The organism is Luteibacter sp., from assembly GCF_035539195.1.
In the GTDB taxonomy this organism is placed as follows: Bacteria; Pseudomonadota; Gammaproteobacteria; order Xanthomonadales; family Rhodanobacteraceae; genus Luteibacter.
In genome coordinates this window covers 400,165-448,471 of record NZ_DATLIW010000030.1, presented here as the reverse complement: position 1 = coordinate 448,471, position 48,307 = coordinate 400,165, and the positions used below count along the sequence as shown (strand labels likewise).

Below are 48,307 nucleotides of genomic sequence, written 5' to 3'. Positions count from 1 at the left end.
CATAACTAGAGGTAAGGTCGCTTCACCCACCGGCCCGATCGGGCCCCGGAGGAGCGATGAAGAAGTCGCGGTTTACCGAAGAACAGGTCATCTACGCGCTGCGCCTGGCCGAGTCGGGAACGCTCGTCACGGATGTCTGCCACCAGCCCGCGCCAAGTCTTGCCATCACCGCAGCCTCATCAAAGCTCGACGAGTCAGGCAAAAGGAAATTCCGCTCAATACTTGTCAGCAACGTGGACTGTCTGAACGACGATGCCGTGATCCTTGCATCCACCGATGGCAATCATTCCTGGCTTTGCCCACGTGTCGATAAAGCCGCTTATGGTCACAACCTTTTCATCCATGCCCGAAAGTTGCCGGGACATGGAGTCATCACCACGCGGCACCAGCACGGGCAGGCAGGCACCAGGCATTGCCTTCCGATCTCGCTTGTCTGCAGGGTAAATCGCTTCGTGTTCGAACTGGTACCGAAGGTAGCCAGTGAGCGTGACCTTGCTTCCTACGACAAATGTCTTCTCTGTCAGCAGGGGATCCACCTCCATCCGCTTTGGGTGAACGGAAACGCAACCGCTGGCAAACACCAGCAGGGCAAGGCAAATGACCCGAGGAACGTCCGGCCATCGTGAAGGAGCCCCCACCATTGCTACCGAGTGCGACCGTGAGACGTCAGCGTTTCTGGTATGCATTGAGTTGCGTCCTTGTCATATCGCGCTGAAGTCGATCCAGCGAACCGCCAATTACACGATATTGATACTGTCCGTCGACTTTCTCAACAACGCCGGAAATGCCACTACGAACCAGATAGTTCGGGAATTTGTTCCTCGGGACAACATCGTCATCTCCGAAGCCTGGACCGCCCAGCTCTTCGTAGACACTCAAGAGCCGGTTTGTGCGTAACGCCGCCCGAACCCTACCGGGGATAGACCGGTAGTGAAGCGCCTGCGCGGACGTGTTGGGAGAAGGGCCGCGTTTAGGTGTTCCCGGATGCTTGTTCCCAGATGCTTGTTTCTGGACCAGAGCCTCGTAGGCAGGCAAATCCGGACAAGCTATATTTCGTGCGGAATGGCGCGTCCGCCATTAAAGGGGAGTTAACCGTGACGAGATGGATTGCGCTGGCCCTGGGGCTGGCTGCCGTTGTGTGGGGACCACTTTCGATTTCCGCCGATGCACCTGCACGGAATCCGGCACACGAAAGCCTTTCGCCTTCGTGCAAGGGCAAGCCGGCCAAGGTCGACGATTCGGGCTTTGTCGTCATTGGCGGAATCGAGCAGTGGGTGACCGCCAAGGGAGACAGCTGTGCCAACCCGGTCCTCCTCTTCATCAGTGGCGGCCCCGGCAATCCTCTGAGCGGACTTTCCGACAGCATCTACAGCGCCGGCGAGCGCGACTTCATCGTCGTTCAATGGGACCAGCGGGGATCCGGCATGACCTATGGGCGCAGTCCTCCGGCGCCGGACGAGAAGCTGACCATAGCGCGGATGGCGCAAGACGGAAATGAGCTGGCTGCCTACCTTGCCAAGCGGTATGGAAAGCGGAAAGTCATCTTGTGGGGCAGTTCCTGGGGCTCGATTCTTGCCGTCCATATGGCCAAGGCGCATCCGGAGTTGTTCTATGCGTATGTGGGTACGTCTCAGGTAGTCAACTCGGTTGAAGCCCAGGCCGCGAGCTACAAGAAGCTGCGGGCACTCGCTACGAGTGCGAACGACAAAGATTCCCTCGCCGTGCTCGATCAGGTTGGATCACCTCCGTGGACCGATCCTCGCAGCTTCGGGAAGGTGCGCCGGGTCATTCGCAAGTACGAATCGAAGGTAACGTTGCCACCGCCCGACAGCTGGCACCGAGCGCCAGCCTACACGACGGAAAAAGCGGAGGCGGATTACGAAGCCGGCGAGGACTACTCATTCATGAACTTCGTCGGGATGCACGGTGACGGCATGCTGTCGCAAGTGGATCTTCCGACGTTGGGAACGAACTTCACCATCCCTGTCTTCTTCGTCGAGGGTGCGCATGATCTGCTGGCGCCTCCGGAACTGGCGCGCCAGTACTACGAGAGCATCAGCGCGCCGGAGAAAGGTTGGGTGTTGCTGGAGCATTCCGGGCACGACCCGAACCAGGAAGTCGTAGACGCAGAGTACAAGGTGCTTCGCGAGAGAGTGTTGCCACTGACGAATGCTCGAGCGCCGATGCATGCTGGAAAATAGTGACAATGCCGCAGGCCCGAGACGTACTTCGTGTGCGGTCTCGGCTTGGCTCGTCGAATAAGCGATGCATCGTCGAGGTCCCTTAACCTTGTCACTTGAGCCTATAACCGTGCCGCTGCCCCTTTACCCTGCACTGTGGCTGGATGCCCTGCCTTCCGGCACTGACATGGCGCGCCGTAGGGACCCTATCGTCCTTAGCACGCCCAAGGAAGCTGAATGTCATGCTGAAGCGCTTGCTCTTGTGCCAACTGTTGTTGCTCGTCGCCATGCCCGCCGTGGCGCAGACCTCGGCGCGACTCCCTGCATTGAATGTACCTGACGCTGCGCCGGCGACACGGATCCTCGTCTTGGGCACGGTGCACTTGCGTGGTGCTCCTAAAGGCTTCAAGGTCGACTCGCTCAATCCCGTGATTGATCGCCTTGCAGTCTTTCAACCAACCGTGATCACCGTCGAAAGTACCTCCGGAGAGATGTGCGACTTGATGGCGCGTCATCCGGCAGTCTACGATCCCGTCGACGTCAAGGAGCACTATTGCCGCGACGCGAGCCATGCGAGGACAGCGGCTGGCCTGGACCTGACGGCGGCGCTCGCCGAGATGCGTCATTCGTTGAGTCATTGGCCTGACCATCCGACGGCATCGCAACGACGGCGGCTCGCGGCAGTATTTTTGGCTGCCGGCGACAGCACTTCCGCCACCGTGCAATGGCTGCAATTGGCTGTCCCCGAGCGTCGCGCCGGGGACGGCCTGGACAACGAGCTCGTCGCTGCGCTCGACCGGTTGGCCACCGGCACTAATAGCGAGAATTACCAGATCGCCGCGCGACTTGCCGCACGGCTCGGCCTCCAGCGCGTTTTCCCAGTGGACGACCACGCAAACGACGGCATCGATGTCGGCGACCAGGAGGCCTATGGAAAAGCCGTGTCGGCGCAGTGGGCGATTGCCGCACCCCGGCGGAAGACGATGGATGACGAACAGGATGCACTGCTGAAACGTGGTGAGATGTTGAGCCTGTATCGCTTGATCAACCGTCCTGAGAGCACTCTTCTCGCCAGTCGCACCGACTTTGGCGCCGCGTTGGCGGACCCGTCGCTGGAGCACTATGGGCAGCGCTACGTGGCCGGCTGGGAGGTTCGTAATCTCATCATCGCCGCCAACATCCGCATAGCGTCCGGCGCTACGCCGGGCGCTCGCGTTCTCGCCATCATCGGTGCGACGCACAAGCCATGGCTCGACGGGCTACTAGGACAGATGCAGGGTGTCCAGATCGTCGACGCGGAGCAAGTCCTGCGTTGAGTCGATGCAGGCACCGCTTCGCCTCGGGATGCCTCGGACAGCCAGGATGGGTTCCACGTCGCGATCTCCCTGCGCCACAAGGGCTCTGGGGTGGTCGGAACGACTCAGCCGATATCGACCTTGATGGCGATGTCCCAAGTGCCGGCGCCGTTCTTGGCCAGGCCGATCATCATCAGGCCGAGCGCTTCAAGCGACTGGGACATATGCAAGCCGCCAACGTCCAACGGACGCAGCCCCAGACTTTCCAGGAAGGCCGAGACGCGCGCCTTTGCGCCCGCATCGTCGGCTGCGATGAACGCGTCGAGACGTCCACCTTTGGTCAGCACGTGACCGAAGATGGCATTGAATGCCTTGACGACATGGGCGCCCGCCGGAACGCCCTTGGCGGTCTCCTGCGCAGCGGAACTGCCTTGGGGGGTGACGAGGCCCGATAAGTCCGCGGCGACGGGGTTGGTGATGTCGATAATCACTTTACCGTCGAGGGCTTTCCCAAAGTCGGCCACGACGGCTGCCGCGCTGGCGTACGGCACGGCGAGGATGACGATGTCGCCTGCCAGTTCCGCTCCATAGGTGCCCGTCGTTGCTCCCGCTGGGAGTTGGTCAGCCAGTGCCCGCGCCTTGGAAGGGTCGCGGCTGACGAGTTCGACGGTGTGCCCGGCCTTGGCGGTACGGACGGCTATCGCCGCGGCCATGCCGCCCGATCCGATGATGCTGATAGTGCTCATGTAAAGTCTCCTCGACGGTTGGGGTCAAGTCAGTGGGCAGGAAAGTAATGGCCGTTGTCCAAATCGGCGAACAGGCCAGGCTGCGTCGGTTCCCAACCGAGGACCCGGCGCGTGATGGCGGCGGACGCCGGGGTGTCCAGCGTGACCAGATTTGCAAGGAACCCGAAAAAGCCCGGCAACATGAGGGCGTCTGCGGGAATGGACACGGCCGGCAGGTTCAGGCGGCTGCCAAGGGCCTCGGCGAGCTCGCGAAAAGAAAAACCTTCATCCGCGACCGCGTGCCAGTTCTTGCCGGCGGCACCCTTCTCTAGCGCAAGGCGGAACACCGAGGCGAGATCGCGGGCGTGCACCGCGGTCCAGCGGTTTTCGCCGTCTCCGGGATAGCCGACGACGCCCTTCTCCTTGGCGAGCCCAATGAGCAGCGGCAGGAAGCCGGCGTTATCGGTGCTGCTATGCATGATTTCGGGAATCCGGACGATCGAAGACCGCACGCCCTGCTCGGCGAGACCGATCACCGTGGTCTCCACGATATTGCGAACCCGTAAGGCGCCTTTGTACGAATCGCCGCCGGGAAGGGACGGATCCTCCTCCGTAGCCGGCCGCCCCAGACCTTCCCACCCGGGTCCGCCGATGCTTGCCGACACGACCAGCGGCTTTCCCGTCCCCGCCAGCGCCTCGCCGTACGCCAGCATGATCTCGCGCTCTGCGGCAGCCACGGCGTTGATCCCGCCTGTGGGAAGCAGGTCTTGCCTGTGCGCGACATGGACCACGCCGTCGGCGTTCGCAGCCGCGGCCTTGAGCCCGTCGACGTCCTCGAGACTACCGCGACGCACCTTGGCGCCAAGCCTGGACACCGCCTCCTCGGCCTTGTCCGACCGGGCAAGGGCGGTGACTTCATGCCCAGCGGCGATGAGGTCGGAGATGATGTAGGGGCCGGAATGGCCGGTCCCGCCAGTGACAAAAACGTGCATGTGCTGCTCCTTGGAATGATGGGGTACGTCAGGTCGGGTGCGTGCGCTGTCAGCCGACAAAGCTGACGCCGATCGAGAAGTTGGTGTGTTTGATGGAGTGGGCCATGAGGCCCAGCGTGAGCATGCAGACGTGCTCGAGCGTCCGCGCCATGAGCAGCGATCCGACATCCAACGGCCGCTGTCCGAGGCTCTCGATGAACGCCGAGACCCGAGCGTTCGCCCGCGCGTCCTCTCCGGCCACGAACACATCCAGCGGGTGCCCGTCGACCGAACCGGCTTCGACGACGTGGGAGTACAGGGTGTTGAACGCCTTCACGACCTGCGCGTCGGCAGGTGCGGCCTGGGCGATCTCCTTCGCGCCGAAACTGTCCTCGGCGGTCAGGAAACCGGAGAAATCGGCTTTGATGGGATTGGTGATGTCGACGAGGAGCTTGCCTGACAGCATTTCGCCGTACTGCTTCAGCACATCCAGGACGGCTGCGTAGGGAAGCGCCAGGATGACGATGTCCCCGGCCGGGGCGGCGCCGAACGTTCCTGTCGTCGCGCCAGAGCCAAGCCGCCCGACCAACACCTGTGCCTTCGCGGCGTCGCGACTCATCACCTCCACGGTGTGCCCGGCCGCTACGGCAAGGCTACCGATCGCGGCTGCCATGCCACCTGATCCGATGATGCTGATAGTGCTCATGCGCAGTCTCGTGGTGAGTGGGCGGTGGTCGTGCTCCTAAAATCGTACGGTTTGCGGTACGATATGGATCACTGATCCAAATATATGGACCAGTGATCCACTTGTCAAGGGCGCCCCATGCGAGCCGACGCAAAAAAGAACTACAGCCACATCCTTGCGGTCGCGCGTGAGGCCGTCACCGAGCATGGTGCCGATGCGTCGATGCGCGATATCGCCCGCCGGGCCGACGTCGGCCTGGCCACGCTGCTTCGCCATTTCCCGACGCGAGAAGCGCTGTTCGAAGCGCTGCTGTGTACGAATCTGGACACGCTGACGCAGAAGGCAGACGAACTCGAAACGTCGACGTCACCCGGCGAAGCGCTCGTGTGCTGGTTTCGCGAATGGGTGCGATTCGCCCAAAGCTACAGGGGCGTCGTCGCGCTGATGGCGGCCGCCCATACGAATCCCGAATCCGCTTTGTATGCTTCGTGCGCAGCGGTGCACTCAGCCAGCGCGCGAATACTGCTTCGCGCTCAGGCCGAAGGCACGGCGCGCGCCGACATGAATGGGGACGATCTGTTCGCGCTGATGACGGCTCTCGGCTGGGCGGTCGACCAACCCTCGTTCGCCCCAAGGGCGGATCATCTCGTTCACCTTATTACAGGCGCCATCCTGACAAGTCCGTCGAAACGGAAACGATGACAAGGGCTGGACTATCCCACGCATCACGGAACCTCGTTGTCGCCTGCCCCGTGTCCACGCGGCGTTGTCCCCCTCATGAGTTTGGCGACACTCAACCAAAGCAGCAGCGACCCGAGCGCTATGCCGCCGAGCAACAGAAACGCCACGCGGTAGCCGAAGTACTGGGCAAGCACGCCACCAAGCAGCGGACTCAAGGCCGCTCCGACAGCCTGAAGCGTCATGACGGCCCCCTGCCCGACGTTGACATGGCCGGAGCCTTCCAGCAGGCGGGCGACCAGGGCGGGAACGGCGACGCTTTGCAGCCCGGCACCGATGCCATCGAGCGCCTGCACCGGCCACACACCCCATGATTTGATAACCAACGCGGCGACCACACCCCGCACCGGCAAGGCCAGGAACGTGATCAGGATGATCGACCAATAGCCGTGCCGCCGCAGCGATCGCATGGCGACATAGGAGGCGAGGATCATGACCAGTTGCGCGACCACGACCGTCTTCGCCGTGAAAATGGCCGGGTCTCCCTCGTGCGCATTCACCACGGCCATGCCGTAGAGCGGAAGCATGGCGGCGTTGCCGAGGTGAAACAACGCAAGGGCGGCGCCAAGGACCATCAGCGGGCGGCTTGCCAGCAGCACTTTGTAGGCAGGCAACGGATGCTGCTCGTCATCCGCCGTGAAGCCACGCGCGGCGCGGTGGTCGATGGCGCCGGCGGGAATAAGCAAGACGCTGACGATGGCGAGCACCGCGGAACACGCCGCCAGCACGAAGATAGCGCCGAATCCGAAGCGCCATCCGAGGTAACCGGAGGACGCCGCGGCGACGACGTTGCCAGCATGGTTGGCGATCTGGTTGCGACCGAACTGCTCGGCAAAACCCGACTCGCGCACCATGCCCAGCGTGATGCCCGCCAGCAGCGGTCCAAGGGCCGCGCCGCCGATGGCCGTGGCCATCTGCGACGCGGCCACCCAGGCATACGCCTGGGACCGCCAGAGCAATAGCGACGCAAGCACGGTAAAAATGCTGCATGTGACCACCAGCGATCGCTTGTAGCGCGTCGCGTCGACCAGGGCGCCCGCGGGACCGGTCGACAACATGCCCGCGATGCCGCCGATGGTCATCACCGACCCTATGGACGCCGGATTCCATCCCTTTGACTGCAGGAAAACACCAAGGAAAGGTCCTACACCGGCCTGGACGTCGGCCATGAAGAAGTTGAGCGCTTCAAGCGCGCGCCGCCCTTTGCTCGTACGCATCGTCATGGCGTCGGTCCGGTGAATGGTCAGGCAGTCAGTGCTTCTTCTTCGGAAGCGGCTCGATGGAGTCGACATCCGCACCGATGCCATCGGCCTGGATCACCGCCCCATGCGGCGTGTCCAACCAGCGGCCTTCCACACCGATGGACTGGCCGACAACCAGCTGTTCGGCTAGCGCATCGGCCGCATGCGGCGGTATGCGTACCGTCACACCGTCTTCGAGCAGGAAGCCGTGGACGTTTCCTTTCGGACCATGCAGAAGCCGCGCAATGTCGCCCTCGTACAACCAGCGCGAACCGTCGTCCTCGGGGTGATGCTTCTCGTGCGTGCCGCGGGGGCCTTCGTCCAGGATGCGTTTTCCCTTTGGCGGATCGATGGCCACGGCTACCAGCAGGTCGACCTCACGCAACGCGACGCCGCGCACCTCGACGACCACACCGGGTTTCAGTGCCTTTGCAATGGCCGCGGACAAATGCGGCGGTGTGTGAACCTCGGTGCCGTCGTCGAACAACAAGCCGTCGATGTCGCCGTGGCCGTTGAGAAGAAAGCGGTTGAGTGCGCCGCGGGTAACCGGCAGCCGATCGGGATCAAGGTGGTGCATGCGAGTCTCCAGGTAAAAGTCAGGGTGTGGGCGGCGGTGGCGGGTTGGCTGGGCCTGGCGGTGGGCCCACTGGCCGCTCCGCGCCAGGCGCTGGACCGATGGCGGTCACCTGCATCGCGCGCCCGAACGGCGAATCGATGCCGAAGCCCTTCGCACTCAGGTGTGCGCCAGGGCGAAGCAGCGGATTGTTCCGCGCCGCGGGAGGTGGCACCCGGACGATCGGACCGTTATCCAGAATCGCGCCAGCCACATCACCGCGGGGCCCATAGACCGGCTGCACGACGCGCCCGTTCGCTTGCATCGGTTGTAGCGGAGGCGGCGGTGGCGGAGCCACAGGCGGTAGCGGCGGCGTGTCCGTCAGTCGTTCGCCGTTGGACAAGCCGATCGACGCGGCTCGCACGAGCGGCAGCGCGCCGATACGAAATCCGTCGATCGCGACGCGGTCGCCTGCTTTTGCTTTCCGCGCGAGCGCGTTGCCCAACGGAGGCGGAACCGTCACTTGCGTGCGGCCATCCAGAAGCATGCCGTCGACATCGCCGTTGGGGTTGACGAGAAAGCGGCTGATGAGTCCCGTGATGTTGACTTGCTGCTGCGCCGAAGCGACGGGCGGACCGGGCGGAGCGGGCGGCCCATCGGCCGGCGCAGGAGGGGGCGCACCCGGCGCCGCGGTCTGTGGTGAAGGCGTCGCCGCGTTGACGTCGGCCAGGCCAAGGCAGGCGACGAGCGCAGCAAGATAGAGGGGGCGATGCATCATGATTCGACTCCGTGACAGCGGTGGGGAGGCCGCTGACAAAGTCGTTGCACGCGCCGTGCCAACCCGGCAAGCCCTGTGCGATGCGCCCTCGCGCCGTCACGACGCCGGGGAGTGTCCGTTTCGGGGACAACCATGTGTCCTCGAAAGAGACATCACTCCAGGCCGTAGTCCACCAGCTTGCGGTAGAGCAACTGCCGTCGAATGCCCAGGCGGCGCGCCGTTTCTGCGCGGTTTCCTCCGCTTTTCGCGAGCGCGTCGACAATCATCGACCGTTCCAGGCGCGCGACGGCTTCCGGAAGATCGGTCACGGCATCGTCATCCACAACTGCCGGCGCGGGCGAAGCGAACATGCTCGCAAGGTCGGCGGCGTCGATAACACGGCCTGCCACCAGAACGCGGCAGCGGTCCATCATGTTGCGCAGTTCCCGCACGTTGCCTGGCCAGTCATAGGCCTGCAGAGACGCCACCGCCGTCTCCGTCAGTTGCTTGGCGGGCAGATCGCCGTCGCGCAGAAATCGCTCGGCAAGCAAGGGAATATCTTCGCGACGATCGCGCAGCGCGCCAAGCTCGATCGGCAGAACATTCAAGCGATAGAACAGGTCGCTACGAAAGCGTCCGTCCGCGATCAGCCCATCGATCCGGCGATGCGTGGCAGCCAGCACGCGCACGTCGACCGGCACGGGCTGACTGCTGCCCAAGGGCGTTACGGCGGCTTCCTGAAGCACTCTCAACAATTTGGCTTGCATGGCGAGCGGCATGTCGCCGATTTCGTCGAGCAACAGCGTGCCGCCGTCGGCTTCGCGAAAGTAGCCCTGTCGCTCGGTCGTAGCGCCAGAGAACGCGCCGCGCCGATGGCCGAACAGTTCGCTCTCGAGCAGGTCCGCCGGTATCGCTGCGCAGTTCACGGCGACAAACGGGCCTCGCGCACGCGCACTGGCCCTGTGCAGAGCGCGGGCCACCAGCTCCTTGCCCGTGCCGGTTTCACCCGTGATAAGCACAGGTACGTCGCTGCCGGCAGCCAGGCCGATCCGCTTCTGCACCTGTCGCATCGCCTGGCTGTTGCCGGCGAGCTCGGTGTCGTCATCGACCGATACAGGAGCGACAGGCCGATGCGCCGATGTAAGCGCGCGGGTGACGATCTCCGCCAGGGCAGCGCGCCCGATCGGCTTGGTCAGATGATCGAAGGCGCCCAGACTCATCGCATCGATGGTGTTTTGCCCGGAGGCGAACGCGGTCAGCATCACCACCGGGACAGCTTGCAGCCGGGCGTGCTCCTGACGCCGGCGCAGGAACGCGATGCCATCCATCCTCGGCATCCGGTAGTCGACGAAGGCGAGTTCGATCGGCGCTTCCTGCAGCATGGCCAGTCCTTCTTCGCCATCGTGCGCAACGAGGACCTCGTGCCCCATCGAGCCGAGTGTCACCGCAAGGGTGGTGCGGAAATCGTGGTCGTCGTCGATCAGCAGGATCAGCGCCATGGCAACTCCACGATGAAAGAGGTAACGGCATCGCCGCGTTCGTGACGGGCCGTCCCACCATGCGCCTCGACGATCTCACGGACCAGCGCAAGCCCGAGGCCGTTGCCATCGACACGATCGGTAACGAAGGGCTCGAACAGCCGGTCGGCCACCGCGGGAGATATCGCGCTGCCCTGGTTGCTTACCGCCATGATCAGCCGGTCCGCACCGATGTGAATCGCCCAAGGGATCTTCGTACCTGCCTCGCGGTGTTGTAGCGCATTGCGCAGCAGATTCACGCACGCACGCTCCACCTGCGCCGGATCCATCGACCAGCTCGACACGCCGGCGTCGATGTGCAGCGTGATGGCGGTGGCATCGTCGCCGAGGGCGTTGACGACCTCTCGCGCCCACGACGCGACGTCCACGACTTTGAGCCGGACACGCACCGGCTGGACCATGCCGAGCAGGCTTTCGACCAGTTCGTCGAGCTTGCTCACCTGGGCCAGCATCAACGTCAGCGACGAACGCGCCGCCGCGGGCGCCGCATCGCCCTGCAACGCCAGCGCGTTCTCCGCTGCCAGCCGCAGCGTGGCGATGGGATTGCGGATTTCATGCGCCACGGTAGCCGTCATGCGCCCAAGCGTGGCGAGCCGCTCGTGGCGATGTGCTGCCGCCTTCAGTGCGGCGGCGGCCTGATGGCTTGCTGCAAGGCGCGTCGCATAGTCGACGACGGCCTGGGCCAGCCGATCCAGCTCCGGGGAACCCGTCGGCGGCAGATCGGGAATGGCCTCGCTCCCGGCCAGGGATCGCTCGATGAGGACGAGCCGGCGCGACCAGCGCCGCATGATGGCGGCCAGCGCGGCCGCCGAGGTCACGGTCAGTGCGAGCAGGACGGCAGCACCGGCGGCGAAAAGTGTCGACGAGCGGCCGGGCGCGGTCGCGACATGGGTCATCGTCCAGCCGGCGCGATGCGCGTCGATCGGACAGGCGGCGATCAGCAGCGACTCGCGCTCGCTCGAGCGGGTGTAGTCGGCCATGGCACCGCGCTTGAGCGCTGCCGCCGCCGTTGCCGCCAGGTTGGAACGTTCCGCGTCCGGCACATCCGTCTTCGACCCGGAGCCCTGATACGTCGGGTAGGCATAGGCGACGAAGCCCTGCCGGTTATCCCATATCCCGCCCTCGATGCCCTCTGCCTCGTCCAGCACGAGCTGGACGACGACATCGGCCAGTCCGCCAGCTTGCGAGTCTTCGCGAGCCGCGGTACTGGCGCCGTTATACCGACTGACGATAGCGGCGCAGGTAGTGGCCAGCGTCCGCTGCGCATGCGTGAGCTGTGCCGTGCCGGTCTGGTGCCACGCGGCGAAGAGCAGCCCGGCGATACCCAGGCACGAGGCGAGGACCAACACCCACACCAGAAACAATTGACGGGACAGTGTGGTTGGCATGCGGCACCGCGGACAAGGACGCCTGGAGGGTAAGCGGCCGAAGGACTGCCTTTTGTGAATATGCCAACGCCGGCATTTGTATCGCAACGTATCCCGGGACGGCCCGGACACATTCCCAGGGGTTTGACGGGGGCGACTGGACACATCCGAGACGACTCCGCCTGGTCTCCTAGGGTCGTCAAGCCACACACCCCGGAGAACTCCATGAACAAGACCATTGCCCTGGCGATCCTCGCCGCCCTGGCTGGCCCGATCGGCAACGCCCACGCCCAGTCCGCGCAGCCAGCGATCTCGCAGGTAGCCCAGCCGGCCCCGGCATCGCAAGATCCCCTGGGTCCACTGAAGCACGTCCACGCCGGGGTACTGGATGTCGCCTATGCCGAGCTGGGCCCGGCGGATGGCCCGGTGGTGATCCTCCTGCACGGCTGGCCCTACGACATCCACAGCTACGACGATGTTGCCCCTGCCCTAGCGGCCAAGGGTTACCGCGTGCTGGTGCCGTATGCGCGCGGCTACGGGCAGACCCGTTTCCTCTCCGCCGACACCATGAGGAACGCCGAGCCCGCCGCGCTGGGTCAGGACGTCATCGACTTCATGGACGCGCTGCACATCAGGCGCGCGGTCTTCGGTGGCTTCGACTGGGGTGCACGCTCGGCCGACATCGTTGCGGCGCTATGGCCGGAGCGCGTGAAAGCACTGGTCAGCGTGAGCGGCTATCTCATCGGCAGCCAGGAAGCCGGCAAGAACCCGCTGCCGCCGGAGGCCGAATACCAGTGGTGGTATCAGTACTACTTCGCTACCGAGCGTGGTCGTCTCGGCTACGAGAAAAACCACCACGACTTCGCCAAATTGATCTGGCGTAACGCCTCGCCGAAGTGGAACTTCGACGACGCGACCTACGAACGCAGCGCCCAGGCATTCGAGAATCCGGACCACGTCGCCATCACCGTCCACAACTATCGCTGGCGGCTGAACCTGGCCAACGGCGAGGCGAAATACGACGGGCTCGAGAAGCGACTTGCTCAGGCCCCGAAGATTTCAGTGCCGACGATCACGCTGGAGGGCGATGCGAACGGGGCGCCGCACCCGCAACCGGCGGCTTATGCCGGGCAGTTCACCGGGAAATATCAGTTCAGGCTGATCACCGGTGGCATCGGTCATAACTTGCCGGAAGAAGCACCGGAGGCCTTTACCCGGGCTCTTATCGACGCCGATCATCTTTGACGCCAATCGAGGTGGGCAACATTCTGGGTTGCCCACCTCTGCCTATCGGCGCCTCACGCGTCCTCGATGCGCCGCTCCCTTACTGAAGAACATGCGGCTTACAACTTGACCTTTACACCCAAGTTGAAGAACCGGCCGATCGCACCGTCCTGAGCGTACGTCGGGTTGTAGTTCGTGGCGGCATAGTTGGCAACATCAAGCGGCGCCTTGCGATCGAATGCGTTCATCACCGAAGCAGTGACGGCAATCCTCGGCGTGAACTGGTAGCTGCCGGTGAGGTTGAACTCGGTGAACGAACCCACGCGGCAACTGGAATAGCCATCGGGAATGCAATCACTGCCATACACATCCGGCGCCGTGTTCTTCAATCCGCTGGTGTGATAGAACGTGCCGGTAAGGGTGAGATTGTTCCAGATCATGGTGTTCGACCATGATTCGCGGTATCGCGGCGTACCTGCGCCGGACGACAGGTTGTAAGGACCGTGCGTGCCCGAGAAGGATTCCACCGTCCCATCGGGAAGCGTCAGCTTCCAGGTAAAGATATCCGTTCCGCTGAAATCGGAGATGTACTGGATACCGTTACCGAAGGCGAAATGGGCCTGCAAGTCGACGTCGAGGCCATCGGTCTTCAAGGAATTGGCATTGATATAGCTGCCGACCACTTCGATCGGACGCGCCAACGCGTTGGGATTGAGCGGATCCGGCTTATCGGCGATCACCTGAGTGCCTGCCGGCAAGGCTTGGCCGGCGTAGTAGGCATCGAGAATCGCATTGGCGTCGGTCGACGTGATCACATCGGTTTTCTTGATGTGATAGTAGTCGAACGATGCGTTCAGCCAGCTGGTTGGCTGCAACACGACGCCCAGCGTGTAGCTCTTCGCCCGCTCCGGCTTGATGTTCTTGTTGGCATCGGTGAACTCCGCCAGTTGGTACGCTTGTACATACCCGTTGTTGCCATGTGCAGCCGCGAAGTCCGCTGGCGGATTGTACGTTACGAAACCTTCGCTGGAGCTCGAGCCATTCTCGGAAAAGCTCGGCGCACGCACGCCCTTGGAAAACGTGCCACGCACCGCCAGCCAATCGAGCGCCTTCCACTTCAGGCCCAGCTTGGGAGCGAACTCCGTGCCGATGTCGGAATAATGATCGACACGGCCGGACAGATCCGCTTCCAGCGAATCCAGCAATGGCGCATCGAATTCGAGGTAGGCCCCTTCGACATCGCGGCTGCCCTTCGTCTGCGCATTGCCTAGACCCTGGAACTCGTTACCGGGGTTCAGCGTCGGGTCGTTCTGCGCTTCGTGACGCAGCTGTATACCTGCTGCCATCCCGAGCGCACCGCCGGGAAGATCGAACAACGTGCGATTGGCCGCCAGATCGAGTGCATCGAGGTCCGACGTGGATGTCTTGTCGTAGCCTGGTGCGAGGGCATTCCGCACTGCCGCACCGTTGGATGCCGGGTTGAGGAAGTTGTAGCTGCCGGTATTGACCGCGTTGATCAGGCCCGCGTACGACAGGTAGCCGAACAGCTGGCTATCGAGGCTGGTGTGGTTGAGAACCAATGCCGCATCGTAGTTCCACTCGCCCCAGGTTCCGGCGACATCGCCGACGATGCGCAGGTTGTGATTGTCGTAGCTGCTGCCACGGGGAATATCGCCAAATGCATAGTTGAGCAGGGCCGCCTGACCATTCGCCGCGAAGGGGTTGTTCGGGTTGAGGCTGCCATTGCTCAGATAGACCGGCAGAGCAATGTTGTCGGTGTTGTTCGGCGTACCCGACTGAATCTGTGCCGGGGAAGCGATGGCGTCGGTCTTCGTCTCCATGTAGCTGAGCGACACGTAGGCCTTGGTCGTGTCATTGATCTTCATGGTCAGGCGGCCATAGACGCCGCCTTCCTTGGTCTTGGCCTGGATCTGACCGTACTGCGCAACGGTGTTCTGCTGGCAGTAGGTACCCGTGCCGTCGTTGGTGAGGGTGCCTTTGGCCCCGCAGCCGCCCGTCAGCAGGCTGGCGGTCGCACCCGTATTCGGGATGCCAGTGGTGACATCGCCGGGAGTACCCAATGTGCCGGGGGTAACCGAGCCATAGATCGAACCTGAGCCGTTCGCTGGCTGGCCGGTCTGCAGGTTGGCGCCACCGATGCTGCTCAGATCGGCCGTGTTGTACGGAAATCCACGGTCGCCCGCGCTGATGGCGTTGTCTTCTTGAAACTGTGCGCTGAAGTAGGCGTTGTACCCGTCCTTATTCAGGTCGCCGCCGCCGACGAGAAAGCTACCCTTTCGCGTGAAGCCGCCTCCGTGCGCCGAGTTGCCTATGTCGGCTGTCGCCTCCGCCCCCTGGTAGCCGGGCTTGAGGATCACGTTGACCACGCCAGCGATGGCATCGGCGCCATACAGCGACGAGGCGCCGTCCTTCAGCACTTCGATGCGATCGACGGCGGCCAGAGGGATCGTATTCAGATCGACAAAGGAACGCTGACCATCGTCGGCCACGGCATAGTTCGCGGCGCGATGCCCGTCGATCAGGACCAGGGTGGAGTTCACGGTCAGGCCTCGCAAGGCCACGCCGGACGAGCCAGCAGCAAAGCCACTGGTAAAGCTGTTGGGAATCGACCCGCTGTTATCGGCGGAGATGGAGCGAACCACGTCGGAGATCGTGGTGTAACCGCTACGAGCTATGTCCTTGGCCGAGATCGTCGTCACCGGCGAGGCGGTTTCCGTATCGATACGTGGAATAGCGGAACCGGTCACCGTAATGGTCTGCAGAGTGCTCGGGGCGCCGCTGGCTGCCTGCGGGTCTGCATCGTTAGTGGTGGACTGTGCCCACGCCGTGCTCGCAACGGGAGCGAGAAGAAACGCGGCCAACGCGCACGCAAGATTATTACGTTTCATAAAGACGACTCTCACCCTTATTTTGAGCAAAGTGGGCTAGCCCGACACGATTGTCAGGAAGCTTCAAAGCACTGTGGATGACGAGATCATGAGTAGGGGAAGAGCTCGTCTGCCAACGAGTCTTTCACCATCACTGTGTGCACACAAGCATTTAACACGGCTGCAGGGAGTTGCGATCCCACCGATGGTCTCGTGCGATTCCGCTTAAGAAACGAAGTAAATCGCTTGCCGGTCGCTTGTCTAGCAAGCGGGCAAGCGGCACCTTCCGCAACTACTCTCGTCTTGCCCGTCGCACCATCTTGCGTTCATTTCAACGCCCTTTCATCGGTATGAATGGAAGGCAACGTGACCGCGAACTTAAATAAAAATGCCGCATGCGGGAAGCATGCGGCAATCGATGAGCAGCGTGCAGCGTACGTCAGGGTTGGCTTCCTGCTCTGACAGTCGCCTCGTTGATCGCTCGAACCCTTCCCTCGTCCACCTTCTCGATCTTGCGATCGTACGTGTACAAGCCGTTGTGCTCACCTTCCACGTCGGTGATCTGGGTGTAGACACTGCCCGATACGCCGATACCCGGACCCTTGTCCCGGAGCACCGCAGTATTGGCGACGTAGCCGTCGTTGAGTGCGGCGTTGTCCTTGACGTCGCCGTAAGGATTGATCGCGGTATTGGGCCACATGTGCCCTTGGACGCCGAGCGTCAGGCCACCGTGTTCGCCGTCCATCGAGGCCCGCGTTGCATCGGGCGCCGGCAGGCCCGGCCCTTGATAGTCGTGAATATCGATGAGATCACCAGCGTGCGGGTCGCCCTTGGTGTCGCAGCAATTGGCGCCGCTGCGCGCATTGACCAGCCGCGACGGATCGAGCTTCTTGATCTGCACGGCCAACTCGGCGGCAGAGGGAATGCTCCACTGCCCCCAGCCTTCGTTGAATGGAATCCAGCCGATAATCGACGTCTCGCCCTTGAGCTGCTCGACGATGGCCGAAACGTCGGCGCGGAAACCCGCCTTGTCGGCGTCACTGAGTTTCTCGTTGTGCCCGTTCGGCAGGGCCGGCATGTCCTGCCAGACCATCAAGCCGATGCGATCGGCCCAGTAATACCAGCGTGCCGGTTCCACCTTGATGTGCTTTCGGATGGTGTTGAAGCCGAGATCCTTGGTCTTCTGGATATCGAACTTCAACGCTTCGTCGGTGGGTGCGGTGTAGATGCCGTCCGGCCAGTAGCCCTGGTCCAGCGTGCCCAGCAGGAAGGTCGGCTTGCCGTTCAACACGATCCGGTTGAGGCCGCCCACCTTCGCCACCGCGATCGTACGCAGCCCCGCGTAGCTGGTCACCTCGTCGCGTTGCTTGTCCTGCGCGAGCGTGGCCTTGAAGGTGTAAAGGAAAGGATCCTGCGGGCTCCACAGGCGTGGATGCGCGATCGTCAGGCGCAGCGGCTTGCCGGCGGGACCGCTCGCCTCGCCTGCCGGCTTGCCGTCCGCATAAGCCGTGACATGCAACGTCGCCTTCGCGCTGCCACCTTGCAGCTTCGACGTCACGGTGAAGCCGTCCAGGCTCCGCACCGCCGTGAAATCCAGTTGTGCCAGGCTGGTCGCCGGCACGGGCTCCAGCCACACCGACTGCCAGATACCCGAGGCCGCCGTATAGAAGATGCCGTCGGGCTTCAGCCGCTGCTTGCCGACCATCACATTGACGCCGTCCACCGGTGCGTGCACGGCGACGACGATTTCCTGCGGACCGGTCGGATGAAGCGCCTGGGTGATGTCCGCACCGAAGGCGGTGTAGCCGCCGGTATGCCGCGCCACTTCCGTGCCGTTGACGTACACCGTGGCGTCCTGCGCGACGGCGCCGAAGTTCAGGCGTACATGCCTGCCCTGCGCCGTGAACGCAGCAGGGATATCCACCAGGCGGCGGTAGACCATGAAGTCCGCATGCTTCTGCACGCCCGAAAGCACCGATTCGATCGGGTATGGCACCAACACCCGATCTTTCAGTGCTTTGCCGAACGACGGCTTGCCCTGCCCGTCGGTTGCCGCGTACTCCCATAGACCGTTGAGGCTCATCCATTGAGGATGGTCGAGGGATGGGCGGGCTAGCTGAGGGCGTGGGTATTCGGGCAAGGCGTTGCCGGGCGAGACCTCGGATGTCCAGGGCGTGGCCAGGGGGGCTGGCTTGCCGTTCCAGACGGCGGTCTTGTCGGGCGCCGCCAGGGCTATGGGCGCAAAGGCTAGGGCCAACGCCATGGTGGTCCAGAGGGGTGATCGTTCCACTCGGACCGATCGCCGCTGAAGCGGCTCCCACAGTTCTACGGTGCCTTTTAGTTCTGCTTTGCCATTTAGTTCTGCTTTGCCTTTCGGTTCTGCTTTGCCTTTCGGTTCTGCTTTGCCTTTCACTTCTGCTTTGCCCTCCACGTCTGCGATGGTCTTCATGCTTGCCGGGTTATTCATGGGCTGCTTCATGGGTGGGTCGTGGTGGGGGCCGACATGGACGCCGGCGCATCGTGCGGATCGGTGCCCCAGGTCGTGCTGGGCTCGGGGCCCATGGTCAGTTCCAGGGTGGCGCCGTTGACGATATCGGCGTGGCTGAACCAGGGCTTGGTCCAGGGCTTGCCGTCGAGTGTGGCGGACTGGATGTACATGTTCCGCCCGGAGTTGTTGCGGGCCACGATCTCGAACACCTTGCCGTTACCCAGGCGCAGGCGAACACGGTCGAAGATCGGGCTGCCGATGATGTAGTCCGGCGTGGCCGGGTCGACCGGGTAGAAGCCCATCGCGCTGAGCACGTACCACGAGGACGTCGATCCCTGGTCGTCCATGCCGGGGTAGCCATAGCCCGCGGCGTCGCTGCCGTACAGATCGGCGAGGATGCGTCGCGTCAGCGCCTGCGTCTTCCACGGCTGACCGCTCCATGCGTAGAGATACGCGGCCTGCTGGTCCGGCTGGTTGCCCTGCACGTACTGGCCGATCACGCCAGTGCAATCGCGGCAGATGCCTTTGGGCGCATACGGCGTATGAAAGAACGTGTCGAGCTTGGCATTGAACGCATCGCGTCCGCCAAGCAGGTTCATCAGGCCCTGTACGTCATGCGGGACCAGCCAGAGTGTGGACCAGCCCGAGCCTTCCTTCATCATGAAGTTGTAGTAAGGCTCCGCCGGATCGAACGGCGAAATCCACTTGCCGTCTTCGGTACGGCCGCGGAAGAACCCGACCGAGGGATCGAACACGTTGCGGTAGTTCGCCGCGCGACGCTGGAACATCTCGGCGTCGTCCGTCTTGCCGACGCGTCGGGCGAGATCGGCCAGCGCATGATCGTCCCAGGCATATTCCAGGGTCGTAGCCACGCCGGCCTTGCCGCCGGCATAGGGCGGGCTCGGGTTACCCGGCGGGACGATGTCGGAGATCCAGCCGTTCTTGTCGTATTCGGCGAGGTAACCACGCGGCCCCTTGGGATCGGTCGCGTTCTTGCGCAGCACCTCGTAGGCGCCGGCATAATCGAACGGGATGCCTCGCTGCATGGCACCGTCGTAGAGGAACACGGCGTGATCGCCATGGAACGAGGTGTTCATGTATCCGTGTTCGCGCGCCCGCTCCAGCTCGGAACGCATGATGTCCTGCACGACGTCAGGCTCGAGCAGCATCAACAGCGCGATCTGGTTGCGCCCGGTGTCCCAATACGGTACGGGGCTGTAAAGGTCGTACGCGGCGACCTTGAGCTGGCCCTTGGCGTCGGTGTACTGCTCGCCCTTGCGTGCGACGACACGTGGACTGGCGAACGAGTGATAGAGCGTCGAATAGAACAAGGCCCGCTGTTTCGGCGTGCCGCCGGTGACCTGGACGCGGTCGAACAACTGCGCCCATGCTTGCCGAGCTTTCGCGTGCACGCCGTCGAAATCCCCATCGGCCGCGTGCAGTCGCCGAGCCGCCTCGTCGGCGCTGTGACCGTGGGCAATCCTCACCACTACCTGATCGCCCTCCTTCGTGTCGAAGGTGGCGTAGGCGCCCGCATAGCTGCCGGACACCGTACGCTGGCCGGCCTGCACGTCTTCATGGCCGAGGCCTTCGCCCTTGTCGTTGATGTCGGCGTGGAACGTGCCGAAGCTGGAAAACGGACGCGAGAACTCCGCGACGAACCAGGGGCCGTCGGCGTCGTGGTTGCCGCGACTGCCGGTGTCGACACCGCGAATTGTGCGATCTCCGACCACTTCCACATCGCCGCCGGCGCGACGCAGGTTGACCACCACGTTCGAGCGATGGCTCGCCGGGAAAGTGAAGCGCATCAGGCTGGTCCACTGCGTCACCGTGAGCTCCGCGCGCGTATGGAACGTGGCCAGATCCACAGCGTAGTAACCCGGTGACGCCTTCTCGGTCGACTTGTCGTAATACGACGCGGCGTAGTCCGGCGGCACGGTCCAGTCGCCCACCACGGGCATGATCATCGGCGCGGCGCGCGCACCGTACGTCGAGCCGCCGCCGGTGAAGCCGATCATGGCCGGGCGCCCATAGGCGTAGGACACCGGAACGCCCGTGGCGAAGCTCAGGTCGGCATTGATATTGACTGGCGCCGCATCCGTGGAGCTCTGTGGCAGGCTCGCGCCCGGTGAGGTCATGCCGGAGTAGAGCGGCTCGCCCGGCGGCGGCGCGTTACCGATCAGTTCCTGCCGATCCAACGGTGCGGTACCGACCAGGGGGTTCGCGACGTCCACGCTCGATGGGGAGGCATGCGGCGGCTTGGCGTTCTGCGCATCGACCGCGCCGATACATCCAAGGGCGACCATCGTCAGCGCCACGGCGAAGGCCGGACGCCGGCGAAGCAAGGCGAGTGGGGAATTCATGTTTTCTTCCTGGGGACGGAAACGAACACGGGGCCGGGCATGACGCCCGGCCCCGTCGGTCTTTCATCAACCACCATCGCCAAACTTGTACGTGATACCGACGTAGTACTGGCGCCCCGCGTATTCGAGGCTGACCAGGCGGGCCGTGGTATCGCTACCGAGGTACTCGTGCGGTGTCGACTTCGTCAGGTTGATCACCGAGGCGGTGACCATCAGGTGCTTGTTGAACTCGTAATCGCCGTTCAAGTCGATCTGGTGGTAGGGCGCCGAGTAGATCGGAAGGCCCGACGACAGACCCTGCATGGTCCGGCCGGTGAAGTTGTCGCTGGCACGAAGCAGCAGCCCGTTCTTTTCGTAGAACACCGACACGTTGGCCGCGTACTTGGCGCTACCGATCAACTCGGACTTGCCCACCTGCGTGTCGCCCAGCGACACCGGCGTTTCGGTGGTGTGGTTGAGCGTGTAGTTGGCGATGTAGCCGAAGCCGGAGTCCCAGGTGTGCTGGGTGTAGAGCTCCACACCCTTCGACGTGCCGGAGCGGCCGTTGGCGTTGGTGCTGTACTGCATGAAGTTCGTCGGCGTACCCGCCACGTCGACATTGATGTTTTCGACGGTGACCGGAACGACGAAGTTCTTCACCTTCTTCTGGAACAGATCCACGCCGACCACCGAGTGCGGTGCGTAGTACCACTCGGTCGCCAGGTCGAACTGGGTCGCAGTGAACGGCTTCAGATCGGCGTTCGCGCCGCTACCGTACCAACCCGGCAACGGTGCGCCGAACTGCTTGCGATCGTTGTAGTAGGCCTGGGTGTTGTTGGTGAGGCTGCCCAGCTGGGCCAGGTCGGTGTAGTTGGCGCGCGCCAGCGCCTGCGAACCCGCGGCACGAATCACGACATCGTCGGCGACGGTCCAGGCGATGTTGAAGCTCGGCAACGCCTTGTTGTAGCGCTTGCGTGTGGAGGCATTGGAGAACGTCTGGACGACGGCCTGCTCGCGCGGCTGGTACTGGAAATCGCCCGGTGCGCAGGCACCGCCGGCAATGTTCTGTCCGGTGGTCGGGCAGATGAGGATGTTGCCGCCGCCATCGTGGTAATACACCGCGTTGTTGGTGGTGATTTCGTCGGCGACGGTCAGGTTCTGCCCGGTGCTGACGAAGCGCAGGCCAACGTTGCCGCGGATCGTGCCCGTGTCGAAGTTGGCCTGGACGTAAGCCGCCGCGATTTTTTCCTGGATCGAGGACTTGTCGTCGGGGTGGTTATAGATCACCCGGTCGTAGGTCTGGTTGAGATAGTTGTAGTACGCCGGGAAATTGATCGCCGGGAAGGTGCTGTCGCTATAGGCCTCGTTCGTGCCGTCGAGCGAGTTTGCCTGGAGGAAGCCCGCAGGCAACTGTCCGGCGTTTGGATCGCAGGTCTGGAATTGCGATGTGGTGCCCTTGCAGTACCAACGCACTTCGTTGCTCGTCTGCTCGGCGTGGTTGTCGCGGTACTTGAGGCCGAACTGCAGCGATTGCAGCCAGGTGGAATCGAACGCCCAGGTGAAATCCGCCTGGGCGAAGTTCTGCGAGTTGCTGGTATTGACCATGTTCGAACCGGTCGAGCCCAGGTCGACCTGCCCTGCACCGGCCAACATGTTCTGCAGCACGTCCGGCGAGGCGGAGAGGGTCGGCTTGCCACCCAGCGTCCAGGCGGCGCCGTTGCTGCCGTGCACCCATTGGCCATTGACGAAGTTGCGCGGCTTGGCGGCCATGCCCAGTTCGATCGACGGGCCGCCGGTGGCCCAGGTGCGGCCGACATTGAACGATCCGCTCAGGCTACCGCCGTTGTCCCACTCGCCCTCGAGATTGAGGGTCTGCGAGGTGGCTTTCTCCACGGAGTAATTGCCGTTGAGCCACGGAATCTCCGTGGAGCAGGTGTCCACCGCCTGGCGCGTCGCGCCGGTGATCGGGTTGGTCAGCGAGTTGCAGCCGACGCCCGCGGGCGGCAGGACATAGTTGGCACCGGTGACGATGGTGTGCGACGGGTCGAAGGTCAGTCCGTTCGGCGCAAGCAGGCGGCCCTGCTGGTCCGCATAGTTGCTGTTGCTGGGCAGGCCCCACTCGGGCACTTCCAGCGTGTTGGTGATCTGGGTCTGCTGGCGCTGGAAACGGAAGTAGTTACCCGTCAGCAGGAAATGGTCGCTGGGCTTGAACTGCATGGTCGCCTGGGCGCCCTTGGTCTTCAGGTCCAGCTGGTTCCGGTTGGTCGAGAACTGTTGCGGCATCCAGTAGCCGGAGTCGACATTGCCCGCCTGGTCGACCACGCCGCCACCCGGCCACAGGGCCAGGTTCGGCGCCACGTCCGCACCGTAAGGCCTGCCGTGTACATCCGTCGGCGGTGCGGTACAGGTAGCCTGGCTGGTGCAGTCGTTGCTCCACCAGTGCCAGCTGTCGGCCTTGGCCGTGTAATCCACATCGCGACGCTTCAGGTATGAACCGGCGACGAGAACGCCGAAGGTCTCGTCTTTGTTCTTCCACGACCACAGGGCCGAGGTCTGCGGGGTGATCTTGCCGCTGTTATCCGAGCCCGCCCCGTTGAGGGACACGAAGCCGTCGTTCGCCTTCATTTCCAGCGGACGACGCGTGTGCAGGTCCACGTTGCCGCCAATGCCGCCTTCGTCCAGGCGTGCCTCGAGGCTCTTGTAGAGTTTGATCTCGGAGAACATGTTGGCTGGCATCAGCGTGTAGTTGAACGAGCGCGTCAGGCCGGCGGAGGTATCGGCGGAGGCCACGTAGTTGCCGTTCAACTCCGTCAGCGTCAACTCGGGCGCGAGGCCACGGATACTGACCGTCTTGCCTTCGCCCGACTCACGGCTGATGACCACGCCAGGGACATGCGCCAGCGCATCGGCGATGTTCTTGGCCGGAAACTGGGCGATGTTCTGGGCGTTGATGACCTCGACGATGGAGTTCGCGTCCCGCTTGTCCAACACGTTCTGGTCGATCGACTGGCGGTAGCTGGTGACGACGACCGTGTCCAGGTTGGTCGGACCGGCCGCGGTGTCGTTGCTCTGCTTATCTGCCTTCTTGTCCTTGTCGTCCTTCTTCACCGCTGGATTGGCGGTGGCCTGTGCTTGTGCGGGCGCCGTCGTTGCGGAAGGCGTAGTTGACTGCGCAAAGGCCTCGGCGGGTACCCCCAGATATCCGGCGAGCGACAAGGTCGCGGTAGCGAGCGCGGCGTAAAGTGGCTTGCGCTTAAGCATATGTGGCAGATAAGTCACGTTTTATTTCCCTCAGTGGTGTGCGCCCTTTTGGAGTCGGCGCGATGATCCCCCGTACATCACTGCTGCAGAGTCGCGATCTAGTGCTGCATGTATCCTCCGAGTGATCCGGCTTGGATCGATCCAAATTTTTGACGCAACCGTGCCCGCGAGCACTCTCCGCGAAGAGGCTTCGTTGCGATCAAGCCATGGGCAGCTTCGGCGCCGCGATAAAGGTGTTATTTCCGCCTGGCGGCGGACATCATCGGCACAGGCACGCCTGACGCGTGCGCGACGATTGCCATGGATAAACAGCTAGTGCTTGGCTTCATGTTGCGGCTTCCCATTCCCCTTTACGGGCCGGTGGGAAGCAGCGACGTTCCGGACCGCGCTCGATGCGCAAACCTTCCGCCCTCCCCACGCCGGCCCAAGTCATCCGGATCGTTCGCAGCCGCGACATGATCCGAACCCTATGTGACTTGGATCGATCTAAATCCCCTGGGGATGAATTAAGACGCTAAAGCGCAAAGCTGTCACGCTGCGCTGCAAAAATCTTAAGGCGATCGGTTGTATTCGCAACGGCGGCCGACGCGGGGCGTCACGCCGTGCGCGGGTCCGCGGATACGGAAGGCGGCGACAGCGAGGTCGTCCGGCCGCCTTCCTCGCTGTCGGTCACGACGCTGTTGCGCCCCTTGCGCTTGGCACGGTAGAGGGCGGCATCCGCTGCGCGGCACAATCGCTGCAAGTCGTAGCCGGTGATATCGGTGCATGCAAGGCCGATGCTGGCCGAGAAGGAAATCACCAGACCGTCCATGATCAGCGGCGATGCCGCCAAGGCGACGCGGATACGCTCGGCGACGACGGTGCCCTGCAGGCGTGGTGTATCCATCAGCAGCATGCCGAACTCTTCGCCGCCGAGGCGTCCAAACAGATCGGCCTTGCGCAATTGCCCCTTGCAGGTCGCTACAGCATGCTTGAGCACCGCGTCGCCCACAGCGTGGCCGTGCGTGTCGTTCACATGCTTGAAGTGATCCAGGTCGAGGAAGACCAGGCAACCGTCGCCAGACCGTTTCTCGAGAACCTGTAACGCCCGCTCGGATTCACTCATGAAATGCTGGTGGTGGAAGATCCCGGTCAGTCCATCGCACGACGACAGCCACTTGAAGCGAAGCTGCGAGCGTTTGATGCGGAGCATCCAGAAGATGATCGACAACAGAACCAGGGACATCACCACGATGTAAAGCCGGCTCGTCTCCACGGCCTTTGCATCCAATGCCTGCTGAAGTCGCAGGATGCGGTTTTCCTTGCCAAGGCCTTCCGTCTCGAGCTTCTCGGCGCGAAAGTGCTGGCGGGCAGCCTCATAAGCCGCATTCCTCACGTTCGCATCGCGCAGGTAGCCTTGATCCTGGATCACGTAGTGTTCGTAGTAATTCAGCGCGCTGGCGTGATGACCTTGCGCTTTCTCGATGGAATACAACACGCGATAGGCGAAACGAAGCGCCTCGTTGATGTCGCCGGCGTGGCCCATGGCGACGGTCTCGAGCGCCGCCTTTCGCGCCTCGGCAACCTTGCCCATCTGTTCGTAAATCTGAGCGCGCTGGCTCGCAAGGGAGATCACGTGCGGAAAGTATTGGCTCGCCTGGATCCCGGGCTCGATCCGTTTGATGGCAGCCAGAGCCTCGGTCAGCCGGCGCTCCTCGTAAAGACGGTCCACGAGGATGAGCGACATGGTGTTGGCGAAAATCGGCTGGCCGTCCGCCGTGCAGGTCTCGATCGTCTTCAACAATTCGGGACTGCTGGACGTCAACTCGCGCGAGCCCTCCAGCGCGGTGACTTTTTGCACCATGGCCTGACATACGGATTGGCCCGCGGGCGTGGCCTCCAGCATCATGTCGGCGTACTTCAGGCCCAGGTCGGGCTGACCCGCAAAGGTCAGCATCTGCGACAGGTTAGCCAATAGCACGAAGCGGGCCACCGGATCGTTCACGACTGGCAGCGTGTCCGCCGCGCGGGTCGCTATGGCATAGGCCTCCGCGTACTTGCCCTGCTCGCTCAGGTTGTTCATCAACATGGCGGTGGCGCGGGTACCCAGCGCGTCGTCATCGGCCTGTACCATGACGTCGCGAAGAATAGCTTCCGCTTCCGGATAGCGGCCTTCGTAGTTCGATTCCCATCCGTCGAGGTAGCGCAGGTACCGCTTTTCGCTCACCGTCAGGTTGGCCGCATCGCGATGGAGCTGCCCGAGCCCTTCGACGAAGCGCGCGTGATCCGTCGTGCGAATGCTATCTACCTGGGCGAGCCGCTCGCTTTCGGATTCCGCTGGCAACAGCGCAGCGGCATGGACGGCATTGGCTTGCGCCCAAAGGGCTATTGCCAAAGGCACCAGCCAGACACGCGTGCGGCGAAGGCAGCTGAGGGCCATGCCCGACCCGCCTCAAGTCGAGGGCGTATCTTTGCCACGATCGTCTGGCTGCTTCTTCGGCTTGTCGTCCTTGTCTTTGTCGTCGTCGTGGTGATGGTGGTGGTGATCATCATGGCCATCGCCCTCATGCCCGCCGGTCTGGCTCTGATGCTCGACGTGCATCTGCACGAGGCCAAGCTCCTCGGTCAGGGCGGCGCTGTCGCCGCTGGCAACCAGTTCGCGCAGGCCGGCCGAGGCTTTCTCGGCCTCCAGCGCCCTTGCCAGTTCTTCGGGCGACGCGTGGCGCAGCTTGGCATCACGGCCGATGGCCTCAAGCAGTTCGACGGTGTCACGCATGTTCTTCCCCTGATCCATGTTTGGTTTGGCCCCTCCACCCGCATTCGATGGCGCAAAGACGGTATGGCATAAAGCGGTAGCGGCAGGCTGGACGATACCTTTAGTGCTTAGGCTGGTACGGCGGGTTCGGCCCCCGTGCCATAAACCGCATCGAGTTCGTCCAGACGCGCACGCATGATGGCGTTCGGCTTTAGCGCATGGGCGGGCGGCAATACCAACGTCTCCTGCCCCGTGAACTCGGCGGCCGGAAAGTCGCGCAAGGCCATGCGCTGGATGTGTGGCCCCTCGACCGGCAACGTCGGCGCACGATAGACGGTGACTTCGTGATCCGCTGGGTAATCCTGGTACAGGCGTTCGACCAGGAGCTCCCGGTACGCGTCTGGCGTCCGGAAACGCCCGAGCGAGCGATCGCCGACGACACCGAGTTGCCAGAGAATCACGTGGCTGGTGGTGTCCAGGTTGCGCTCGAAGAAAAGCAACTGACTGGCCTCGAGATGCTGGCAGCCGACCCGGCCGGGATCGATGCCGAGATCGGCGTACAGGCAATCTTCGGCGGACACGCCGGGCTCCATGTGTGCCTGGTAGCCCTCGGCGCGGGCAACTTCGATCACCTTGTGCGGCGACCAGGCAAAAATGCCCGGATGGCCATAAAAAACGCTGCAAACGCGCTTCCCTGCTCGCACCTCGGACATCATGACGTCGACCCATTCGCGATAGGTCTTCATCCGCGACTTGCCTGGACGGTAGTAAGACTGAAGGCTACGAACGTCCGGATTCAGTCGTTCCAGCCATAGCTGCACCACATGATCGGAGAGAGCGGCGAACACCACATCCGCGGTCTCGATATGGTTGCGCGCAAGCGGCGTCAGGTGCGAGCCGAGCGTGATGCCCATGCCGACGCAGGCGATGCTGCCCTGCCGCGCTTCGTTCGGTACTGGAGTGGGTGTGTTCATGGGGTGCCATAATGCGACAAAACGCACAGTCCCGGCAGGGGCCGTCGTGTAGCAATTTCCTGGGGTCGATATGTGGGGACGTGGAGGACATGACGCCGTGGTACTCGCGGCGGATGGCAGCGCCGGGCTGGAGAAGCCCATGCAACGGCTGACCATCGGTGGGGAAACCCTCTTGCAGCGCGCGGTGCGCCTGGCGAAGGAGACCTGCCCCACCCGTCTCCTGGTGGTGCTGGGTGCTCATGCCGAATCACTCGCGCCCCTGGTCACGGGCACGACGATCGTGTTCAACCCCACCTGGGAATCCGGGGTCGCGTCGTCGCTGGCCCGGGCCGCCACGGCGCTCGCCGGGCGCGCGTATCCCGTACTGGTCACCGTGGTGGATCAGCCATGTCTCGCTACCGATCACCTGCAGAAGCTGTTCGCCGCCTACGACGGCAGCTGCGACGTGGTTTCCGCCTATGGCGAGGCGCTGGGGCCACCGGCCTTGCTCCGCCCCCAGTCCCTGGCGCTCGCCGGTACGCTGCAGGGTGTGCCGGGCGACGCCGCCTTCCGGCGCCTGTGGGCAGGGGCGCATCCGGCGGCGGTGCGCCGTGATGCGCTGAGTCGACGAATCGGCACGCCGGAAGACGTGGCGGACGCCATCCGCGCAGGCCTGCTGGACGGCTAGGCGTGCAGAAGGCTATGCGTTTTCGGCCGCCCACGCCTTGGCATCGGCACCGGCGGGGATGCGCATCGGTGCCGACGGATCGGTCACTGCGTGCCACACGGCTTCGGCCACGTCCTGCGAATACGTAACCGGCGAGGTCGTATCCAACATCCTTGCGAACACTTTCTGGACGAACGCTGCGTACGCCTCGTGATCCAGACCGTGCATGTGGCCACCCGCGTTGTCGCGAAAGGCCGTCTCGGGCGAGCGCCCCGGTAGCACCAGGTGAGCCCGGACTCCGAACGGGGCAAGCTCCTCGGCCAGGGATTCGGTGAACGCATTCACGGCAGCCTTGCTTGCTCGATATACGGACACCAGCGGTAACGGCTTGAGCGTCACGCTCGATGTGACGTTGACGACCACACCTGCCTTGCGCTGGCGAAACTGCGGCAACACGGCCTGGGTCATGGCGATGGTCCCGAACGTATTGGTCTCGAAGACCTCGCGCACCGTCGACATCGGCGTCAGCTCCGCCGGCGATGCGGCGCCGAAGCCCGCGTTGTTGACCAGGGCGTCGATCGGGCCGGCCATCTCGACGGCGCTCCGGATGCTTTCCTGGTCCGTCACATCGAGCGGAAGAATGCGCAGGCGATCTGACGGAGCGAACAGATCGTTCCGGGGGTTTCGCATGGTCGCGACGACATGCCAGTCGCGGGCAAGGAAGTAGCGAGCGATCTCGAGGCCGAAGCCGGACGAGCAACCGGTGATAAGGATGGTCTTCATGGAGAACCTTCATGGGTGAGCGAAGAATCCACGATAGGCCGCCGTTGGCGAACTTGCTACAATCGAAAATCCGAATTTCTTTAGCAGGAGTCCGACCATGGCCGACCCGTTCGCTGAGGTGGTCACCCTGCTCCAGCCGCGCATGCGCTACTTCAAGCTCGTGCACGGCGCCGGCCCGTGGCGCATCAGCCGCTCCGACGCCGGGCAGCCGTCCTATTGCGCCGTGCTCGATGGCGCCTGCCGCATGGCCGTCGACGGCCAGGAACCGGTGGTGCTTTCGCCCGGCGATTTCACCCTGATCCCGGCGACGTACGGCGTGGTCATGTCGAGTCTCGACGCACCGCCCGTGGGCATCGAGTCGGGACCGCCCAGGCAGGTGGCGCCTAACGAGTTCCGCATCGGCACGCCGGAGGGCGACACCGATCTGCGCCTGCTCGCCGGACATTGCACCTTCGGCTCGCCGGATGCGTCGCTGCTGGTATCCCTGCTACCGCGCTTCGTCCATGTGCGCGGGGAACCGCGCCTGGTCACCCTCCTGCAGTTGATGCGCGAGGAATCGCGCGCGCAACGACCGGCACGCGACGTCGTCCTCACGCGCCTGCTCGAGCTCGTCCTCATCGAGGCGCTCCGCTCATCGGCAGGAACCGACGCGTCGCCAGGCCTGGTGCGAGGCCTTGCCGACGACCGGGTCGCTGCCGCGCTTCGCGCCCTGCACGATCGGCCCACGCATTCGTGGACGGTGGTTGAGCTGGCGAAGGAAGCGGCGCTTTCGCGCACGACGTTCTTCGAGCGCTTCCAACACACGGTGGGTGTCACGCCGATGGAATACTTGCTGACCTGGCGCATGGCGATGGCCAAAGACCTGCTGCGCCGCCATGAAGGCCGCGTCGCCGAGGTGGCCGAGCGCGTGGGCTATGGGTCGGCAAGTACCTTCACCGTCGCCTTCTCGCGGCATGTCGGTCAATCGCCGGCGCAGTACGCGCGGAGCATCGTCGCCTATGCCGACCCGGCGTAGTGCACGGCGCGTGCACCCGTTTCGACGATAATCCTCGCCATGAAGAAACGTAGCGGCTTTGTCAGCGTTCGCGGCGCTCGCGAGCACAACCTCAAGAACATCGACGTGGACGTGCCCCGCGATGCTCTGGTGGTCTTCTCCGGCGTCTCCGGCTCGGGCAAGTCCTCGCTGGCCTTCGGGACGTTGTACGCCGAAGCGCAGCGTCGCTACTTCGAATCCGTGGCCCCCTATGCCCGCCGACTGATCGACCAGGTGGGCGTGCCGGATGTGGACGAGATCGAAGGACTGCCGCCGGCGGTCGCGCTCCAGCAGCAACGCGGTACGCCAGGTACGCGATCGTCCGTCGGCAGCGTTACGACGCTTTCGAGCCTGGTGCGTATGCTCTACTCACGGGCCGGTAGCTATCCGCCCAAGCAGCCGATGCTTTTCGCGGAAGACTTCTCGCCGAATACGCCGCAGGGTGCCTGCCCGAACTGCCACGGCCTGGGCAAGGTGTACGAGGTCACCGAGCAGACCATGGTGCCCGATCCCTCGCTGACCATCCGCGAACGCGCCATCGCTTCCTGGCCGCCGGCGTGGCACGGGCAGAACCTGCGCGACATTCTCGTCACCCTGGGCTACGACGTGGACATCCCGTGGCGCGACCTGCCAAAGAAGCAGCGCGACTGGATCCTGTTCACCGAGGAACAACCGGTGGCGCCGGTCTATGCGGGCTTCACGCCAGCGGAGACCCGGGCGGCGCTGAAACGCAAGACCGAACCGAGCTACATGGGCACCTACATGGGCGCGCGGCGCTACGTGCTGCACACGTTCGCCACGACGCAGAGCCCGCTGATGAAGAAGCGGGTGTCGCGCTTCATGATCGGCAGCCTGTGTCCTGTGTGCGACGGCAAGCGCCTGAAACGCGAAGCGCTTTCGGTCACGTTCGCCGGTGTCGATATCGGCAGCCTCTCCGCGATGTCCTTCGATACCCTGGCCGACACGCTGCGTCCCGCCGCCGAAGGTCGCTTCGACGACCTCGCCAGCGCAGGCAAGGCAACGCAGACGCGAGCCGCGGGACAACGCGACATCGCGCGCCGCGTGGCGGCAGGCGGCCTGGGGCATGAAGGCTCGTCGGATGTACGACGCACGCCGAATCTGTCGGAAGAGAAGCGCATCGCCGCGCAGCGCATTGCAGAGGATCTTCTTGCGCGCATCGGGACGCTGCAGTCCCTCGGTCTGGGCTACCTGTCGATGGATCGCAGCGGTCCCACCCTGTCACCCGGCGAGCTGCAGCGCCTGCGTCTCGCCACGCAGATACGCAGCAACCTGTTCGGCGTGGTCTACGTGCTCGACGAACCCTCGGCGGGCCTGCATCCGGCCGACGGCGAGGCATTGTTCGACGCCCTCGACCAACTGAAGGCATCGGGCAACTCGATCTTCGTCGTCGAACACGACCTGGACATGATGCGACGCGCCGACTGGCTGGTCGACGTAGGTCCGGACGCGGGCGAACGCGGCGGCGAAATCCTCTATAGCGGGCCTCCCGCAGGCCTGGCCAAGATCGCCACTTCGCACACCGCGCATTACCTCTTCGGCAAAGCCGGACTCGCGCGCCGCGAGCCGCGCGAGCCGACGGGATGGCTCGAGCTGCGCCATGTCACGCGCAACAACCTCCACCACCTGGCGGCACGTTTTCCGCTGGGGGTATTCACCGCCGTGACGGGTATCTCCGGCTCCGGCAAGTCGAGCCTGGTCAGCCAGGCGCTGGTTGAGCTGCTCGGCGAACATCTCGGCCACGAGCCACGCGTCGCCGAGGACGAAAGCGAGGACATGGAGCCGAATGTCATCACCAGAACCACCGGCCACATCCATGCGGGTGCCGACGCCATCACGCGCCTGGTCCAGGTAGACCAGAAACCGATCGGTCGCACCCCGCGTTCGAATCTGGCGACGTATACGGGATTGTTCGACCATGTGCGCAAGCTGTTCGCTGCCACGAAGGCAGCGAGGGCGAAGCGCTACGACGCCGGGCGCTTCTCCTTCAATGTCGCCAAGGGCCGCTGCGAGACCTGCGAGGGCGAAGGCTTCGTCAGTGTCGAACTGTTGTTCATGCCCAGCGTTTACGCACCCTGCCCCACCTGCCACGGCGCCCGGTACAACGAACAGACCCTGGCCATCCGCTGGAACGATAAGAACATCGCCGAGGTACTCGGCATGACGGTGGACGAGGCCTGCGCATTCTTCGCCGGCGAGCCCAACGTCTTGAAGTCGCTCCTGCTGCTTCGCGATATCGGACTCGGCTACCTTCGCCTGGGCCAACCGGCCACGGAGCTCTCCGGCGGCGAAGCCCAGCGCATCAAGCTGGCTACCGAGTTGCAGCGCGTCCAGCGCGGAAGCAGTGTCTATATCCTCGACGAACCGACGACCGGCCTGCACCCCTCCGATGTCGACAAGCTGGTCGCCCAGTTGCAGGGTCTGGTAGACGCCGGCAACACCGTCATCGTCGTCGAGCACGAGATGCGCGTCGTGGCGGGAAGCGACTGGGTGATCGACGTCGGGCCCGGCGCCGGCGACCAGGGCGGCCGGATCGTCGCAGCCGGCACGCCGGACGACGTCGCCAGGTCGACGGAGAGCCGCACCGCGCCTTACCTCGCCGCGTTGCTGAACATGCCAGGCACGATCAAGCGGGCTTGATGTCCGCGCCCACTATGTTCCCGCGAGCCAGACGGCTGCGTTCGCGGGCAACTGCCCATCGGCGAGCAGAGGTTCGCTAGCGACGATCGCCCGTCCGTCGGGCAAGGCGACCGGGTAGTCGTTGGTGTTGACGAAGACCCTGACCGGGCCATTGGCGAAGGCGACCACGCCTGGGGCGCAAGCCAGCCAGGTCAGCGTGCCCGTTCCCAGCGCGGAAACGCGGCGCTGCTTCAACGCCGATCGGTAGAGTTCAAGCGTCGAGCCGGCCACGCCATCCTGCCGATTGACGGCGTAGCGCGCGAATGAAGCCGGCTGGGGCAGCCATGTCGCGCTCCCGCTGCCGAAGCCATAGCTGGGCTGATCGCTGTGCCACGGTAGCGGCACGCGGCAACCATCGCGGCCGATTTCGGCGCCGCCGGTACGGAAGAATGCCGGATCCTGCCGGTGCTCAGCCTCGAGGGTGGTGTGCTCGGGAAGCCCGAGCTCTTCGCCCTGGTACAGATACGCCGAACCCGGCAGTGCCAGGGTAAGCAGGGCAGCGGCGCGCGCACGTCGGAGGCCAAGTGCTTCGTCGGGCTGTTCGCCGGCGGCATCGATGCCGCGCGGTCGCGCACCCGGTATGCTGAGCCCATAACGCGAGCTGTGCCGCACCGTGTCGTGATTGGACATGACCCATGTGGTCGGCGCGCCGACTTCACCGACCACGGCAAGCGAGCGATCGATCACCGCACGGAAGTCGTCGGCGTTCCAGTGGGTCAGCAGGTAGTCGAAGTTGAATGCCTGTTGCATCTCGTCGGCGCGCACATAGCGGGCGAGGCGTGCCGGGGGATGAACCCACGCCTCGGCCACCATCATGCGGTCGCCCGGATACTCGTCCAGGACACGACGCCAGCTACGGTAGATGTCATGCACGCCTTCCTGGTCCCACATCGGACCATGATTGGAATGCGCGCCGCCACTGCCCTCGACCATCGCCACGTGGCCGGCGAAGTCAGGCAGGCCTTCCGCCTTGATCAGGCCATGGGCCACGTCCACGCGGAAGCCATCGACGCCGCGGTCGAGCCAGAAGCGGAGCACGTCCTCGAAGTCCTTTCGAACGTCGGGATGGTTCCAGTCCAGATCGGGCTGTCGACTGTCGAACAGGTGCAGGTACCACTGGCTGTCGCCGGGGACTTTCGACCAGGCCCTGCCGCCGAAGATGCTCTGCCAGTTGTTCGGTGGAAGCTCGCCGTACTCGCCCGTACCGTCGCGAAAGAGGTAGCGCTTCCGCTCGGGACTGCCGGCCGGCGAGGAGAGCGCTTCGCGAAACCACGCGTGCTCGTCGGAGGTGTGATTGGGGACGAGGTCGACGATCACGCGCAGACCCAGGCGATGCGCCTGCTGCAGCATCCGGTCGAAATCATCGAGCGTGCCGAACAGCGGATCGACGTCGCGATAATCGGAGACGTCGTATCCGGCGTCCGCCTGCGGTGACCGGTAGAACGGCGAAAGCCAGACGGCATCGACACCAAGGGCTGCCAAGTACGGCAAACGCGTGGTGATACCGGGCAAGTCGCCGATGCCATCGCCGTTGCCGTCGGCGAAGGAGCGCGGATAGACCTGGTAGATGACAGCGTGGCGCCACCAGGTGAGCGCATCGGGTGATTCGGAACGCGCGAGCTGCTGCGACGTCATAGGGATCTCCTCGGGTGGCTCACCGTAGCTCAGCCAGCACATCGGTTTCAATCGATCCAACGGCCTAAGACCAAGCGTACGTTCATACTGCTGCGGCCGCGGACGCTACACTTCGGTGCCCATCCCATCTGTGAGGTGTTCGTCCCATGCGCCAGTGATGCCCCGTCTTAACTGACGGCAAGACTCCGAAGCCCCTGCCCGCAGGGGGAGTTCTTAGCATTGCTGGAAAAACGCATGACGAACCCAAGCCTGACCCTTCAAGGGGTTACCTGCCTGCTGCCGGACGGTCGCCGGCTGTTCTCCGACCTTCATGAAACCTTCGACCTGCGGCGTACCGGCCTGGTCGGCCGCAACGGGGTTGGCAAGAGCGTGCTCGCACGCGTGCTGGCCGGACTATGGCAGCCCACATCCGGTCGCCTGCTGGTCCACGGCAGGACGCACTATCTCGCCCAGGAGCCACCTGGCGGCGACGACGCGACCGTTGCCACGGCGACCGGCGTCGCGCCGATCCTCGACGCGCTCGCGCGCATCGAAGGCGGCAGCGTGGACCCGCGCGACTACGAGATCGTCGGCACACGATGGAGCATCCGCCAGGACCTCGATACCGTTCTTCAGGCGCAAGGCCTTGGCCATCTGGATACGAACGTGCCGATGCGGCGGCTGAGCGGCGGCGAAGCGACGCGCGTCGCCTTCGTGGGCGCCCTGCTCAGCGAAGCGGACTTCCTCATCCTCGACGAGCCGAGCAACCACCTCGATCGCCATGCGCGCCGTTCGCTCATCGATCGACTGGAACGCTGGCCGAATGGAGCGATCGTGGTCAGCCACGATCGCGAACTGTTGCGTCACATGGAGCGCATCGTCGAACTGTCGCCGCTCGGCTTACGCTCGTACGGCGGCAACTATGACCTGTATGCCACGCGCAGCGAGGAAGAACGTGCCGAAGCCGAGCGCGACCTCGACCAGCGCAAGGCCGAACGTCGCCGCGAGGAGCGCGCCTTGCGTGAGCAGCGCGAGCGGGCCGAGCGCCGCGAGGCGCGCGGCAACCGTGGCGCGCGCCTCGCCAACCAGGCGCCCATCCTGCTCGGCCGGCAGAAAGAACGCAGCCAGGCCACCGCAGGACGCGTGCGCGAACGCCAGGACGAACAGCGTGCGTTGTTGAGCGAACGCGTTCGCGACGCCGCGCGACGGGTGGACGACCGCGCCATGCCGGTCATGCGCCTTGCCAACGGGGCGAGCCACCGCCCGTTTCGCATCGCCAGTCTCGAACAGGTGCGACTGGCCCATCTGCCGGGAACGCGGGAGCGGCTGGACCTGTCGATCACCGTGGGCCAACGGATCGGGCTTCTCGGCCCGAACGGCTCGGGCAAGTCGACATTGCTGCGGACGCTGGCGGGAAAACTGGCCCCGGCGGAGGGACGTCGCCAGGCCTTGGCGCCCGTCGCCTACCTCGACCAGCACTGTGTCGAGGTCGACCCGCAGGTATCCGCGCTCGAACTGCTACGCAGCGCGAACGTGGCCGCGTCCGAGAGTGAAATTCGCACCCGCCTGGCACAGATCGGCATCGACGCGCGTGCGTCCACCCTGCCCTCGGGCCACCTGAGCGGGGGGCAACGGCTGGCCACCGGGCTGGCCATGGCGATCTACGCCGACCCACCGGCGGCACTCCTGCTCCTGGACGAGCCGGGCAACCATCTCGACCTTCCATCGCTTCACGCGCTCGAGGCGATGCTTCGCGACTATGACGGCGCACTGGTGGTCGTATCTCACGACGAGGTTTTCCTGGAGCGGATAGGCCTCACCGAACGTCTCGAAGCGACGGCGACGGGATGGCGTCGCCGGCTTACTGGACGTTGACGACGTCGCGGACGCTGTAGACGTCGATCGCGTAGGGCGACTTCGCGTCGTCGGTGGAACGGAAGCGACCCGATACCGTGGCGGTCGCCTGCGCTCCATTGGACGCCACCGCGCGCTTGAACGATGCGATGTCGCGCTTGCGGGTACCGCCGTCGTCCAGGGTGAGGCTGACGCTGCCCTTGCACTCCGCGTCGGAAAGCAGGGTGACCTTGCCCGCCGACGAGGCCACGCCCCGTACCGTCACGGTGGTGCCGAGATAGCGGGCAGCCGTCCCGATGACCGTGCAGAGGGTATCCGGCGGGGTTTCATCCGCCGAACGGGCCGCGGCCGGACCGGCGGCGAGTGCCATAAGCAAGGCGAACGCGCTCGCCCGAAAGATCGATTTCGTATACATAGGTGTTCCCCTTGTTACCCGACCCCAGGACGGGCCGTGCCGAATGGACGGCTAAACGCAGCACACCGTGTTTGCGGCGTCGCGTCAATAAGAAATTTGGGCAGTAAACTCGCCTTCCTTGCCGTTTTCGCAGGAGTTACCCTTGGAAGATCGCGCCCGCCTGGGCTTGGGCATCGGCTTCGGCATCGCCGCGGGGGCCCTGTGGGGACTGGTCTTCCTGGCACCGGAACTGGCCCGGGATTTCACCGCCCTGCAACTGGCCGCCGGCCGCTACCTCGTCTACGGCCTGATCTCGGCAGGCCTGCTCGTGCCCCGCTGGCGCCCCCTGCATGCGTGGCTCGAAGGATCCCACTGGCGCGGGCTGGTCGGCCTCAGCCTGCTGGGAAACATCCTCTACTACGTGCTCCTGGCCAGTGCCGTGCAATGGGGAGGGGTCGCGATGACCTCGCTGGTGATCGGCTTCCTGCCCGTCGTGGTGACCCTGGTCGGAAGTCGCGCCGCGGGCGCCATTTCGCTGCGTCGACTGGCTCCCTCGCTATGGCTCAGCGCCATGGCCATCGCCTGCATCGCCTGGCAAGCGATGGCCGGGACACAGGGTCAGACGCACCCCCATCGACTGCTCGGCCTGCTCTGCGCGATCGGTGCCCTCGCCGCGTGGACGGCGTACGCCGTGGTCAACGCACGCTGGCTTGCGCGCCTGGACCACGTGTCCGCGCATGACTGGAACCTGCTCACCGGCGTGGTCACCGGCGCACTGGCCCTCCTCCTCGTGCCAGTCGCCCTGCTTGCCGACGCCACGACGCACGACACTTCGGCCTGGCTCCGTTTCCTGGCGATCAGCACCGGTATCGCGGTCTTCGCGTCGATCCTGGGCAACGGCCTGTGGAACCGGATGAGTCGTCTGCTGCCGCTCACCCTGGTCGGACAGATGATCCTGTTCGAGACCCTCTTCGCCCTGCTCTACGGCTTCCTCTGGGAGCGGCGGCTGCCGACCGCGATCGAGTGCCTCGCGGTCGTAGCGCTGGTCACTGGCGTACTGCTGTGCGTACGCGTGCACCGGCCGCACGCGGCATGACGACTCAGGCCTTGCCCGCGGCGATGTTCACGCTGATGGCGATGATGAAGACATTGAAGAAGAAGGCGATCGCGCTATGCAACAGGGCGACACGGCGGAGGTAGCGTGTCGTGATCTGCACATCGGACACCTGGAAAGTCATGCCGATGGTGAAGGAGAAATAGGCGAAGTCCCAATAGTCCGGGTGGTCGTCCCCTGGGAAGTCCAGGCCCTTGTGCTCCGCGCCGATATCGCCGTAGTAACCATGCGCGTAGTGCAAGGCGAACAAGGTGTTCATGAACAACCACGAGAGGATGATCGTTACCGCCGCCACGGCTATCGCGAAGGCGCCGCCCTTGCTTCCCGAGTTGAGTTCGGTGGTCACCGCCGTCAGCACGATAGCCGACAGCGCGACACCGCTAAGCAAGGTGGTCCAGCGCCCCGAATCCTGCATGCGTGCCTGTCGGCGCATCGTCGCCTGGTTAGCCCCGAAGAAGATGCGCAGGATCATCAGCAGATAGGCCAGCGCACCGATGTCGAAACCGAGCAGGAGCGCCACGCTGCGGTGCAGCCCCGTGAACTCCAGGCCGACCGCGGCGACCACCGCGATGACCGCGGCAATGAGCAGTCGCGGCCGGGAACGCGCATAACGAATCGGTCCCCAGCCTTTCTTGCGACGATGGGCTGCCGCCGGCTCCTGGGTATGTTCGCTCATGCCGCCACTCCACGATGTCAGGTGGCGGGACTATAGCGGAGGCGAGGCGATCGTAAGTTCGTGCGTCACCGGGGACGGGCCGCGAGGATCGCCGTGGCCTGTGTCAGCAGCGCCGAGGCCCGGCGGGTCGCCACCGCCGTCAGGCGCACCTCGTCCCGCGCCTCGTCCCACGCGCGCGCATCGATCGCATCGCCGATCCCCGGCAGGGGGGCCGTGTCCTCGCCTTCCCTGCGTCCAGGGGCCTGGAGAAGATGCCGGTACCAGGAGCGCTGCGGCAATCCCGACGCCTGCAGGAAGGCCGGTGCGATCTCGCGGAGCGCCCGGTTGACCCCAGCCGACTGGGTCGCGGTGATCGTTCCTGCCGCGGCTGCGGCCTGGTCGTAGGCCTGCGCGGCCGCCAGCAGCTCGCGCTGTGCATCGTGCAGTGGCCCGAGGTCGATTTCCTGCCACGCATCGTTCACCGGCGAAGGCGGCTGCTCATGGCGATAGGCGACGGCCGCGAGGCGATAGGCATCGTGCTCGAGCAACGTATTGCGACGTACCGCATCGCGATGCTCCGCCGCGGTGCCCGTCGCGAGCCGGTCGATGTCCTTGCCCAGCGACAGCGCGAACGCCGTATAGCGCCATGGCAGGATGTCGGCATTGGCGACGCGAAGCACCAGTCGGGCGTTGGTCCGGGCCAGCAGGTTCACGTAGGCGAGCCCGGGATCGCCGAAGCGCTGGTAATGCGCATAGGTGTCGTAGAGCGAGTGATAGACCGGCACGTTTTCGTCGTCGCCGTCACGGTCGTAGCCGTAGCGCACATGCAATGACGGAACGCCGAGCCGATGGGCAAAGGCCAGGTAGTCCGAACCGGTACCCAGGCGTTGCGGCACGATCCCGCCGTCGACATCCTTGCCCTTTTCCGCCGCATCCACCGCGCGCTTGGCCAGGCGACGTGCCTGCACCGTGGCGCCGGTTTCCGGGTCGCGCAGTTCATCGGCGACACTATCGACCAGGTTCGCCAGCGACGGGTCGCCCGCGGCAGCGAGGAAGCCACGCCCGGTGGTGTCGTTATTGAGGTAGAACACCGCCTTGCGCGCGAGCTCGGCGGCATGGCGGTCCGTCCATGCCTTGGAGCCGAGGATGCCCAGCTCCTCGCCATCCCAGCTGGCGAAGACCAGTGTGCGCCGCGGCCGATGACCCGCCCTGGCCTGTTCGCCGATGGCGCGCGCCTCGGCAAGCAGCGCCGTGGTACCGGCGAGCGGATCCCATGCACCGTAGACCCAGGCGTCGTGATGAACGCCGCGAATCACCCACTCGTCGGGATACTCGCTGCCACGCAGCGTGCCGACCACGTTGTAGAGCGTGCGCCATTCCCAGGGCGAACGCACCTCGAGATGAACCGTCGCATCGCCGCCGATGTGATAGGTCAGCGGCAGGCCGCCTTGCCACCGGTTCGGCACCGCCGGACCGCCCAGCGCACGCAGGAAGTGCTCGGCATCGCCGTAACCGATGGTGACAACGGGAAGGCGCAGGTCGTCGGTGTGCCGGTTCGCCTGGAAGGTCTTCGCACTCTTCGTGTCCAGCACGCTGTCGATACCCAGCGTGCCTCGCTGCAAGGTGCGCGGCGTTCGCCAGGCGCCGTCGGGATAGACGTCACCCTTGGCGAAGCCGTCGGCATCCGGATCGGAGTAGATCACCACGCCGACGGCGCCGTGCTGCTGCGCGAGGCGCGGCTTCACCCAGCGTCCGGCGCCGGTGGATTTCACCAGAACGACCTTCCCCTCGACGGACTGACCGGACCGGGCGAGTTCGTCGTAGTCCTTCGACAAGCCTTCGTTGACGTAGATCAACGGCGCGTCGACCGAGCCGTCCGCTGCATAGGCTTCCATGCCGGGCAGCACACCGTCCCGACGCGTCGTGTCCGGATCGCCCGCCACGGCCGGCTCGCCGAAGTCGGCGGCGTAGCGGTCGCCTCCCGCCAGCGAAAGCTTCTGCACCGTCGGATACGCCACCAGGACACGCGTCTGCTCCACCGCGACCTGCCAGCCCCAGCTGCGCAGGCTCGCCGCGATGAACTCGGCATTCTCCTTGTTGTGAAGCGAGCCGACCTGGTTGGGCGCGGACGTCAGCCGCTTGAGCCAGCCATCCAGGTCGGCGGCGGCGATCGACGCATCTACCGATTGCTCGAGCTCGCGTTGTGCCGGCGCGATGGCAGTCTGTGCCGGCGTCGCCATGGCAACGGTGAGCAGCAGCGCGGGTAACAACAGCTTCATCGTCATCACTTCCACCGGTAGGTCACGCTGGCATAGTAGTAGCGTCCGTTCCAGCTGAGCGGTGAAAATAGGCTGTACTTGAAGTTACCGTTGGTCGAATTGGCATACTTGACCTGCTCCGGTCGCGCGTTGGTCACGTTGTCCGCGCCGGCGCTGAAGGTCCAGTTGTCCAGGTTGTAGTCGGCCGAGAGATCCAGCGTCCAGCGATGCGCGAAGTTCTGGTCGAGCGCATTGCCGCTGTTGCTATAGACGGTGTAGTTACCGTAACGCTGCACATTGGCGTGAGCCGCCCAACGCTCGTGCAGGTAATCGAAGCCGACGTCCAGCTTGGTCCGCGGATTTGTATCGCCAAGCAGGCCGAGCCGCTCGCGACGCTCCACACGCTGCACCGCCACGCCCAGCTCGTCGAGAATCGCCGGGTTGGGCTTCACCTTGGTCACTTCGTTTTCGTTGTACGCCCAGCCCAGCGTCGTGTTCAGGCGGTCGCCGTTGGCGAAGTCGAAAGCGTACTGGCTGACCAGGTCCAGACCGCGCGTGCGCGTATCCACGGCATTGGTGAAGTAACGGATCGACTGGTAGTTCGCATCGACACCGTTGGCCAGAAGATAGGTGTTGACCGCCGGGGTGTTGACCGGAATGTTCGACGACAGATTGATGCGGTTGGCGATCTTGATGTAGTACGCATCGACACTCACGTTCCAACCCGTGAGCGGCTCGAGCACCAGGCCGAGCGTCGCACTACGCGATTTTTCGGGCTTGAGTTTCTCGGCACCAAGAAGACTAGCTGCCTGGGCATCGACCGGGAACGTCCCTGACTGCACCAGCACCTGACCGTGGCCGAGGTCCTGCAGTTGCTGCGAAATGTCGGCATAGTGCTGCTGTACGAGGGTCGGTGCGCGGAACCCGGTACCGATACTTCCACGCAAGGCGACGCGCGGCGTGAAATCGAAGCGACCGGACAACGAACCGGAGGTGGTGCCGCCGAAGTCGCTGTACTGTTCGTGGCGGCCGGCGAGCGACAGCGCGAAACGATCGGTGATATTGGTTTCGAGATCGATGTACTCGGACACATCGTGGCGCTGCCAGTTACCTCGCAGGTCGCCGGTGATGCCGCCGTTCGCGCCGTACTGCGATACGGCATCGCCAGGTGTCACCTTGTAGGCCTGGCGCAGGTACTCCACGCCGAACGACACACTGACCGGATTGGCCAGCCACGATGGCGAGAACTCCTTGCTGATGTCGACGTTGCCGACCTGCTGGTTGGTCTTGTAATCGGCGCCCTGAATGAAGAACGGCGTGTAGCCGAAGGCCTTGTACCAGTCGGCGTTGATGGCATGGCTGCGCTGGTCGTACTCGTTGGAGCCGTGGCTGACGGACGCGTCATAGTGCCAGCCGTCGCCGAGTTCGCCACGCAGACCGGCGGTAAGCGTGGTGTCGTCGACGATGGGAACGCTGACCGGCAGATAGCCTTCGGGATAAATGGCGGTCACGTTCGTGGCATCGCCACGGTGCCGGTAGAGGCTCGCGGTTTCGTCGCGGTCGCGACGATACAGGGCTTCGAAGTACACCTCGGCCGCCTTGCTGAATGCGTACTGGCCAACCAGGGACACCTTGTTCGACTGCACGGCGGGGTCGCCCAGGCGGTAGACCTTCTGGTTGTATGTCGTGCCTTTGGCGGCGGCCGTCTGGTCGCGGCCTGCGCGATTGGTGTAGTCGTTGTTTTGCGTATCGATCGCGACGTGGATCGAACCCTTGTCGCCGAGCCTGAAGCCGGTATCCGCGCTGAGCTGCCGCTGCAGCCCGTCGCCGGCGTCATAGCCACCGAACTTCGCGGTGACCTGACCGCCCTCGCCGCCCTTCTTCAGGATGACGTTGATCACGCCGCCGATCGCGTCCGAACCGTAACGCGCGGACTGGCCGTCGCGTAGCACCTCGATGCGCTCGATCGCCGAGATCGGAATGGCGTTGAGATCGACCGGATTGGAGCCTCGTCCGATAGCGCCGCCCAGGTTGAGAAAGGCGCCGCTGTGCTGGCGTTTGCCGTCGATCAGGACCAGGACCTGATCCGGGCTCAGGCCACGCAGGGTCACCGGACGCGCCACTTCGGCACCGCTGATCGTGGTCGGCTGCGGGAAGTTCAACGAAGGCACCAGCCGCGCCAGGGCGGCCGTGAGCTGGGTGGCGCCGCTTTGCTGCAATTGCTGCGGCGTGATCACATCGATCGGCTGCAGCGAACTGGATACGGTCCGTTCCGTACTGCGCGTGCCGGTGACGATGACGGTGTCGAGCTGGCTGGCCCTGGCGGACTCGGGCTTGTCGGCGGGCGTGGCGTCCTGTGCGAGGACGGGTGCCGCGGAAGCGGCCAGGACCAGCGAAACGGCGATGGACAAAGGCGTGCGGCGACGTGGGACGAGAGCGAACATGGACGAGGATTCCCCTGGGGACGAGGTGGAACACCGACGCCACCGGGCGCCGGGTGTGGGAAGACGGCCATGCCCCGGCGACGCGACAAGGCGACGCCGATCGGGCACGACCGGAAGAACGAGGGAGGAAGAGCGACCGCGGCGCGGCCGCGGTGTCTACGTCAGGGCGTCAGGCGCCGGACGTGGGCGACTCAGGCCAGTCGACAACAACAACACGCGCAAACCACCGAGCAACGCGGCATGGCCGCGAACGTCATCGGGGAGGTCTTTGCGCTGAAGTCGAGTGCGTTCACTGGTGAGTGGATCGCCTGGGAAAGGGCTTGGAAGGCTATTTGTTGCATTGCGGCGCAGGTTTGTCAACTCGGAAAATGCGATCATGACCGCCTGACCGACAGGCGCATCCCCATGAATTCCTACGACGACGAATCCTACGAAGAACGCGACTACGACGATGACGAGAGCGAGGACACCGTCGAGAAACACGTCTGGCAGCTCCTGCTCATGATCAACCCTGGCGACGAGGAAGCCGCCAAGAAACAGTTCGGCGACTACCGCAACGAAGTCGAAGACCAGGGCGATGACGACCCCATTCGTCTGGTCTGCCAGGTGACGGACTGGCAATCCAGCTTCGAAGTGGATGCCGACGACACGCGCGCCCTGGTCGAGGCGCTCCAGGAACTGGTATCGCGCTTCCACGATGTCAGCATGGACTGGGACGGCGATCCGGACGACGACGAGTTCCATGAAGATATCGACGCCGCCGAAATTTTCAACCGCGCCTATGACCAACTCAAGCCGCATGGCTATACCTTGTGGTCACGCGAGGCGGACGACGACGTTTCCGCCGGCTGGATCACCTCGTCGAACGACGACGAATCGATGCTGGTGGTCGCCACGGCCTTGCACATCAACCTGCGTCGCGGCGACCAGATGAGCTGACACATGCACGAGGGCGACTAGACGGTGAGCACCGTCTTGCCGCGCTTCGCGCGGGAGTCGGCATCGAGGAACGCCTTCCGCGCTTCGCCGAGACGATAGGTCCGATCGACCTGTACCGCGATACGTCCGTCGGCCACCCAGCGCACGATCTCCGCCAGTTGCGCGGGATCGGGTTTGACGATGAACCAGAAGGCTTCGATGCCGAGCTGCTGCGCACGCTCGGGCGATGGCGCATCCTCGGCCTCGCCCGAAATGGTAACCAGGCGTGTGCCGGGTTTCGCGAACTGCCAGCTGCGTTCGAGCAGATCCCGACCCACGGTGTCGAAGATGACATCGACGGCGCCCGCCGAGTCCTCGAAGCGTCCCTGCGTCGTATCGATCGCCACATCGGCACCGAGTTCGCGGCACAGGGCGAGCCCTTCATCGCCGCGCGCCGTGGCGACGACGCGCGCGCCAATGCCCTTGGCGATCTGGACGGCGAACGTTCCCACCGCACCCGCGCCACCGTGGATAAGCACGGTCTCGCCGGCCTTGAGCCTGGCGAAGTCGAACAGCCCCTGCCAGGCCGTCAGCGCACCGATCGGCAAGGTCGACGCCTCGACCGCGGAGACCGCATCGGGCAAGCGCGCGATCTCGCCGGGGAGCACGCTGGCCTGCTCCGCCGCGGCGCCATTGCGCCAGAAATCGATGAGACCGACCACGCGATCGCCCACCGAGAAGCCGCTGGTCGCGGAACCGACATGCGCGACACGGCCGGCGAATTCATGGCCAACAATCACCGGTAGAGGCCGTTTCGAGCCGTCCGGTAGCGCCATGGTCCCGTTGGTGACCCAGTGCGGCTCGCCGAAGGTCAGTCCGACGGCGTCGACATTCACCAGAAGGCGCTCGTCGGCATGCGCCGGTGGATCCGTGTCGCCCACGCGAATCGACAGGTCGCCACCGGCCGCATCGGCAATCCACGCGGCCTTCATGGCGTCGCTCCCTTTCCGGTACCGATCGCGGCAACACGCATGGCGAAACCCTCGCTGGTGTGTGAGCGGGAGCGTTTCACGGCTGGCTTCAGGGTGCTTGCAGGGAATGATCGCGCAAACGTTCACGCAGGAGATCGATGAAGGCGCGTACTTTCACCGACGGCTGGCGTACCGGATAGACCGCATGCACGCCCCCCTCCGGCAGGCGAAAATCCGACAACACCGTCACCAACCGTCCCGCGGCCAGGTCCTCGGCCACCACGTAGTCCGGCAGCACCGATACGCCCATGCCGGCGACGACCAGTCCGTGCGCGGCCAGGGTGGTATTCGCGCTGGCCGTGCTGCGCATCTGCACGGCGTGCTCGGCAGCGTTGGCGTCGGTGAAGGTCCAGCGCGTGGGCGAGGCGAGAATGGTCAGTGCGATCCACCGATGCCCGGCCAGTTCGGCCGGTGTTTGAGGGGTGCCGTGTTTTGCAAGATAGGCCGGCGATGCGACGAGGCACTGGCGAAAGCTCGCCAGCTTCGCGGCGCGCAGGCTGGAATCTCGCAGCCAACCCAGTCGAATCGAAAGATCGAAACGCTCGGCGATGAGGTCGACCACCGCGTCACTGACCACGAGCTCCACGCTCACTTGCGGATAGCGCTCGGCGAACGCGGCCAGCGCCGGCGCGACGACCGCAGGCCCATGGTCGGCAGCCGCCGCCACGCGCAATACGCCCATCGGTGTGTTCCGGCACTCGCCGAGGCGTGCGATGGCGGATTCGGCATCGGCCAGCACGCGAGCACAGTCTTCGTGGAATCGTTCGCCGGCATCGGTGAGCGACATCTTACGCGTGCTGCGCACGAGCAGGTTCACCCCCAGCTCCTCTTCGAGCCTGGCCAGGTGCTGACTGACCATCGCCTTCGTGGTCCCCAGTTGCCGGGCGGCCGCGGTGAACGAGCCCGCGCGAACCAGGGCGACGAAGACGCCGAGGCGGTTGAGGTTGATCTCGCTAGCCATGTGGCCCACTCGATTGTAAAGCCATACTTTACGATGAATTGTCCAGGAAGGCGTATTTCCGCAACGATCGAAGGCGCATCCTTCATTCCATCCTTTCCCTGACGCAGGCCTACCCCCATGAAGATCGTCCTGTTCGGCGCTACCGGCAACATCGGCCGTGTGATCCTCGACGAAGCCCTCGACCGCGGCCACCAGGTCACCGCCGTGGTCCGTGACCCGGCAAAGCTGGCCACGACGCATGCCGCCCTGACCGTGGTCCAGGGCGATGTCGGCCAGCCCGCCTCCTACGCGACCGCCGTCGCCGGCGCCGATGCGGCGATCGCCAGTCTCAGCGACCATGCCGACCCGGCCAATGTGCCCCGTCAGGCCACGCAGCTACTGGACGCACTGTCCAAGGCTGGCGTGCGCCGTTTCGCCTGGGTTGGTGGGGCCGCCAGCCTGGAGACCGCGCCCGGCGTTCGCCTGATCGACAGTCCGGATTTCCCGGAAGCCTGGAAGACCGGCGCCAAGGCACAGATCGCGGCCCTGGACGTCTTCCGCGCCAGCAAGGCGCCCATCGACTGGACCTACATCAGCCCGGCCGCCGAAATCGCACCGGGCGAGCGCAAGGGCAGCTTCCGGGTCGGCGGCGAACAGTTGCTGGTCGACGCCGAAGGACACAGCCGGATTTCGATCGCGGATTTCGCGATGGGCGTGCTCGACCGGATCGAGAAAGGCGATGCGGCGAAGAAGCGCGTCACGTTCGCGTATTGAGGCAACTACCCTTCGCCGATTCGTCGGCGATCCCGCGAAGCGGGCCAGTCCCCCGGCCCGCTATACTGGGCGAATGAATTATCGTCACGCGTACCATGCCGGCAACTTTGCCGATGTCCTCAAGCACATGGTGCTGGTGGCCCTGATCGACTCGCTGAAGCAGAAGGCATCGCCCTTCTGCTACATCGACACCCATGCCGGTAGCGGACGCTACGACCTCCGCGGCAACGAAGCCCGCAAAACCGGCGAAGCCGACGACGGCTTCAACGTGCTCAAGACCGCCTCGGGCCTGCCGCCGCTCCTGTGGAAATGGCTGGAAATCGTCCGCGCCTGCAACCCGGGCGACGATTCGCTGCGCTATTACCCGGGTTCGCCCTGGTTCGCCGCGCATCTCATGCGCGAAAACGACACCGCGCAGATGGTCGACACGCGCAACGACGAATCCAGTGCCCTGCGCCAGCTGTTCCACCACGACAAGCGTATCCATGTGCACGAGCGCGACGGCTACGAGGCGTTGAAGGCCTTCGTTCCGCCGAAGGACAAACGCGGCCTCGTGCTGATCGACCCGCCGTTCGAAGCGCAGGAAGCCGAGTTCCGCATCATCGAGAAAACACTCAAGGCCGCGCTCGAGAAGTGGCCCACCGGCATGTATGCCGTGTGGTACCCGATCAAGTTGCGCAGCCACGTCCAGCCCTTCCACCGCTGGCTGACCAAGTGCGGGGCAAAGCGTGTCCTCGTCGCCGAACTCCTGCTCCGGCCGGACAACTCCCCGCTCACCCTCAACGGTACGGGCATCGCCATCATCAACGCCCCGTGGAAACTGGATGAAGCCCTCCGCGACTCGCTGCGCCTGCTGCCCAAGTTGCTCGGCAAGCCGGGCGAGTCGGAGTATCGGCTGACCTGGCTGGTCGAGGACAGCAAGGATGAAGAGCCTGCCCACACTCCGCACTCACCCCGTTCAGTCCGCCGGCGCTAAAGTTCAGCTACCTGCCAGGAGCTGACTCATGCGCCCGAACGTCGTCCGTCTAGCCGTCCCTGCCGCCCTTCTCGCGCTGGCTCTCGCCGGCTGCGCACCGGCGCCGATCTACAAGCCGACGGCGAACAACGTCGCCGTGCCGCCCTCCCAGGTGGCCCGCGAGCCGGAGCGCTATGGCAGCTCCGACGTGATCTGGGGCGGGCGTATCGTGCAGG

37 protein-coding genes (1 of these 37 cut by a window edge) are annotated in these 48,307 nt (G+C 64.4%); 14 read left to right on the top strand and 23 right to left on the bottom strand.

Going from position 1 to position 48,307, the window contains the following annotated elements; genetic code table 11:
• Positions 1 to 56 precede the first annotated feature (56 nt).
• The 3 genes from VM621_RS11815 to VM621_RS11805 all read left to right on the top strand — a co-directional run bounded on the left by VM621_RS11815 (position 57) and on the right by VM621_RS11805 (position 3,496).
• On the top strand, positions 57 to 626 hold the full coding sequence (locus VM621_RS11815) for a hypothetical protein (protein WP_325469147.1): 570 nt from the start codon (positions 57 to 59) through the stop codon (positions 624 to 626).
• 468 nt (positions 627 to 1,094) lie between these two features.
• Positions 1,095 to 2,201 carry an alpha/beta hydrolase gene (locus VM621_RS11810; protein WP_325469146.1) on the top strand — a complete coding sequence of 369 codons (1,107 nt, stop codon included), beginning with the start codon at positions 1,095 to 1,097 and terminating at the stop codon, positions 2,199 to 2,201.
• A gap of 221 nt (positions 2,202 to 2,422) precedes the next feature.
• The gene (locus VM621_RS11805) at positions 2,423 to 3,496 is read left to right on the top strand and encodes a DUF5694 domain-containing protein (RefSeq protein ID WP_325469145.1); all 1,074 of its coding nucleotides are present in this window, start codon (positions 2,423 to 2,425) and stop codon (positions 3,494 to 3,496) included.
• 104 nt (positions 3,497 to 3,600) lie between these two features.
• Here VM621_RS11805 and VM621_RS11800 read toward each other — a convergent pair whose 3' ends face one another.
• From VM621_RS11800 to VM621_RS11790, 3 genes are read right to left on the bottom strand one after another with little or no spacing between them, the layout of a single operon-like run.
• A complete protein-coding gene (locus tag VM621_RS11800; protein WP_325469144.1) occupies positions 3,601 to 4,221 on the bottom strand; it encodes an NADPH-dependent F420 reductase in 621 nt (206 codons plus the stop codon).
• A 29-nt stretch (positions 4,222 to 4,250) separates the two neighbouring features.
• On the bottom strand, positions 4,251 to 5,192 hold the full coding sequence (locus VM621_RS11795) for an SDR family oxidoreductase (protein WP_325469143.1): 942 nt from the start codon (positions 5,190 to 5,192) through the stop codon (positions 4,251 to 4,253).
• Positions 5,193 to 5,241: 49 nt separating this feature from the next.
• A complete protein-coding gene (locus VM621_RS11790) occupies positions 5,242 to 5,877 on the bottom strand; it encodes an NADPH-dependent F420 reductase (protein WP_325469142.1) in 636 nt (211 codons plus the stop codon).
• 117 nt (positions 5,878 to 5,994) lie between these two features.
• Between VM621_RS11790 and VM621_RS11785 the strand changes: the two genes are divergently transcribed.
• Positions 5,995 to 6,558, top strand: a complete 564-nt coding sequence (locus VM621_RS11785) for a helix-turn-helix domain-containing protein (protein WP_325469141.1) — start codon at positions 5,995 to 5,997, stop codon at positions 6,556 to 6,558.
• Positions 6,559 to 6,581: 23 nt separating this feature from the next.
• Here the strand turns inward: VM621_RS11785 and VM621_RS11780 are convergent, their stop codons facing one another.
• From VM621_RS11780 to VM621_RS11760, 5 genes are all read right to left on the bottom strand, one after another.
• Positions 6,582 to 7,817: an MFS transporter gene (locus tag VM621_RS11780; protein ID WP_325469140.1), complete on the bottom strand. Its 1,236-nt coding sequence runs from the start codon at positions 7,815 to 7,817 to the stop codon at positions 6,582 to 6,584.
• A 28-nt stretch (positions 7,818 to 7,845) separates the two neighbouring features.
• Positions 7,846 to 8,412 carry an OB-fold nucleic acid binding domain-containing protein gene (locus tag VM621_RS11775; RefSeq protein ID WP_325469139.1) on the bottom strand — a complete coding sequence of 189 codons (567 nt, stop codon included), beginning with the start codon at positions 8,410 to 8,412 and terminating at the stop codon, positions 7,846 to 7,848.
• A 19-nt stretch (positions 8,413 to 8,431) separates the two neighbouring features.
• Positions 8,432 to 9,166 carry a hypothetical protein gene (locus tag VM621_RS11770; protein ID WP_325469138.1) on the bottom strand — a complete coding sequence of 245 codons (735 nt, stop codon included), beginning with the start codon at positions 9,164 to 9,166 and terminating at the stop codon, positions 8,432 to 8,434.
• Positions 9,167 to 9,318: 152 nt separating this feature from the next.
• Complete coding sequence (locus VM621_RS11765) at positions 9,319 to 10,644, bottom strand: sigma-54 dependent transcriptional regulator (protein WP_325469137.1); 1,326 nt, start codon at positions 10,642 to 10,644, stop codon at positions 9,319 to 9,321.
• On the bottom strand, positions 10,635 to 12,071 hold the full coding sequence (locus VM621_RS11760; RefSeq protein ID WP_325469136.1) for a sensor histidine kinase: 1,437 nt from the start codon (positions 12,069 to 12,071) through the stop codon (positions 10,635 to 10,637). Before VM621_RS11760 ends, VM621_RS11765 begins: the two co-directional genes overlap by 10 nt.
• A gap of 204 nt (positions 12,072 to 12,275) precedes the next feature.
• Between VM621_RS11760 and VM621_RS11755 the strand changes: the two genes are divergently transcribed.
• Positions 12,276 to 13,295, top strand: a complete 1,020-nt coding sequence (locus VM621_RS11755; RefSeq protein WP_325469135.1) for an alpha/beta hydrolase — start codon at positions 12,276 to 12,278, stop codon at positions 13,293 to 13,295.
• Between the two features lie 98 nt (positions 13,296 to 13,393).
• On the opposite strand, the gene VM621_RS11750 is transcribed toward VM621_RS11755, so the two are convergent.
• From VM621_RS11750 to VM621_RS11720, 7 genes are all read right to left on the bottom strand, one after another.
• The gene (locus VM621_RS11750) at positions 13,394 to 16,183 is read right to left on the bottom strand and encodes a TonB-dependent receptor domain-containing protein (protein WP_325469134.1); all 2,790 of its coding nucleotides are present in this window, start codon (positions 16,181 to 16,183) and stop codon (positions 13,394 to 13,396) included.
• Positions 16,184 to 16,601: 418 nt separating this feature from the next.
• On the bottom strand, positions 16,602 to 18,641 hold the full coding sequence (locus VM621_RS11745; RefSeq protein WP_325469133.1) for a glycoside hydrolase family 2 protein: 2,040 nt from the start codon (positions 18,639 to 18,641) through the stop codon (positions 16,602 to 16,604).
• Positions 18,638 to 21,013, bottom strand: coding sequence for a GH92 family glycosyl hydrolase (locus VM621_RS11740; RefSeq protein ID WP_325469132.1), 2,376 nt, complete (start codon positions 21,011 to 21,013; stop codon positions 18,638 to 18,640). Before VM621_RS11740 ends, VM621_RS11745 begins: the two co-directional genes overlap by 4 nt.
• A 66-nt stretch (positions 21,014 to 21,079) precedes the next feature.
• Positions 21,080 to 24,271 (bottom strand): TonB-dependent receptor, encoded by a 3,192-nt coding sequence (locus VM621_RS11735; protein WP_325469131.1) that lies wholly within the window; start codon positions 24,269 to 24,271, stop codon positions 21,080 to 21,082.
• 577 nt (positions 24,272 to 24,848) lie between these two features.
• Entirely contained in the window at positions 24,849 to 26,672 is a 1,824-nt protein-coding gene (locus VM621_RS11730) for a GGDEF domain-containing protein (protein WP_325469130.1), read from the bottom strand.
• Between the two features lie 12 nt (positions 26,673 to 26,684).
• Entirely contained in the window at positions 26,685 to 27,008 is a 324-nt protein-coding gene (locus VM621_RS11725) for a hypothetical protein (RefSeq protein ID WP_325469129.1), read from the bottom strand.
• Between the two features lie 107 nt (positions 27,009 to 27,115).
• Positions 27,116 to 27,961 carry an SAM-dependent methyltransferase gene (locus tag VM621_RS11720; RefSeq protein ID WP_325469128.1) on the bottom strand — a complete coding sequence of 282 codons (846 nt, stop codon included), beginning with the start codon at positions 27,959 to 27,961 and terminating at the stop codon, positions 27,116 to 27,118.
• 70 nt (positions 27,962 to 28,031) lie between these two features.
• Here VM621_RS11720 and VM621_RS11715 point away from each other — a divergent pair, with 70 nt between their 5' ends.
• Complete coding sequence (locus tag VM621_RS11715; RefSeq protein WP_325469127.1) at positions 28,032 to 28,628, top strand: nucleotidyltransferase family protein; 597 nt, start codon at positions 28,032 to 28,034, stop codon at positions 28,626 to 28,628.
• A gap of 12 nt (positions 28,629 to 28,640) precedes the next feature.
• Here the strand turns inward: VM621_RS11715 and VM621_RS11710 are convergent, their stop codons facing one another.
• Positions 28,641 to 29,390: an SDR family oxidoreductase gene (locus VM621_RS11710; RefSeq protein ID WP_325469126.1), complete on the bottom strand. Its 750-nt coding sequence runs from the start codon at positions 29,388 to 29,390 to the stop codon at positions 28,641 to 28,643.
• A gap of 97 nt (positions 29,391 to 29,487) precedes the next feature.
• Between VM621_RS11710 and VM621_RS11705 the strand changes: the two genes are divergently transcribed.
• Complete coding sequence (locus VM621_RS11705) at positions 29,488 to 30,405, top strand: AraC family transcriptional regulator (protein WP_325469125.1); 918 nt, start codon at positions 29,488 to 29,490, stop codon at positions 30,403 to 30,405.
• Between the two features lie 39 nt (positions 30,406 to 30,444).
• Positions 30,445 to 33,081: an excinuclease ABC subunit UvrA gene (locus VM621_RS11700; protein ID WP_325469124.1), complete on the top strand. Its 2,637-nt coding sequence runs from the start codon at positions 30,445 to 30,447 to the stop codon at positions 33,079 to 33,081.
• A gap of 12 nt (positions 33,082 to 33,093) precedes the next feature.
• On the opposite strand, the gene VM621_RS11695 is transcribed toward VM621_RS11700, so the two are convergent.
• The gene (locus VM621_RS11695) at positions 33,094 to 34,755 is read right to left on the bottom strand and encodes a glycoside hydrolase family 13 protein (RefSeq protein ID WP_325469123.1); all 1,662 of its coding nucleotides are present in this window, start codon (positions 34,753 to 34,755) and stop codon (positions 33,094 to 33,096) included.
• Positions 34,756 to 34,989: 234 nt separating this feature from the next.
• Between VM621_RS11695 and VM621_RS11690 the strand changes: the two genes are divergently transcribed.
• Positions 34,990 to 36,609 carry an ATP-binding cassette domain-containing protein gene (locus VM621_RS11690; protein WP_325469122.1) on the top strand — a complete coding sequence of 540 codons (1,620 nt, stop codon included), beginning with the start codon at positions 34,990 to 34,992 and terminating at the stop codon, positions 36,607 to 36,609.
• Here the strand turns inward: VM621_RS11690 and VM621_RS11685 are convergent.
• Positions 36,596 to 37,003 (bottom strand): hypothetical protein, encoded by a 408-nt coding sequence (locus tag VM621_RS11685; protein ID WP_325469121.1) that lies wholly within the window; start codon positions 37,001 to 37,003, stop codon positions 36,596 to 36,598. The genes VM621_RS11690 and VM621_RS11685 overlap by 14 nt on opposite strands.
• Before the next feature lie 142 nt (positions 37,004 to 37,145).
• Here VM621_RS11685 and VM621_RS11680 point away from each other — a divergent pair, with 142 nt between their 5' ends.
• Positions 37,146 to 38,078: a DMT family transporter gene (locus VM621_RS11680; RefSeq protein WP_325469120.1), complete on the top strand. Its 933-nt coding sequence runs from the start codon at positions 37,146 to 37,148 to the stop codon at positions 38,076 to 38,078.
• Positions 38,079 to 38,082: 4 nt separating this feature from the next.
• On the opposite strand, the gene VM621_RS11675 is transcribed toward VM621_RS11680, so the two are convergent.
• From VM621_RS11675 to VM621_RS11665, 3 genes are all read right to left on the bottom strand, one after another.
• On the bottom strand, positions 38,083 to 38,772 hold the full coding sequence (locus tag VM621_RS11675; RefSeq protein ID WP_325469119.1) for a DUF1345 domain-containing protein: 690 nt from the start codon (positions 38,770 to 38,772) through the stop codon (positions 38,083 to 38,085).
• A 65-nt stretch (positions 38,773 to 38,837) separates the two neighbouring features.
• The gene (locus VM621_RS11670; protein WP_325469118.1) at positions 38,838 to 41,036 is read right to left on the bottom strand and encodes a transferrin receptor-like dimerization domain-containing protein; all 2,199 of its coding nucleotides are present in this window, start codon (positions 41,034 to 41,036) and stop codon (positions 38,838 to 38,840) included.
• Positions 41,036 to 43,453 (bottom strand): TonB-dependent receptor, encoded by a 2,418-nt coding sequence (locus VM621_RS11665; protein ID WP_325469117.1) that lies wholly within the window; start codon positions 43,451 to 43,453, stop codon positions 41,036 to 41,038. Before VM621_RS11665 ends, VM621_RS11670 begins: the two co-directional genes overlap by 1 nt.
• Positions 43,454 to 43,858: 405 nt before the next feature.
• Here VM621_RS11665 and VM621_RS11660 point away from each other — a divergent pair, with 405 nt between their 5' ends.
• Positions 43,859 to 44,392 carry a DUF6630 family protein gene (locus VM621_RS11660; RefSeq protein WP_325469116.1) on the top strand — a complete coding sequence of 178 codons (534 nt, stop codon included), beginning with the start codon at positions 43,859 to 43,861 and terminating at the stop codon, positions 44,390 to 44,392.
• A 17-nt stretch (positions 44,393 to 44,409) separates the two neighbouring features.
• Here VM621_RS11660 and VM621_RS11655 read toward each other — a convergent pair whose 3' ends face one another.
• Together VM621_RS11655 and VM621_RS11650 are read right to left on the bottom strand one after the other, a co-directional pair.
• A complete protein-coding gene (locus VM621_RS11655) occupies positions 44,410 to 45,363 on the bottom strand; it encodes an NADP-dependent oxidoreductase (RefSeq protein ID WP_325469115.1) in 954 nt (317 codons plus the stop codon).
• Between the two features lie 88 nt (positions 45,364 to 45,451).
• Positions 45,452 to 46,363: a LysR family transcriptional regulator gene (locus VM621_RS11650; protein ID WP_325469114.1), complete on the bottom strand. Its 912-nt coding sequence runs from the start codon at positions 46,361 to 46,363 to the stop codon at positions 45,452 to 45,454.
• Positions 46,364 to 46,480: 117 nt separating this feature from the next.
• Here VM621_RS11650 and VM621_RS11645 point away from each other — a divergent pair, with 117 nt between their 5' ends.
• From VM621_RS11645 to VM621_RS11635, 3 genes are all read left to right on the top strand, one after another.
• Positions 46,481 to 47,116 (top strand): NAD(P)-dependent oxidoreductase, encoded by a 636-nt coding sequence (locus VM621_RS11645; protein ID WP_325469113.1) that lies wholly within the window; start codon positions 46,481 to 46,483, stop codon positions 47,114 to 47,116.
• A 73-nt stretch (positions 47,117 to 47,189) separates the two neighbouring features.
• Positions 47,190 to 48,092, top strand: coding sequence for a 23S rRNA (adenine(2030)-N(6))-methyltransferase RlmJ (locus VM621_RS11640; RefSeq protein WP_325469112.1), 903 nt, complete (start codon positions 47,190 to 47,192; stop codon positions 48,090 to 48,092).
• Positions 48,093 to 48,120: 28 nt separating this feature from the next.
• Positions 48,121 to 48,307: the beginning of a Slp family lipoprotein gene (locus VM621_RS11635; RefSeq protein ID WP_325469111.1), read on the top strand. 320 nt of this gene lie beyond the right edge of the window; the window shows 187 of its 507 coding nt (coding positions 1-187); it begins with the start codon at positions 48,121 to 48,123; its stop codon lies off the right edge, out of view.

Bases quoted from the DNA above. Each gene is read 5' to 3' on its own strand.
- VM621_RS11815 (WP_325469147.1), top strand. From the start codon at position 57: ATGAAGAAGTCGCGGTTTACCGAAGAACAGGTCATCTACGCGCTGCGC.
- VM621_RS11805 (WP_325469145.1), top strand. From the start codon at position 2,423: ATGCTGAAGCGCTTGCTCTTGTGCCAACTGTTGTTGCTCGTCGCCATG.
- VM621_RS11800 (WP_325469144.1), bottom strand. From the start codon at position 4,221: ATGAGCACTATCAGCATCATCGGATCGGGCGGCATGGCCGCGGCGATA.
- VM621_RS11795 (WP_325469143.1), bottom strand. From the start codon at position 5,192: ATGCACGTTTTTGTCACTGGCGGGACCGGCCATTCCGGCCCCTACATC.
- VM621_RS11790 (WP_325469142.1), bottom strand. From the start codon at position 5,877: ATGAGCACTATCAGCATCATCGGATCAGGTGGCATGGCAGCCGCGATC.
- VM621_RS11785 (WP_325469141.1), top strand. From the start codon at position 5,995: ATGCGAGCCGACGCAAAAAAGAACTACAGCCACATCCTTGCGGTCGCG.
- VM621_RS11780 (WP_325469140.1), bottom strand. From the start codon at position 7,817: ATGACGATGCGTACGAGCAAAGGGCGGCGCGCGCTTGAAGCGCTCAAC.
- VM621_RS11775 (WP_325469139.1), bottom strand. From the start codon at position 8,412: ATGCACCACCTTGATCCCGATCGGCTGCCGGTTACCCGCGGCGCACTC.
- VM621_RS11770 (WP_325469138.1), bottom strand. From the start codon at position 9,166: ATGATGCATCGCCCCCTCTATCTTGCTGCGCTCGTCGCCTGCCTTGGC.
- VM621_RS11765 (WP_325469137.1), bottom strand. From the start codon at position 10,644: ATGGCGCTGATCCTGCTGATCGACGACGACCACGATTTCCGCACCACC.
- VM621_RS11760 (WP_325469136.1), bottom strand. From the start codon at position 12,071: ATGCCAACCACACTGTCCCGTCAATTGTTTCTGGTGTGGGTGTTGGTC.
- VM621_RS11755 (WP_325469135.1), top strand. From the start codon at position 12,276: ATGAACAAGACCATTGCCCTGGCGATCCTCGCCGCCCTGGCTGGCCCG.
- VM621_RS11750 (WP_325469134.1), bottom strand. From the start codon at position 16,183: ATGAAACGTAATAATCTTGCGTGCGCGTTGGCCGCGTTTCTTCTCGCT.
- VM621_RS11745 (WP_325469133.1), bottom strand. From the start codon at position 18,641: ATGAAGCAGCCCATGAATAACCCGGCAAGCATGAAGACCATCGCAGAC.
- VM621_RS11740 (WP_325469132.1), bottom strand. From the start codon at position 21,013: ATGAATTCCCCACTCGCCTTGCTTCGCCGGCGTCCGGCCTTCGCCGTG.
- VM621_RS11730 (WP_325469130.1), bottom strand. From the start codon at position 26,672: ATGGCCCTCAGCTGCCTTCGCCGCACGCGTGTCTGGCTGGTGCCTTTG.
- VM621_RS11725 (WP_325469129.1), bottom strand. From the start codon at position 27,008: ATGCGTGACACCGTCGAACTGCTTGAGGCCATCGGCCGTGATGCCAAG.
- VM621_RS11720 (WP_325469128.1), bottom strand. From the start codon at position 27,961: ATGAACACACCCACTCCAGTACCGAACGAAGCGCGGCAGGGCAGCATC.
- VM621_RS11715 (WP_325469127.1), top strand. From the start codon at position 28,032: ATGTGGGGACGTGGAGGACATGACGCCGTGGTACTCGCGGCGGATGGC.
- VM621_RS11710 (WP_325469126.1), bottom strand. From the start codon at position 29,390: ATGAAGACCATCCTTATCACCGGTTGCTCGTCCGGCTTCGGCCTCGAG.
- VM621_RS11705 (WP_325469125.1), top strand. From the start codon at position 29,488: ATGGCCGACCCGTTCGCTGAGGTGGTCACCCTGCTCCAGCCGCGCATG.
- VM621_RS11700 (WP_325469124.1), top strand. From the start codon at position 30,445: ATGAAGAAACGTAGCGGCTTTGTCAGCGTTCGCGGCGCTCGCGAGCAC.
- VM621_RS11695 (WP_325469123.1), bottom strand. From the start codon at position 34,755: ATGACGTCGCAGCAGCTCGCGCGTTCCGAATCACCCGATGCGCTCACC.
- VM621_RS11690 (WP_325469122.1), top strand. From the start codon at position 34,990: ATGACGAACCCAAGCCTGACCCTTCAAGGGGTTACCTGCCTGCTGCCG.
- VM621_RS11685 (WP_325469121.1), bottom strand. From the start codon at position 37,003: ATGTATACGAAATCGATCTTTCGGGCGAGCGCGTTCGCCTTGCTTATG.
- VM621_RS11675 (WP_325469119.1), bottom strand. From the start codon at position 38,772: ATGAGCGAACATACCCAGGAGCCGGCGGCAGCCCATCGTCGCAAGAAA.
- VM621_RS11670 (WP_325469118.1), bottom strand. From the start codon at position 41,036: ATGACGATGAAGCTGTTGTTACCCGCGCTGCTGCTCACCGTTGCCATG.
- VM621_RS11665 (WP_325469117.1), bottom strand. From the start codon at position 43,453: ATGTTCGCTCTCGTCCCACGTCGCCGCACGCCTTTGTCCATCGCCGTT.
- VM621_RS11660 (WP_325469116.1), top strand. From the start codon at position 43,859: ATGAATTCCTACGACGACGAATCCTACGAAGAACGCGACTACGACGAT.
- VM621_RS11655 (WP_325469115.1), bottom strand. From the start codon at position 45,363: ATGAAGGCCGCGTGGATTGCCGATGCGGCCGGTGGCGACCTGTCGATT.
- VM621_RS11650 (WP_325469114.1), bottom strand. From the start codon at position 46,363: ATGGCTAGCGAGATCAACCTCAACCGCCTCGGCGTCTTCGTCGCCCTG.
- VM621_RS11645 (WP_325469113.1), top strand. From the start codon at position 46,481: ATGAAGATCGTCCTGTTCGGCGCTACCGGCAACATCGGCCGTGTGATC.
- VM621_RS11640 (WP_325469112.1), top strand. From the start codon at position 47,190: ATGAATTATCGTCACGCGTACCATGCCGGCAACTTTGCCGATGTCCTC.